At 67.7% G+C, this 56,397-nt stretch carries 51 protein-coding genes and 1 riboswitch (1 of these 52 only partly in view); of the genes, 36 read left to right on the top strand and 15 right to left on the bottom strand.

Translation table 11 applies throughout. The features are described 5' to 3' along the window. The 4 genes from B5F85_RS06570 to B5F85_RS06555 all read left to right on the top strand — a co-directional run. Positions 1-682, top strand: partial view of a UvrD-helicase domain-containing protein gene (locus B5F85_RS06570; RefSeq protein WP_087315590.1) — the 3' portion only. 1,826 nt of this gene lie to the left of the window's left edge; 682 of the gene's 2,508 nt are visible here — the last part of the coding sequence; its start codon lies beyond the left edge, outside the window; it ends in the stop codon at positions 680-682. Between the two features lie 84 nt (positions 683-766). Continuing rightward, a complete protein-coding gene (locus tag B5F85_RS06565) occupies positions 767-1,531 on the top strand; it encodes a mechanosensitive ion channel domain-containing protein (protein ID WP_087315588.1) in 765 nt (254 codons plus the stop codon). A gap of 242 nt (positions 1,532-1,773) precedes the next feature. Next, positions 1,774-2,262 carry an S-ribosylhomocysteine lyase gene (locus B5F85_RS06560; protein WP_087315586.1) on the top strand — a complete coding sequence of 163 codons (489 nt, stop codon included), beginning with the start codon at positions 1,774-1,776 and terminating at the stop codon, positions 2,260-2,262. Between the two features lie 168 nt (positions 2,263-2,430). After that, a complete protein-coding gene (locus tag B5F85_RS06555; protein ID WP_087315584.1) occupies positions 2,431-3,132 on the top strand; it encodes a 5'-methylthioadenosine/adenosylhomocysteine nucleosidase in 702 nt (233 codons plus the stop codon). Between the two features lie 267 nt (positions 3,133-3,399). Here B5F85_RS06555 and B5F85_RS06550 read toward each other — a convergent pair whose 3' ends face one another. Beyond that, a complete protein-coding gene (locus B5F85_RS06550; protein WP_087315582.1) occupies positions 3,400-4,254 on the bottom strand; it encodes a DegV family protein in 855 nt (284 codons plus the stop codon). A gap of 129 nt (positions 4,255-4,383) precedes the next feature. On the opposite strand from B5F85_RS06550, the gene B5F85_RS06545 reads away from it, so the two are divergent. The 5 genes from B5F85_RS06545 (at position 4,384) to B5F85_RS06525 (ending at position 8,060) form a co-directional block, all read left to right on the top strand. Further along, on the top strand, positions 4,384-4,974 hold the full coding sequence (locus B5F85_RS06545; protein ID WP_158094571.1) for a DUF1836 domain-containing protein: 591 nt from the start codon (positions 4,384-4,386) through the stop codon (positions 4,972-4,974). Then, a complete protein-coding gene (gene nhaA, locus B5F85_RS06540; RefSeq protein WP_239386745.1) occupies positions 4,971-6,371 on the top strand; it encodes a Na+/H+ antiporter NhaA in 1,401 nt (466 codons plus the stop codon). Before B5F85_RS06545 ends, nhaA begins: the two co-directional genes overlap by 4 nt. 66 nt (positions 6,372-6,437) lie before the next feature. Beyond that, entirely contained in the window at positions 6,438-7,094 is a 657-nt protein-coding gene (gene amaP, locus B5F85_RS06535) for an alkaline shock response membrane anchor protein AmaP (protein ID WP_087315578.1), read from the top strand. Positions 7,095-7,097: 3 nt separating this feature from the next. Beyond that, the gene (locus tag B5F85_RS06530) at positions 7,098-7,472 is read left to right on the top strand and encodes a DUF2273 domain-containing protein (RefSeq protein ID WP_087315576.1); all 375 of its coding nucleotides are present in this window, start codon (positions 7,098-7,100) and stop codon (positions 7,470-7,472) included. Positions 7,473-7,514: 42 nt separating this feature from the next. Beyond that, on the top strand, positions 7,515-8,060 hold the full coding sequence (locus B5F85_RS06525) for an Asp23/Gls24 family envelope stress response protein (protein ID WP_087315574.1): 546 nt from the start codon (positions 7,515-7,517) through the stop codon (positions 8,058-8,060). Positions 8,061-8,155: 95 nt separating this feature from the next. On the opposite strand, the gene B5F85_RS06520 is transcribed toward B5F85_RS06525, so the two are convergent. Then, positions 8,156-9,136, bottom strand: a complete 981-nt coding sequence (locus B5F85_RS06520) for a D-isomer specific 2-hydroxyacid dehydrogenase family protein (RefSeq protein WP_087315572.1) — start codon at positions 9,134-9,136, stop codon at positions 8,156-8,158. A gap of 200 nt (positions 9,137-9,336) precedes the next feature. On the opposite strand from B5F85_RS06520, the gene B5F85_RS06515 reads away from it, so the two are divergent. Further along, complete coding sequence (locus B5F85_RS06515; protein ID WP_087315570.1) at positions 9,337-9,789, top strand: C-GCAxxG-C-C family protein; 453 nt, start codon at positions 9,337-9,339, stop codon at positions 9,787-9,789. A gap of 53 nt (positions 9,790-9,842) precedes the next feature. On the opposite strand, the gene B5F85_RS06510 is transcribed toward B5F85_RS06515, so the two are convergent. Continuing rightward, positions 9,843-10,448 (bottom strand): metal-dependent hydrolase, encoded by a 606-nt coding sequence (locus B5F85_RS06510; RefSeq protein ID WP_158094570.1) that lies wholly within the window; start codon positions 10,446-10,448, stop codon positions 9,843-9,845. A 101-nt stretch (positions 10,449-10,549) separates the two neighbouring features. After that, positions 10,550-10,680, top strand: a riboswitch (TPP riboswitch). A 51-nt stretch (positions 10,681-10,731) separates the two neighbouring features. Between B5F85_RS06510 and B5F85_RS06505 the strand changes: the two genes are divergently transcribed. The 8 genes from B5F85_RS06505 to B5F85_RS06470 all read left to right on the top strand — a co-directional run bounded on the left by B5F85_RS06505 (position 10,732) and on the right by B5F85_RS06470 (position 18,913). Beyond that, entirely contained in the window at positions 10,732-11,073 is a 342-nt protein-coding gene (locus B5F85_RS06505) for a thiamine-binding protein (protein ID WP_087315566.1), read from the top strand. Between the two features lies 1 nt (position 11,074). Continuing rightward, positions 11,075-11,872 (top strand): ABC transporter permease, encoded by a 798-nt coding sequence (locus tag B5F85_RS06500; protein WP_087315564.1) that lies wholly within the window; start codon positions 11,075-11,077, stop codon positions 11,870-11,872. Then, positions 11,862-12,926: an ABC transporter substrate-binding protein gene (locus tag B5F85_RS06495; protein WP_087315562.1), complete on the top strand. Its 1,065-nt coding sequence runs from the start codon at positions 11,862-11,864 to the stop codon at positions 12,924-12,926. The genes B5F85_RS06500 and B5F85_RS06495 overlap by 11 nt, the downstream gene beginning before the upstream one ends. A 2-nt stretch (positions 12,927-12,928) precedes the next feature. Further along, entirely contained in the window at positions 12,929-13,819 is an 891-nt protein-coding gene (locus B5F85_RS06490; protein WP_087315561.1) for an ATP-binding cassette domain-containing protein, read from the top strand. Between the two features lie 284 nt (positions 13,820-14,103). Then, the gene (locus B5F85_RS06485) at positions 14,104-15,255 is read left to right on the top strand and encodes a hypothetical protein (RefSeq protein WP_143786147.1); all 1,152 of its coding nucleotides are present in this window, start codon (positions 14,104-14,106) and stop codon (positions 15,253-15,255) included. 18 nt (positions 15,256-15,273) lie between these two features. Then, positions 15,274-16,917, top strand: a complete 1,644-nt coding sequence (locus tag B5F85_RS06480; protein ID WP_087315557.1) for a VWA domain-containing protein — start codon at positions 15,274-15,276, stop codon at positions 16,915-16,917. A gap of 87 nt (positions 16,918-17,004) precedes the next feature. Next, entirely contained in the window at positions 17,005-17,694 is a 690-nt protein-coding gene (locus B5F85_RS06475) for a hypothetical protein (protein WP_087315555.1), read from the top strand. A 37-nt stretch (positions 17,695-17,731) separates the two neighbouring features. Further along, complete coding sequence (locus B5F85_RS06470) at positions 17,732-18,913, top strand: toxic anion resistance protein (RefSeq protein ID WP_087315553.1); 1,182 nt, start codon at positions 17,732-17,734, stop codon at positions 18,911-18,913. 10 nt (positions 18,914-18,923) lie between these two features. Here the strand turns inward: B5F85_RS06470 and B5F85_RS06465 are convergent, their stop codons facing one another. Together B5F85_RS06465 and B5F85_RS06460 are read right to left on the bottom strand one after the other, a co-directional pair. Next, positions 18,924-19,673 (bottom strand): DeoR/GlpR family DNA-binding transcription regulator, encoded by a 750-nt coding sequence (locus tag B5F85_RS06465; protein ID WP_087315551.1) that lies wholly within the window; start codon positions 19,671-19,673, stop codon positions 18,924-18,926. 161 nt (positions 19,674-19,834) lie between these two features. Continuing rightward, positions 19,835-20,743 carry a glycyl-radical enzyme activating protein gene (locus B5F85_RS06460; protein WP_087315549.1) on the bottom strand — a complete coding sequence of 303 codons (909 nt, stop codon included), beginning with the start codon at positions 20,741-20,743 and terminating at the stop codon, positions 19,835-19,837. A gap of 167 nt (positions 20,744-20,910) precedes the next feature. Between B5F85_RS06460 and B5F85_RS06455 the strand changes: the two genes are divergently transcribed. Together B5F85_RS06455 and B5F85_RS06450 are read left to right on the top strand one after the other, a co-directional pair. Next, on the top strand, positions 20,911-23,331 hold the full coding sequence (locus B5F85_RS06455; protein WP_087315548.1) for a glycyl radical protein: 2,421 nt from the start codon (positions 20,911-20,913) through the stop codon (positions 23,329-23,331). Between the two features lie 53 nt (positions 23,332-23,384). Beyond that, positions 23,385-24,062 carry a transaldolase family protein gene (locus tag B5F85_RS06450; RefSeq protein ID WP_087315546.1) on the top strand — a complete coding sequence of 226 codons (678 nt, stop codon included), beginning with the start codon at positions 23,385-23,387 and terminating at the stop codon, positions 24,060-24,062. Positions 24,063-24,261: 199 nt separating this feature from the next. Here B5F85_RS06450 and B5F85_RS06445 read toward each other — a convergent pair whose 3' ends face one another. Together B5F85_RS06445 and B5F85_RS06440 are read right to left on the bottom strand one after the other, a co-directional pair. After that, positions 24,262-25,668 (bottom strand): aminopeptidase, encoded by a 1,407-nt coding sequence (locus B5F85_RS06445; protein ID WP_087315544.1) that lies wholly within the window; start codon positions 25,666-25,668, stop codon positions 24,262-24,264. Positions 25,669-25,964: 296 nt separating this feature from the next. Further along, entirely contained in the window at positions 25,965-26,816 is an 852-nt protein-coding gene (locus B5F85_RS06440; protein ID WP_087315543.1) for a hypothetical protein, read from the bottom strand. A 187-nt stretch (positions 26,817-27,003) separates the two neighbouring features. On the opposite strand from B5F85_RS06440, the gene fba reads away from it, so the two are divergent. Beyond that, positions 27,004-27,876: a class II fructose-1,6-bisphosphate aldolase gene (fba, locus tag B5F85_RS06435; RefSeq protein WP_087315541.1), complete on the top strand. Its 873-nt coding sequence runs from the start codon at positions 27,004-27,006 to the stop codon at positions 27,874-27,876. A gap of 150 nt (positions 27,877-28,026) precedes the next feature. Here fba and B5F85_RS06430 read toward each other — a convergent pair whose 3' ends face one another. The 6 genes from B5F85_RS06430 to sufC form a co-directional block, all read right to left on the bottom strand. Further along, positions 28,027-28,467 carry an RrF2 family transcriptional regulator gene (locus B5F85_RS06430; RefSeq protein ID WP_087315539.1) on the bottom strand — a complete coding sequence of 147 codons (441 nt, stop codon included), beginning with the start codon at positions 28,465-28,467 and terminating at the stop codon, positions 28,027-28,029. 77 nt (positions 28,468-28,544) lie between these two features. Then, positions 28,545-28,982, bottom strand: coding sequence for a Fe-S cluster assembly sulfur transfer protein SufU (gene sufU / locus B5F85_RS06425; RefSeq protein ID WP_087315686.1), 438 nt, complete (start codon positions 28,980-28,982; stop codon positions 28,545-28,547). After that, on the bottom strand, positions 28,969-30,204 hold the full coding sequence (locus B5F85_RS06420; RefSeq protein WP_087315537.1) for a SufS family cysteine desulfurase: 1,236 nt from the start codon (positions 30,202-30,204) through the stop codon (positions 28,969-28,971). The genes sufU and B5F85_RS06420 overlap by 14 nt, the downstream gene beginning before the upstream one ends. Positions 30,205-30,206: 2 nt before the next feature. Continuing rightward, positions 30,207-31,313: a SufD family Fe-S cluster assembly protein gene (locus tag B5F85_RS06415; protein ID WP_158094569.1), complete on the bottom strand. Its 1,107-nt coding sequence runs from the start codon at positions 31,311-31,313 to the stop codon at positions 30,207-30,209. After that, positions 31,313-32,734 carry a Fe-S cluster assembly protein SufB gene (sufB, locus tag B5F85_RS06410; RefSeq protein WP_087315533.1) on the bottom strand — a complete coding sequence of 474 codons (1,422 nt, stop codon included), beginning with the start codon at positions 32,732-32,734 and terminating at the stop codon, positions 31,313-31,315. The genes B5F85_RS06415 and sufB overlap by 1 nt, the downstream gene beginning before the upstream one ends. Beyond that, positions 32,731-33,537, bottom strand: coding sequence for a Fe-S cluster assembly ATPase SufC (gene sufC, locus B5F85_RS06405; protein WP_087315531.1), 807 nt, complete (start codon positions 33,535-33,537; stop codon positions 32,731-32,733). Before sufC ends, sufB begins: the two co-directional genes overlap by 4 nt. 250 nt (positions 33,538-33,787) lie before the next feature. Between sufC and B5F85_RS06400 the strand changes: the two genes are divergently transcribed. From B5F85_RS06400 to B5F85_RS06370, 7 genes are all read left to right on the top strand, one after another. Then, positions 33,788-34,750, top strand: a complete 963-nt coding sequence (locus B5F85_RS06400; RefSeq protein ID WP_239386743.1) for a bile acid:sodium symporter family protein — start codon at positions 33,788-33,790, stop codon at positions 34,748-34,750. A 568-nt stretch (positions 34,751-35,318) separates the two neighbouring features. Continuing rightward, positions 35,319-35,636: an Asp-tRNA(Asn)/Glu-tRNA(Gln) amidotransferase subunit GatC gene (locus B5F85_RS06395; protein WP_087315527.1), complete on the top strand. Its 318-nt coding sequence runs from the start codon at positions 35,319-35,321 to the stop codon at positions 35,634-35,636. Further along, a complete protein-coding gene (gene gatA / locus B5F85_RS06390) occupies positions 35,636-37,138 on the top strand; it encodes an Asp-tRNA(Asn)/Glu-tRNA(Gln) amidotransferase subunit GatA (protein WP_087315525.1) in 1,503 nt (500 codons plus the stop codon). Before B5F85_RS06395 ends, gatA begins: the two co-directional genes overlap by 1 nt. Then, positions 37,135-38,643 carry an Asp-tRNA(Asn)/Glu-tRNA(Gln) amidotransferase subunit GatB gene (gene gatB / locus B5F85_RS06385; protein ID WP_087315523.1) on the top strand — a complete coding sequence of 503 codons (1,509 nt, stop codon included), beginning with the start codon at positions 37,135-37,137 and terminating at the stop codon, positions 38,641-38,643. The genes gatA and gatB overlap by 4 nt, the downstream gene beginning before the upstream one ends. A gap of 207 nt (positions 38,644-38,850) precedes the next feature. Next, positions 38,851-39,795 (top strand): YitT family protein, encoded by a 945-nt coding sequence (locus B5F85_RS06380; protein ID WP_239386741.1) that lies wholly within the window; start codon positions 38,851-38,853, stop codon positions 39,793-39,795. Between the two features lie 245 nt (positions 39,796-40,040). Beyond that, positions 40,041-40,331 carry a hypothetical protein gene (locus B5F85_RS06375; RefSeq protein WP_087315521.1) on the top strand — a complete coding sequence of 97 codons (291 nt, stop codon included), beginning with the start codon at positions 40,041-40,043 and terminating at the stop codon, positions 40,329-40,331. After that, entirely contained in the window at positions 40,324-40,743 is a 420-nt protein-coding gene (locus B5F85_RS06370; protein ID WP_087315519.1) for a PIN domain-containing protein, read from the top strand. Before B5F85_RS06375 ends, B5F85_RS06370 begins: the two co-directional genes overlap by 8 nt. A 36-nt stretch (positions 40,744-40,779) precedes the next feature. On the opposite strand, the gene B5F85_RS06365 is transcribed toward B5F85_RS06370, so the two are convergent. Further along, entirely contained in the window at positions 40,780-41,430 is a 651-nt protein-coding gene (locus B5F85_RS06365; RefSeq protein ID WP_087315517.1) for a helix-turn-helix transcriptional regulator, read from the bottom strand. Positions 41,431-41,723: 293 nt separating this feature from the next. Here B5F85_RS06365 and B5F85_RS06360 point away from each other — a divergent pair, with 293 nt between their 5' ends. From B5F85_RS06360 to B5F85_RS06320, 8 genes are all read left to right on the top strand, one after another. Further along, on the top strand, positions 41,724-43,124 hold the full coding sequence (locus B5F85_RS06360) for a solute carrier family 23 protein (RefSeq protein ID WP_087315515.1): 1,401 nt from the start codon (positions 41,724-41,726) through the stop codon (positions 43,122-43,124). A 100-nt stretch (positions 43,125-43,224) separates the two neighbouring features. Further along, on the top strand, positions 43,225-44,568 hold the full coding sequence (gene ssnA / locus B5F85_RS06355; protein ID WP_087315513.1) for a putative aminohydrolase SsnA: 1,344 nt from the start codon (positions 43,225-43,227) through the stop codon (positions 44,566-44,568). Between the two features lie 143 nt (positions 44,569-44,711). Continuing rightward, the gene (ygfK, locus tag B5F85_RS06350) at positions 44,712-47,708 is read left to right on the top strand and encodes a putative selenate reductase subunit YgfK (RefSeq protein ID WP_087315511.1); all 2,997 of its coding nucleotides are present in this window, start codon (positions 44,712-44,714) and stop codon (positions 47,706-47,708) included. Positions 47,709-47,810: 102 nt separating this feature from the next. Next, complete coding sequence (locus B5F85_RS06345; RefSeq protein ID WP_087315682.1) at positions 47,811-48,023, top strand: 4Fe-4S binding protein; 213 nt, start codon at positions 47,811-47,813, stop codon at positions 48,021-48,023. Between the two features lie 11 nt (positions 48,024-48,034). Beyond that, on the top strand, positions 48,035-50,806 hold the full coding sequence (gene xdh, locus B5F85_RS06340; RefSeq protein ID WP_087315509.1) for a selenium-dependent xanthine dehydrogenase: 2,772 nt from the start codon (positions 48,035-48,037) through the stop codon (positions 50,804-50,806). Positions 50,807-51,018: 212 nt separating this feature from the next. Further along, positions 51,019-51,393: an Abi family protein gene (locus B5F85_RS06335; RefSeq protein ID WP_087315507.1), complete on the top strand. Its 375-nt coding sequence runs from the start codon at positions 51,019-51,021 to the stop codon at positions 51,391-51,393. 882 nt (positions 51,394-52,275) lie between these two features. Then, a complete protein-coding gene (locus tag B5F85_RS06325) occupies positions 52,276-53,706 on the top strand; it encodes a sodium:alanine symporter family protein (protein ID WP_087315503.1) in 1,431 nt (476 codons plus the stop codon). A 63-nt stretch (positions 53,707-53,769) separates the two neighbouring features. Further along, complete coding sequence (locus B5F85_RS06320; protein ID WP_239386739.1) at positions 53,770-55,170, top strand: hypothetical protein; 1,401 nt, start codon at positions 53,770-53,772, stop codon at positions 55,168-55,170. Between the two features lie 133 nt (positions 55,171-55,303). Here B5F85_RS06320 and B5F85_RS10780 read toward each other — a convergent pair whose 3' ends face one another. After that, complete coding sequence (locus tag B5F85_RS10780) at positions 55,304-56,092, bottom strand: HNH endonuclease (protein ID WP_204204665.1); 789 nt, start codon at positions 56,090-56,092, stop codon at positions 55,304-55,306. Between the last annotated feature and the right edge of the window lie 305 nt (positions 56,093-56,397).

The following is a 56,397-nucleotide window of genomic DNA, read 5'->3' as shown; positions in this document are numbered from 1 at the left end:
CATCGAGTGGCTGGCGCTGAGGTCTGACCTGGACTCGCTGGCTGGTCAGACCCATGCGGTGACGATGATGACCATTCACTCGGCCAAGGGTTTGGAGTTCCCGGTGGTGTTCGTCGCCGGCATGGAGGAGGGGATCTTCCCGCACGCCTCCTACGACGGCGACCCGGCGGCGGTTGAGGAGGAGCGGCGCCTGGCCTACGTGGCGATCACGCGCGCCCGCAAGAAGCTCTACCTCACGCATGCCGTGACCAGACGCACCTTTGGCTCGGTCCAGGCAAACCCGCCGAGCCGCTTCCTAAACGAGATCCCGTCCGCGGACGTGGAGCGCGTGGGCGTGGGCTCGTCGGGCTTTGCCGGCGTGGGCTGGGAGAAGCGCGGCGACCGCCACGGCACCTTCGGCAGCGGGCGCGGGTCTTCGGTCTACGGCGGCAACGTCTTCGGTTCGCGCACGCGCTCGACCGGCGGGGGAGCGCGGCCTGCCGCGGCACCCACGGCCGCGGCTCCGGCACGGCCTGCGGCGAGCGCGTCCTTCTCGCCCGGCGACGCGGTCTCCCACAAGACCTTTGGCCCCGGCAAGGTGCTCTCCGTCTCCGGCGACACCATCGAGGTCAAGTTCACGCGCACGGGCAAGACCAAGAAGCTCCTCAAGGGCTTTGCCCCGCTCGTGAAGATCGAGGGGTAGGCTGCTCATAGAGTTTTATGCGTTCGCATAAATCTCAGGCACGAGACCGTTGATTTATGCGTACGCGTAAGGAGGAGGCGCGACATGGAGCATCTTCTGGGTATCGACGCGGGCGGCTGGCTCGACAAGGGCGTGACGCTCGTCGTGGCGGTGGTCATAGCGTGGCTGATCGAGCGCTTCGTGATACGGCTCATGCACAAGCTGCTCGACGCCTCGAACCTGCCGAGCGCGTCGCTGTTCATCAACATCGCCCGTGCCGTCATCTGGGTGCTTGCGCTGCTCAGCGTCATGAGGCCGGTCTTTGGCGTGGACCCGGCGGGCTTTGTCGCCGCCCTCGGCGTGGTCTCCATCGCCGTCTCCCTGGGCATGCAGGACACGATCGCCAACATCGTCGGCGGCATCAGCCTCATGCTGAGCAAGGCCGTCCAGCCCGGGGACTACATCTCCGTGGGCGACGTCACCGGCGAGGTGACCGACGTCAACTGGCGCAGCACCACCGTGATGATGCGCGGCGGCGCCCAGGAGGTCATCCCCAACTCGGTGCTCTCCAAGACCGCGCTCACGCGCATCACGCCCTGGAGCGTGGGCTACTGCGGCGTTCCCATCGCGGTGGTGCCGGGCGCGGATCTCGACGCCGTGGCGGACGAGTGCTGCCGCGTTGCGGCGCGCGAGCTCGCCGACCTGCTCGACCCCGCCTTCGAGACCGACGTCGTCTTCACGGCCTTCACCGCCTACGGCACGCAGGGCGAGGTGCGCCTGCACGTGCGCCGCGACGTGGTCTGCTCCACGGCGCAGGACCGTCTTGCGCGGGCCCTCTCCGGCATGCCCTGGCTCGCCAGCGCGTTGTAGGGCATCCATAGGAGGTGCCCTTCAACGTTGTAGGCAGTTTTTGAGCAACCCCCTGAGTAGCGAGTTTTTCGCAAGTCCACTACCTGCAGTTTTTCTCTGCGAGTGATGGGCCTACTGGGGCCGCTTTCAAAAAACTGCCTACAACGGCACCGGGTCTACGCAGGAGCGTGGCATCGTGCAGGCTTGCGGACGCTAAACTGAAGCAAAGAACCGTTGAGAAGAGCCTCGTCACAGGGAGCCCCATGGAGAAGATTGCCAGCTTCACCGTCAACCACCTCGCGCTCGAGCCGGGCGTCTACGTGTCCCGCGTGGACGCGGACCCGGCCACCGGAGCCGTGGTAACCACCTTTGACCTGCGGCTCACCGCACCCAACCGCGAGCCCGTGATGGACACCGCGGCCGTCCACGCCATCGAGCACCTGGGCGCCACCTATCTGCGCAACAGCCCGGAATGGCGCGACCGCGTGGTCTACTTTGGCCCGATGGGCTGCCGCACGGGCTTCTACCTCATCCTCTTTGGCGAGCACACCTCTGTCGAGGTGGCGCCGCTCGTGCGTGAGACCTTCGAGTTCGTCCGCGACTTCGAGGGCGAGATTCCCGGCGCGCGCCCGGAGGAGTGCGGCAACTGGCACGACGCCGATCTCGCGCAGGCCCAGTGGTGGGCGCGCCGCTATGTCGCGGACACGCTGACGGACATCGACGAGGCGCACCTCGTCTACCCGCAGGACTAACGCCCTTCTCGTCAGACCGTCCATCTCCCGCACCTCAGCCGCTGACGTGCGGATTCTGGACGTTTTAGGCGAGAAAACCGTCCATTTCACGCACCTCAATCGTTAGCGTGCGGATTCTGGACACTCTGGGACGAGAAACCGTCCATTTCACGAACGGAAGGGGAGCACATGAAAATCGGGATCATCGGGGCCATGGACGTCGAGGTGGAGCACCTCAAGGCCGAGCTCGCGGACGCGCACGTGGAGCGCGTGGCCAGCACGGACTTCTGCTCGGGGCGCCTGGGCGAGAAGGACGTGGTCGTGGTCAAGTGCGGCGTCGGCAAGGTGAACGCCGGCATCTGCGCCCAGACCCTGGCCGACCACTTCGGCTGCACGCACCTTATCAACACGGGCATCGCCGGATCGCTCGACGCCGCCCGCCTCGACATCGGCGACCTCGTCGTGGCCACGGACTGCGTCCAGCACGACTTCACGGTGGAGGGGCTCGGCTACACCCCGGGTCTCATCCCCGGCCGCGAGCAGGTGGAGTTTGTCGCTGACGCGGCCCTGCGCGAGGCGGCGCTTACCGCTGCTTCCGCGGCGGCGCCCGAGGTCAACGTGCTCGCCGGCCGCGTGGCGTCGGGCGACCAGTTCGTCTGCCACGAGTCCACCCGTCGTCGCATCGTGGAGCAGTTCGGGGCCATGTGCTGCGAGATGGAGGGAGCCGCGATTGCCCAGGCGGCCGAGGCCAACGGGGTGCCCTTCGCCATCGTTCGCGCGATTTCCGACAAGCCGGGAACCGAGGGCCAGGCCATGGACTACGCCACCTTCGAGCGCGCCTCCGCCGAGCGCTGCGCCAAGATCGTCGAGCACATGGTCGCTGCCCTCTAGCCAACCTGACCGCCGACCCGAGCGCGCCATTGACATCCGGCGCTCGGACAGTCCTCGCCGCAAAGAGCGCGGCTGCGGAACTCGCGGCGGACGTCAACGGCGCGCTCGGGTCGGCTTATCTGCCTGTGCTTGCGGTCGTCGCGCAACAGGTTGAGCAGCGACGGGCGGGCCAACGTCCGTCGCGAGTTCTTGCCGCGCTCTCTGCGGCAAGCTGTTTGAGCGCCGGATGTTGGCCCGCCCGCTGCGGACAGGTATGGAATGGTAGAGCTACAGCCCCATCACGCCCATGCCCACGAGGGTGGGGCCGGTGTGGACGAGAAGGTCGGCGGAGAGCCCGGTCTGCAGGATCTCGACCGCGTTGCCGATGCGTTCGCGCAGGCGCCCCGCGAGCTCCTCGCGCAGCGCGGGGTCGTACGTGCAGACCGCCAGGCGCACCTGCGGCCAGCGCGCAGCCTGCTCGGCCACCAGCGAAATCTGCGTGTCGAGCGCGCGCTGCCACCCGCGGGCCTTCTTCTCAATGACATACTTGCCCTCAGGGCTGCAGGTGAGGACGGGCTTGATGTTGAGGACGGAGCCCACGCGGTAGACGGCCTCGCTGATGCGGCCGCCCTTGCGCAGGAAGTCGAGCTTCTGGACCGAGAAGAACACGCGCACGCGCTCGCTCACCGCCGTAAGGACGCTGCCCAGGCGGTCGAGCGGCATGCCCGCCTCGATCTGGCGCGCAGCCTCCATCACGACGAAGCCCGCCGCGATGCCGATGCTCTTGGTGTCCACCATGACCACCGGGAAGTCCTCCATCTGGCGCGCCACCATGCCGATGGTCTCGAACGTGGCCGAGAGGCCCGAGGAGATGGTCACCACGACGGCGCCCACGTAGCCGTCGCGCCGCGCCCGCTCGAAGGTGTCGCGGATCTTCATGGGGGAGGGCAGCGACGTGGTGGGGATCTCCTCGGCAAAGCGCTCGACGACCTCCTGCGCGGTGATGTCGACGCCGTTCTCGTACGTGGAGCCGTCGGAGTAGTTGATGCGCAGCGGCAGGACGCGAATGTCATGGGCGGCGACGAAGTCCGCCGGGGTGTCCGTGCCCGAGTCCGTGATGATGGCGATGCGCTGCTCGTTCATGACTCTGCTCTCCCTCGCGACGTGACGCTCGGCGCCACGGTGGGTATCATGTTGAACAGACTATAGCCCTTTCATATGGTTTTGAATACTAGATACTCCGCTTTTGAAGATATTACGGGGGTGGGCGGCATGGCAGACAAGACGAAGGCGCTGGTTCCTGTGCGCGTCACCGACGAGCGGCGCCGAGAGCTCGCCGAACGTCTGGGGTCGGTGCACATCTCGCGCATCCGTGAGATGCCTCGCATCGAGCTCTACCTCGATCAGCTGCTCACGCTCGTCTCCCAGGAGCTCGAGTTCATGCAGCTTCCCGGCGAGACGCTCGTGACGGGATCGATGGTCAACAACTACGTCAAGCAGGGGGTCATTCCGGCGCCGCGCAAGAAGCGCTATACCCGCCGGCACGTTGCGGCGCTGCTGTTTGTCTGCGCCCTCAAGCGCGTGTTCTCAATCGCGCAGGTGAGCCAGCTCGCGGCGCTCATCTGGGCCTCCGACCTCGACCTCGAGGCGCTCTACGACAGCTCCTGCGAGGCCCTCGAGCACGCGCTCGCCGCCTACGTGTCGCCGGGCGAGAAGGACGCGCGCCCCGTGCTCGAGCTGCGCGACCAGTCGGGCGACCCCGCCGCCCCCGAGCTCGCGTGGCTGCTCGGCGCCGCGACCGACGCCCTGGCGTCCAAGGTGGTCGTCGAGCAGACGCTGCTTCTCGGCGAGAAGGGGGAGTGAGCTCCGTGTCGCGCCCGGGTGCGATCTTCGACGAGCCGGCAGTCGTGAGGCGCCTGGAGCGCAGGAGCGCGCTCGCGGCGGTGACCGGCAGCTCCACCGTCGCCGCGGCGGTCATGGTGGCCGCGGCACTTCTCGCCCTGGTGGTGGCCAACACCCCGCTCTACGAGGGGGTCGAGCACGTCCTGGGGCTGCCGCTGATCGTGGGCGTGGGCCGGCTCGAGGTCTCGCTCACCGTCGAGCAGTTCGTGAACGACTTCCTCATGGCCGTCTTCTTCCTGCTCGTGGGTATCGAGCTCAAGTACGAGACCACGGTGGGCCAGCTCCGGCGCCCCCGCCAGGCGGCGCTTCCGATGCTCGCGGCGGTGGGCGGCGTCTGCATGCCGGCCCTGATCTACCTGGTCCTCAACTTGGGCGGGGAGGCGCGCGGCTGGGCGGTGCCCATCGCGACCGACATCGCCTTCGCGCTGGGCGTGGTGTCGCTGCTGGGCGACCGCATATCGCCTGCCACCAAGGTCTTCTTCCAGACGCTCGCCATCGCCGACGACATCCTCGCTATCGTGGTGATAGCCCTCTTCTACGGGCAGGTCCCGCAGCTGGGATGGTGCCTCGCGTCGCTCGCCCTCGTGGGCGTGCTCGCCGCGCTCAACCGCGCCCGCGTCTACTCCGTGGCGCCCTACGTGGCCGTGGGCCTGGTGCTCTGGGCGTGCATGTTCAACTCGGGGATTCACGCCACGCTCGCGGGCGTCATCCTCGCCTTCGCCCTTCCGAGCCGCTCCGACGTGCGCCTCTCCGAGCTCGGCGGCTGGCTCGAGCGGCGCGCCCACGACCTCGACGACACCTACGACGACGAGCATCACGTCCTCGGCCAGCACGACTTCACCGAGGGCGCCTGGCGCACCGAGCGCGTGATGCACCACGTCACGCCGCCGCTGCAGCGCATGGAGCGCTACGTCTCGGTCTTCGTGAACTTCCTCGTGCTGCCGCTGTTTGCCTTCGTCAACGCGGAGCTGCACCTGGTGGGGGAGAACTTCGGGGCGCTGCTCGCGAGCCCCGTCGCTCACGGCGTCTACCTCGGCGCCGTGGTGGGCAAGCCCCTGGGCATCATCGGCGTGACCTGGCTGCTCGTGCGCCTGGGTTTTGCGCGCCTGCCGCGCGGCATGAACTGGCCGCAGGTCGTGACCGTCGGCATCATGGGCGGCGTGGGCTTTACGATGTCGATCCTCATCACCGGCCTCGCGTTCTCGAGCCCGGAGGACGCGATCGCCGCCAAGTGCGCCATCCTGCTGGGGTCTGTGAGCTCGGCGCTTCTCGGCATCCTCTTCGCGCGGCTCGCCCTTCGCGCCGGAGAGCGGCCCGAGCGCCCCTCTCGGCGCCGTCGGGGGCGCCCACGCAATTAATGTCCGGTCCTAGGGGTATCCTAGTCCCATGACGTTTTGGGGGACGACGCCCGATTGGAGACTCGCATGAGTGGACTCAAGCGCCTATGCACGGTCGTCTTTGTGCTCGCCTGCGCCTTCGCGCTCGCGGCCTTTGCGCTCACGTGGTTTGGCCCGTGGACGGCCGAGGTCTCGGCGCTGTTCAACCTCGAGCCGTTCGCCCTCGCCGTGGTCGCGTGCCTCGCGGTGAGTGCGCTGGGCCTCCTGGTGCTGCTGGGGCGGGCCCTCTTCTCCCGTCGGACCGTCCGCACCGTCGAGATCGCCACGGTGGACGGCGGCGTCATCTCCGTCACGCGCGACGCCATCGCCGCGCAGGCCTCCCACATCGTCGAGGCGGACGGCACCTGCGACGCCGCGCGCGTGCGCGTGGACGCCAAGGCCCGCGGGCACATCCGCGTGCACGTGCGGGTGCTCCCGCACGAGACGGTGGACGTGGTCGCCAAGGGCGCCGAGCTGCACGAGGAGCTCATGGACGGCCTCGCCGCCGTGTGCGGCGACAAGGTCGAGGACGTGAGCCTGGAGTTCGTGGAGCCCGAGTCCGTCACGCTCGCCGGCGGGGACGAGGACGCCGAGCAGGCGGCCGAGGCTGCCGCCAGGCCGGCGCCCAAGGCCCCAACGCCCGACACAACGAGCGAGATCACGGTGTCCATGGGCGGCTCGCGCGAGCCCGAGAGGGAGGTGTAGGCAATGGCGGACGAGAAGACCCACAAGCCCAAGATCAACGTGGGCGAGAAGGACGCGGAGCGCCAGGAGGCGCCGGCCGCGGAGACCCCCGAGGCCAAGCCCGCCGCGAACGAGGGACGCCGCGTGGGTGACGCCCTGCGAAACGGCGTGGGCCTCGTCAGCGCTTGGGTGCGGAGAACCTTCCCGGGGCAGGAGAAGGCCTTCTGGGGCGCCATCCTGGGCCTGATCGCGGCGGTCGTGTTTCTCGCCGTGGGACCGTGGCCGCTTTTTGTGGTCGTGGTCTTTGTCTTTGTGGGCGTGGCCGCGGGGCAGGTCCTCGACGGCGACCCCAAGATCGTGAACACGTTGAGGCACCTCTTCAACCGGAACAGCCAGTAGCCATCGACGTCGCCGGGAAGTCCCGGCAGCAAGGAGCGGGACATGAGCAACACGACGAGCGACAAGGTCGAGCAGGTCACCCCGGAGCCGGAGGTCGCCTCCGATCAGACGACTCTTGCCGAGGTGACGGAGACGGGCACGGACATCGAGGCCTTCTCCGACGAGGAGGACCTCGACTCCGAGGACTCCCTGACCTTCTCCAACGGCGTCATCGAGAAGATCGTGGCCATCGCGATGCGCGAGGTCCCGGGCGTCGTGGGCATGAAGGGGACCTGGTTCAACCGCGTCCAGGACGCCTTTGGCGCGAGCGACTCCACCAAGGGCGTGACCGTCGAGGTCACCCCCGAGAGCGCAGTGCGCGTGAACATCTCCGTGCTCATCGAGTACGGCGCCTATGCGCCGCAGGTCTTCGAGGACGTCAAGAAGGCCGTGGTCAAGCAGGTCACGGGCATGACGGGCCTCGAGGTCGCGGGCGTCAACCTGCGCATCGAGGACGTCCTCACCCCCGAGGAGGTCGAGCAGCGCAGCCGTCGCGCTGCGGCCGCCTCCAAGAAGGAGGAGAAGGACGCCGCCGACGACGCCGAGTAGCTCTGGCTAGGGTTCTCTGCCAATTGGGGACGTGTTATTTCGTGCAGACGCTTTCCGTCTGCACGAAATAACACGTCCCCAATTGGCAGAGAACCCTACACCTCGTAGGGGGTGTCCTCGCCGGCGGCGAAGGCGAGCAGCGCCTCGATGTTGCTGCGCACCATGCCCTCGACGTCCTCGGCGGTGTAGAACGCCATGTGCGGTGTCACGACGACGTTGGGAAGCGCCATGAGGGCCGCCCGGTCGCGGCCCGCGAGCACGTCACGGCTGCGGTCGAGGTAGTAGAGCCCCGCCTCGTCCTCGATGGTGTCGAGCGCGGCCCCGCCCAGATGCCCGGACTCGAGCGCGTCGAGTAGCGCCGCCGTGTCCACGAGGCTGCCTCGCGCCGCGTTCACGAGTACCGCGCCCTCCCGCATGCGCGCGAGCTCGCCCGCGCCGATCATGTGACGGTTCTCGGGCAGGCCCGGCGCGTGCAGCGTCACCACGTCGGAGGCAGCGAGCAGCTCGGGCAGGCTCACGTACTCGACGAGCCCGGAGAGCTCGTCCTTTTCGACCGGGTCGCACGCGAGGACGCGGCAGCCAAAGCCCTGCAGCTCGCGGACCACGCATGAGCCGATGGCTCCGGTCCCCACCACGCCCACGGTGCAGCTTCCGAGCGACCGGCCGATCTTGCCCTCGAGCGAGAAGTCCTGCGCGGCGGCGCAGCGCTGGACGAACTTGACCCTGCGCAGCGCCATGAGCATCAGCATGATCGCGTAGTCGGCCACGCCCTCGGGCGGGTAGGCGGCGTGCGCCACGCGAATGCCCAGCTTGCGGGCGTGCTCCACGTCGATGTGGTCGTAGCCGATCGAGCGCGTGGCAATCCCGCGGATCCCGAGCGCGTGGTAGCGGTCGAGCAGCTCCGGCGTCATGGGGTTGGTGATGATGCACAGGGCGTCGGCGCCCTCTGCCAGGCCCGCGTTGTCGAGCGTGGGGTAGTCGGGCGTCCAGCCGTACTCAAAGCCCAGCTCATGGCTCAGCGCGTCGAGATAGCCCAGCTCGTCGTAGGGCCGAAGCGCATACGCAAAGATCCTCATGTCCCTCTCCCCGTTCTGTTAATTGGGGACAGTTCCCAATTCACAGGCCCAGTGTAGCAAGTGTGTCAATTGGGGACGTGTTATTTCGTGCAGACGGTTTGGGACAGGTCTCTGTTTGACCTGTCCCAAACCGTCTGCACGAAATAACACGTCCCCAATTGGCTGCTAGAATCGACGTGACTTCGACCAGAGGGGGAGCAATGCGCGACAGCGTGAGCATCGGCGCCGTGGAGGCCGCGGCGCGAGCCAACAACAAGCCCGGGCCGGACCACATGAACTGCGGTGAGTCCGTGATCGCGGCGCTCTGGGACGCCTTCGAGCCGGACTTCCCGCGCTCGGTCGTGGCGATGGGCGCCGGCATGGGCGCGGGCATCGGAGGCTCGGGCTGCGTCTGCGGGGCGCTCGCGGGCGCCGTCGCGTTTCTCGGCCTCATGGTGGGCACCAAGGAGCGCGCCAAGCCGCTCGCGGCCGAGCTGCACGACGCCTTCTGCGCGGGCACGGCAAAGCACGTGACCTGCTGCCGCGTGCTCACGCGTGGGATGGAGTGGTGGGGTGAGGAGCGCGTCTCCCAGTGCCAGTATCACTGCGCACTCGCGGCCGGCGCCGCGGCCCAGATCCTCTGCCGCGAGCTCGGCGTCCGCGCGGAGGCATAGAGCGCGCCGCCCTTGTCCCCTCACAGGGGGCGGGAATCGTGCACTGAGCCCGGCTACAGGGCGAGAAGGACCACGTAGGCAGCCACGGCCAGGCCCGCCACGAGACAGCACGCCTCGACGACGCCGTCCGTGCGGCAAAGACTGAGGCTGAGTCCGCGCCTCGCGGGCCAGAGCAGGCGCAGCCCCCGATGGGTGAGCGCATCGAGCGCGAGGTGGGAGGCCATGCCGGTCGCAACGGGCGCGGCGAGTGGCGGGCAGACGAGCCACGTCGCCGCGGCAAACCCGGCGAGCGCCGCGAGCGAGTGCGAGAAGCCGCGATGCGCCGAGAGCCGCGCCGCGCAGCCAAGGGCCACGAGAGCGATGGCGCCGGCGGCGACCGCGTCGAGCCCCGCCTCCGCCGCCCGACGCGCGAGCGGCCAGCCGGCGGCGGCCTCCGCCCCCAGGGCAAAGACGAGCAGGACAGCGCACCCCACGCGCGCGAGCCGCTCCTGCAGCGGGTGCGCGGTGTTTCTCACGTCGAGGTCGGGGAGCATGCCGCCGAGCGCCCCGCCCGCGGCGGCGCAGGCGAGTGCCGCCGGCGACGCAAGGCCCGGCCCAAGCGCCGACGCCGCGGCCAGCCCCGCCGCGGCCCCGACGATGACGTGCGTCTTCCCGGTCACGAGCGCTCCGTTCTTCTCGGCTTCCCATAAGGCATTGTTACGCATCGCGCGCCGGCCGAGAAGAGCTCGCCGCTGGGTCCGGCCGGCCGTGCTACACTACCAACCGACAACGGGGGGCTGGCGCACGCCGGCTGAGATTGGGCCCAGGAGATCGGACGCGCGTCCGAGAGCGGCCCTGACCCAGGAACCTGATCCGGGTAATGCCGGCGTAGGGAAGAGCTTCGCGCGCAACGAGGCACCTACGAGAGACGGGGTGCCTTGGGGCACCCGGAAGGGAGGGCGCGTGAACTGCTCGGTTGCGATTCAGTTCCTGCCCATGGACGCCACCACGGACGACGCCACGTGCGACGCGGTGGACGCGGTCATCGCCTACATCGACTCCACGGGGATCGACTACTTCGTCGGCCCCTTCGAGACGGCGATCGAGGGCGACTACGAGACCTGCATGGAGATCCTCAAGAACTGCCAGCTCGTGGGTGCCAAGGCGGGGTGCAAGCACATGATGTGCTACGCCAAGATCAACTATCGCCCCGACGGCGACGTCATGTCCACGGACCGCAAGGTCGGCAAGTACCACCCCGGCGACCCCGAGTTCGCCCCCAAGAGCGCGGACGCGGCGGCCTAGCATGGCGCGCTCCGTCGCCCGTCCCGAGCCCAGCCGCGCCCGTCGCGTCCTCACGCCGCTGCTGACCATCGTGGCCCTTCTTGCCCTGTGGCAGGCCGTGGTGGCGGTGGGCCTGGTTCCCAACTTCCTGCTGCCCACGCCGGTGCAGGTGGTCCAGGCCCTCGCCGAGGACGCGGCGCTGCTCGCGAGCCACTGCGTGACCACGCTCGCCGAGGCCGCGGCCGGCCTTGCCGCAGGCGTTGCCCTGGGGTTTGTCTTCGCGGTGCTCATGGACCGGTTCGAGTCCTTCTACCTGGCGTTCGAGCCGCTCATGACCATCTCCCAGACCATCCCGACCGTTGCCATCGCGCCGCTTCTGGTGCTGTGGCTCGGCTACGGCGCCCTGCCCAAGATCGTGCTCGTGATCATCTCGACGTTCTTCCCGATCACGGTCTCGCTGGCCTCGGGCTTTCGCTCGGTGGACCCGGACGTCGTCGACCTCATGCGCACCATGAACGCCTCGCGCTGGCAGATCTTCTGGTACGCCAAGCTGCCCGCCGCGGCCGACCAGTTCTTCAGCGGCCTCAAGATCTCCGCCACCTACGCCATCGTCGGCGCCGTCATCGCCGAGTGGCTCGGCGGCAACGAGGGACTGGGCGTCTACATGACGCGCGTCCGCAAGTCCTTCTCGTACGACCGCATGTTTGCCGCGATCATCGTCATCTCCGCCCTGTCGCTGGGCCTCATGAAGCTCGTGGAGCTTGCCCAGCGCGTGCTCATGCCCTGGAAGAGGGTCGAAAGGAACAACAATGAGCGATAAGAACCTCGCCAAGAACCTCAACCGCCGCCAGTTCGTCGCCGCCGGCGCCGCCGCGGCAAGCGTCGCCCTGGCCGCCTGCGACAACAACTCCGGCGTCGTCGAGGGCCCGGACGGCACGGCCTCCTCGAACGACAACGCCGGCGACGCCGAGAAGACCAAGATCTCCTTTGTCCTGGACTACACGCCCAACACCAACCACACGGGCATCTACGTGGCCCTCGACCAGGGCTACTTTGCCGACGAGGGTCTCGAGGTCGAGATCGTGCAGCCGCCCGCGGACGGCGCCGACGCCCTCATCGGGGCCGGCGGCGCGCAGATGGGCGTCTCCTACCAGGACTACATCGCCAACAACCTGGCCTCCGACCAGCCGATGCCCTACTCGGCCGTGGCCGCGATCATCCAGCACAACACCTCCGGCATCATGAGCCGCGAGGAAGACGGCATCACGCACCCGGCCGCCATGGAGGGCCACACCTACGCCACCTGGAACATGCCCGTCGAGCAGGCCACGGTCAAGCGCTGCGTGGAGGCCGACGGCGGCGACTGGTCCAAGGTCGAGCTCGTGCCGTACGAGGTCGATGACGAGGTTTCCGGCCTGCGCGCCAACATGTTCGACACCGTGTGGGTCTACGAGGCGTGGGCCGTCCAGAACGCCGTGGTCCAGGACTTCCCGTACAACTACTTCAGCTTCATCTCGGTGGACCCGGTCTTTGACTACTACACGCCGGTCATTGCCGCCAACGACGACTTCGCGGCTCAGAACCCCGAGGCCGTGAAGGCCTTCCTGCGCGCGGTCAAGAAGGGCTACGAGTACGCGGTGGACAACCCCGACGGCGCCGCGGACATCCTCTGCGCCCAGGTGCCCGAGCTCGACGCCGACCTCGTCCACCAGAGCCAGACCTTCCTGGCCGGCCAGTACACCGCCGAGGCCGAGAGCTGGGGCGTCATCGACCCCGAGCGCTGGGCCGCGTTCTACCAGTGGCTCAACGACAACGACCTCGTGGCCAACAAGCTCGACGTCAACGCCGGCTACGACCTCTCCTTCCTGGAGTAAGCATGGCAGAGGCTGGCGAGAAGCACGTGCGGGCAGTCGACGTGGCGAGCAGCCCCGCCGCGAGTTCCGCAGCCGCGCGTCCTGTGCGTGGCGAGGACTGTCCGAGCGCCGGGGCTGCTCGCCACGTCGACGGAGGGACGGGAACGCCTGCGCTCGAGGCGCGCGACCTGACGCTCTCCTGGGACGGCGAGCACATCGTCGTCCAGGGCGTGTCCGTTGACGTCGCGCCGGGCGAGGTCTGCTGCCTCGTGGGCCGCTCCGGCTGCGGAAAGACCACGATCCTGCATGCGCTCGCCGGCCTCACGACTCCTGTGTCCGGTCACGTCCTCCTGCATGGGGAGGACGTGACCGGACGTCCCGGTCGCGTGAGCTACATGCTCCAGAAGGACCTGCTGCTGCCGAGCCGCCGCATCATCGACAACGTGTGCTTGCCGCTCGTGCTCGCCGGCGCGAAGAAGGCGGAGGCCCGCGCGAAGGCGGCGCCGCTCTTCGAGCGCTTTGGCCTCGCGGGCTGCGAGCTCAAGTGGCCGAGCGAGCTCTCCGGCGGCATGCGCCAGCGCGCGGCGTTTTTGCGCACCTACCTCATGGGCGCGGACGTGACGCTGCTCGACGAGCCCTTCTCGGCGCTCGACGCCCTCACGCGCACGGACGTGCGTCGCTGGTTCGTGGGCGTGGCGGCCGAGCTTGGGCTCTCCGCCCTGGTGATCACGCACGACGTTGACGAGGCGGTCTCCATGGCGAGCCGCATCTACGTGCTCGCGGGCGCGCCGTCGGCGGGGGAGCCCAGTCACGTGGCGGGCGTCGTCGAGGTCAGCCGCGTCGAGAGCGAGCACTTCGAGCTCACCGACGAGTACCTCGCCGCCAAGCGCCAGGTCATGGCCCTGTTGGGGTAGGCCCCCTCGAATCACTGCCCTTTGAGGGTATGTACACCTCCCGACCCTTCGTTCTTCTCGCCCAAGCCTTTGACCTGCGGATATGCGAGAAGGACTTGGGGGTGGCGTGTGCATATCCTATCGGCTCGGCGCGCATGTCCCGGCGCGCGTCCGTGCCGTCCCCTCGGCGGTGTCATCTGCTCGTAAGGCTCCCGTAAGGCTCCCGCAAGGCCCTGCCCCGCAGAAGGGGGAGGGCTCGCCAACGGACGTATCGTGGTGCTACGGATATGTCCGAAGGGAGCAAGGTGGGCTCGAGAGCCAAGATATTGGTGGCAGGCGTGGTCCTCATCCTCGCCGCGGTCGTGGTGGCAGGCGCCATCGCGCTCGGCCCGGGCGCGGAGGCCGGGGGCGAGTCGGCGGCGCATGACGCGTCCGACGCCCAGGGCCAGCAGCTCACCGTGGTCCACGGTGTCATCGGCTCGGAGAAGGAGTCGCTCTTCAGCGACCCCGAGGCCCAGGCGATCTTCAACAGCTACGGTCTTGACGTGCAGGTCACGACCTCGGGATCGTGGGCCATGGCTGAGCGCGCCGGCATCGAGGAGTCCGACTTCGCCTCCCCCTCCTCCGAGATCTCCGCCGCCCACCTCGTCGACGTCCATGGCGGCGCGGTGCTCTCCACCACGCGACCGTTCTACTCGCCGCTCGCCGTCGCGACGGGCGACGCGGTACTCTCGGTCCTCGAGCAAAACGGCATCGCAGAGCGGCGCGACGGCGTCTGGTATCTCGACATGGCTGCCTATCTTGACGCCGTCGCAAACGGCCGTCGTTGGACGGACCTCGCCGGGTCGGACGCCTACCCCTCGAGTCGCAACGTCATGATCACCACCACCGACGTGCGCTCCTCCAACTCGGCCCTCATGTACCTCAGTCTCTCGAGCTACGTGCTCAACGGCTACGCCGTAATCACGAGCGAGGACGCCGCCCGCCAGCAGGCAACCGACTCGCTCGCCAGGCTCTTCCTCGACCAGGGCTACTCGCAGTCGTCCTCGTCGGGCCCGTGGGAGTCCTTCCTCTCCAAGGGCCCCATGAACCAGCCGCTGACCCTCATCTACGAGAGCCAATACCTCGAGGCCCAGATGAACGAGCCCTCGCGCGTGACCTCCTCCATGAGGATCTGCTACCCCGCGCCCACGATCTTCTCGGACCACGTGGTCGTGGCCTTCTCCGAGGCTGGTCAGAAGGTCCAGGACGTGCTCGAGAACGACCCCGACATGGCACGTGTCATAGCGCGTCACGGTTTCCGCGTGAACGGTGCGAACTCCGCCGCGTTCTCCGAGCAGGTGGGCGCAGCCGGTCTCACCGGCTACGCCGCCGACGGCACCTTCATCGACGCCGCCCAGGCGCCCAGCTACGAGGTGGCAGACGTGATGCTCCAGACCATCGAGGCGCTGTACTAGCGCAGGAGGGGAACCGCCATGACAGCTGTCGTCGCGCACTCGCGCTCTCGCGCGCTCGCCGTTCTTCTCGCCCTGGTCTGCGCGCTCGTCTGCGCCGTGGCGCTGCCCGCGTGCTCGCGCGATGAGGCCGCCGAGCCCGCGCCCGACGACGCCCGGGAGCAGCCGGCGACCAATCCCGATCCCAGCTCCGACCCTGAGGCCGACCCCGACGTCGCCGGCACGACCCTGCGGGTCCTCGCCGGCTCCGAGATCAAGGACATGCTGCCCATCCTCGAGGACGCGCAGGCGGAGCTGGGCATTACCGTGGAGCTCACCTACCAGGGCACGCTCGACGGCACCGAGACGGTCATGGCCGGCGAGGGCGACTTCGACGCAACGTGGTTCCCCTCCAACGCCTACATGACGCTCTTTGACGAGAAGAGCGCGCTGGTCTCGGAGGAGGCCTCGATCATGCGCACGCCGGTGGTCCTCGGCGTCAAGCGCGACCGTGCGGCGGAGCTGGGCTGGGACGAGAAGAGCCCCACCTGGGCGGAGGTCGTGGACGCGGCGGCGTCGGGGGAGTTTGCCTACGGCATGTCGAGTCCGGTGTCGTCAAACAGCGGCTTCTCTGCGCTCGTCGAGCTGGCGACGGCGATCTCGGGCACGGGGGCCGCGATCACGGCCGCCGACGTCGACGTCGTGGCCTCCGACCTCACGCGCTTTGCGCAGGGCCAGGCGCTCACGAGCGGCTCCTCGGGCTGGCTCATGGAGGCCTACGACAAGGACTCCTCAGCCGTCGACGGCGTCTTCAACTACGAGTCGCTCATCCTGCAGGATCCCGACCTCGTCGAGGTGATCCCGCAAGACGGCGTCATCACGGCCGACTATCCGCTTACGTTGCTCTCCGGCCGGGGCGAGAAGGTCGAGGCGGCTTACGGCGCGCTGGTGGACTACCTGCGTCGCGACGACGTCCAGCAGCGCATCGCCGACGAGACGCACCGCCGCACGGACGCTACCACGCCCGACGACGAGCGGATGGTCTTCGAGATTCCCTTTCCCAACCGGCTTGCGACGGTGCGCGCCCTGCTCTCCAGCTGGGTCTCTGAGGTGCGCAAGCCCGCAAACATGGTCTTCCAGATCGACACCTCGGGCTCCATGGGCGGCGAGCGCCTCGATGCCCTCAAGGCAGCCCTGCTCTCGCTCACCGAGACGGGTGCGGACGGCACCGCGGCGCTGCTCACCTTCCAGCCGCGCGAGATGATTCGCTTTGTGGAGTTTGCCTCCGGAATAAAAAGCGAGAAGGACCTCGTGGTGGGGGAGGACGGGAACCTCGCCGACGTGAGCTCCTACGTGAACGACCTCTCCGCGCTCGGCGGCACGGCGCTCTACGGCACGCTCCAGCACGCGCTCGAGCTGGCGGCGCAGACCCGCGCGGACGACAACGTGACCTCCGTCGTGCTCTTCTCGGACGGCGAGAACACCGACGCCCCGGGCATTGACGGCTTTGCGCAGTGGTACGAGGCCAACGAGGCGGTGCAGGGCATCCCCGTCTACGCGATTCTGTTTGGCGAGGCGAGCGCCGACGAGATGGGCCGCCTCGCCGAGCTCACGGGCGGCCGCGTCTTCGACGCGGGCGACGGCGACCTCACGGCCGCCTTCAAGGAGATTCGCGGCTATCTGTAAAAACGGGACAGGTTTTCTGCACATTGGGGACGTGTTTTTTCGTTCAGACAAAAAGGGACAGGCCATCAGGCTCGAGAGGGGGGGCGAATGCAAGGAGACAAGGCACTGGTGACGGGCGTCGCGGTGACGGTCTTTGTTGTCTTTGCTGCCTCCGCGGTCCTTCTCGCCTCGACCCTTGTCTCGCAGCTTGCTCTCGTCGTGGCAGGCGCTGCCATGTCCGCGGGCTCCTGGATGCTGCTGACCTCGCTCAACATGCCAAAGCACGTGGCCGCCATCGACCTCGACGCGCTCGTGGGAGCCGACCCCACGCTCAAGGAATCCGCGCAGGCCGTGAACGACATGGCGGCGCGCATCGAGGCAGCGTGCGAGGCAGACGAGCCGCGTGGCATTTCCGCCGAGGCCGAGCGTCTGCGTACCGTGGTGGGCTCGATGGCCGAGCTCGTGGAGCTGCCCGAGTTCACGACCGCAGGCGCCGAGGAGGACCGCCACCTCGTGCTCTCGCTCGCGACGTCCTGGCTGCCCGGAGCGTGGGAGCAGCTTGTGACCAACGTACGCTACCTCGGCTTTGGCGGGCGCGCCAGCAATCGCGCGCGCAGAAACGTCACGGCTCTCGACGAGCAATGCGCTGACGTCGCCGGAGCGCTCGACCGCATGCGCACGGGCATCGTCGAGGGTGCCTCGACGCAGATAGAGACGGGCTCCGACTACCTGCGGCAGCGCCTGGGGCACCGCCCGAGCGAGCTCTCCCTGGGCGAGCCGACCGATGAACTGTCGTAATCGACGGAACGATTCGACACAAGGATAGGAGACCACCATGGCACACGATCTTCTCGACGCCCCCGACGACAGCTTCGACCTGGAGGTGACGCCGGCGCCGGAGCCCGTCAAGACCGAGGGCGCCCTCGCGCAGGTACCCGCGCCGAGCTCCGAGGAGCTGCTGCGCCTGAGCGGCAACGCAAGTTCCTGGGTCTCCCGCGTGGCCGCTCTGCCGCCTCAGAGCCTGGAGTTCAAGCAGGAGGTCGACGCGATCTTTGAGGTGGGGTCCGACGCCTTCCGAGAGACCGCCAGCACCTCAAGCCGCTTCCTCGAGCAGTCCCTGGCCACGTCCAAGAGCGGCGGCACGCAGGAGCAGGTCTCCAAGAGCCTCGTCGACCTGCGCAACGAGGTCGACGAGCTCGCTCCCGGAGAGGACACCTTCGCCGAGCGCCTGCTCGGCGCGCTGCCCTTTGCCAGCCGCGTGAAGCGCTACTTCAAGCGCTACGAGTCCAACCAGAAGCAGCTCAACGCCATCCTCCTCTCGCTCAACAAGGGGCAGGACCTGCTGCGCAGGGACAACGCCGCCCTCAACGTGGAGCGCCGCAGCCTCTGGGGCAACCTGGGCACCCTCAAGCGCGCCTACGAGCTGCTGACCAACATCGACGACGAGCTGGTGGCGCGCATCGACCGCGAGCGCGCGGCGGGCAACGTCGAGCTGGCGTCCTCGCTCGAGAGGGACGCCCTCTTCGCCGTGCGGCAGCGCCGCCAGGACGTGCAGACGCAGGCGGCCGTGACCATCCAGGCCTACCTCTCGATGGGCATTATCCAGCAGAACAACGACCAGCTCGTGCGCGGCGTCGAGCGCGCCAAGACCACCACGGTGACGGCGCTGCGCACCGCCGTGATCGTGGCGCAGTCGCTCGAGAACCAAAAGCTCGTGCTCGACCAGATCGACGCCGTCAACAAGACCACGGACGCCATGATCGACCGCACGAGCAAGCTTCTTCAGGAGAACTCCCTGCGCACGCAGCAGCAGGCCGTCTCGAGCGGCGTCTCCCCCGAGACGCTGCGGCGTGCCTACGATGCGGTCTTCTCCACGCTCGACAGCATCGATAAGTTCCGCGAGCAGGCCAACGAGTCCTTCTCCAAGACGATTGACGTGCTGAACGACCAGCTCGAGCGCGCCCGGACCTACGCCGAGCGCATGAACCGAGACGGCGAGGGCGGCTCGACGGAGTAGCGCGAGAGGGTCAGCCCGCGCAGACGAGCTCGACGCCGGCGGCCTCGAGCTCTGCGCGCGCCTCGTCGCTCACGTGGGCGTCGGTGATCACGGCGAGGTCCTTCTCGCCTAGGGAAAGCGGCACGGTGCCGTGGCGGCTGAACTTCTCGCTCTCCGTGAGCAGGACGACGCGCTCGGCGTGCGAGGCCATGTCGCGCACGGCCTGGGCGCGCATCTGGTCGCTGTTGGTGAAGCCGGTGCGCGGGGAGAAGCCGTCCGTTCCGGCGAAGAGCAGGTCGACGTAGAACCCCTCGACGCACGAGCGCACCATCGGGCCCACCATGACCTGGGAGTCCTTCTGGTAGATGCCGCCGAGCAGCACGGTCTGAACGCTCGCGGCGTCGCGCACGTAGCCCGCTATGAAGGCGCTGTTGGTGACGACCGTGACCTCGCGGCCGGACGCGGCGAGCTCGGCCACGAGCAGCGCGCAGCAGCTTCCGCTCTCCACCATGATGGTGTCGCCGTCGCGCACGAGCTCCGCGGCCCGCCGGGCGATGCGTCGCTTCTCCTCATAGTGGTAGGCGAGGCGACCCTCGACGTTGTCGGCGCTGCGCAGCACCGCGAAGCCGTGCTCGCGGCGGATGAGGCCGCGCCGCTCGAGTTCTGTGAGGTCCTTGCGCATGGTGACCTGCGAGACGCCGAGCTCCTCGGCCAGAGCCGAGACCTCCACGCGCTCGCGCTCGGTCAGGATCTCCAGGATGCGGTTGGTACGTGCGGGCATGACGGCTCCTTCGATTGACTATTCGAAAGTATAGCCGTCTTTTGCGCTTTCGAACGAAAACAGCAACACACGAGCCAAATGACGCATCTCGCACGACGCCCATTTTGAACCACAAAAGGTGGTCAAAAACAGGTGTCATGCGAGGTTGCCCTCAAGCCACCCTAGAAGAACGCGTCGATTCCCGTGTCCTCGTACGCCTGGCGGAACTCCTCGAGGTCCTCCTCGTGCAGGTTGGTGAGCCCGTGAAGGCGATAGTCGCGGCCTAGGAGGTCGTACTTGCTCTCGCCGAGGTTGTGGAAGGGGAGGAGCTGCACGCGCGTGGCGCCCACCTCGTGCAGGCGCTCGGCGAAGCGGCGCGCGTCCTCGACGGAGTCGTTGAAGCCGGGGATGACGGGCGTGCGCACGAGCACGTCGACGCCGCGCTCGATGGCGGCGCGCGTGTTGGCGAGGATGAGGTCGTTTCCCACGCCCGTGCCCTCGCGATGCGCGGCCGCGTCCCAGTGCTTCATGTCGATGTAGGCGTGGTCGAGCAGCGCGCACACGCGCTCGAAGTCGCGCGCGGGCACGTGCGCCGTGGTCTCCACGTTGGTGTCCACGCCCGCCTCGCGCAGGCGCCCCAGCAGCTCGACGCAGAAGTCCGGCCAGGTGAGCGGCTCGCCGCCCGAGAGCGTCACTCCGCCCCCGCTCTGCTGGTAGAAGGGCTCGTCCTGCATGCACTCCTCGAAGACGTCCTCCACCGTGCGCGTGCGGCCCGCCACCGTGAGCGCGCGCCCCGGGCAGCCCGCGACCGCGGCCGCCGCCTCGACCGAGCTCGCGTCCACGGCACGCACGTCGACGTGGCGCCTGTCCTCCGGGCCCGCGGCGGCCGCGCCCGGGCACGCGGCGAGGCACGCCCGACAGCCCACGCAGCTCTTCTCGTTCCATTCCAGCTGCGGCGCGCGTGCCTGGCTCTCGGGGTTGGAGCACCAGTAGCAGTGCAGCGGGCAGCCCTTGAGAAAGACCACGGTGCGGATGCCCGGGCCGTCGTCGAGGCTGAACTTCTGGACGTTGAAGACGGTGGCGGACTGCATGGCGGGCTCCTCCTGGGCGGACTGGCGGCAAGCGGCTCTTCTCGGCAGCTCAATGGTAGTAAACTTACGAACGAAAGTAAATACAATTGCGAACGTTGACACACCGCCCGCACGCTGCTATAAGTATGACAAAGCCAGAAGGCGTCCCAGGAGAAGGGGAGTTGCAGATGTCCCAGACCAACAGCAGCCACTTCGGAGAGCTCACGCCCCGCATGCAGGCCTTCCGCGAGGAGATGCTCGACGAGAAGCCCTACGTCGACGCCGAGCGCGCGGTGCTGGCAACGGAGGCCTACAAGGCGTGCCAGAACCAGCCCAACGTCATGAAGCGCGCTCTCATGCTCGAGAAGATCCTCGACAACATGACGGTCTACATCGAGGATAAGACCCTCATCGTGGGCAACCAGGCCACCAAGAACCGCAACGCCCCGGTCTTTCCCGAGTACACGATGGAGTTCGTCCTGAACGAGCTCGACACCTTCGAGAAGCGCGACGGCGACGTCTTCTACATCACCGATCAGACCAAGCAGCAGCTCCGCGACCTCGCGCCCTTCTGGGAGAACAACAACCTGCGCTCCCGCGGCGAGGCCCTGCTGCCCGACGAGGTCAAGGTCTACATGGAGACCGGCCTGTTTGGCATGGAGGGCAAGCTCAACGCCGGCGACGCCCACCTGGCCGTGAACTACGCCCGCGTGCTCTCGGACGGCCTCGCCGGCTACGAGGAGCGCGTCCGCGCGTGCCGCGCCGCCCTCGACCTCACCGACCCCGCCTCCATCGACAAGAACGTCTTCTACAAGGCCGTCCTCGTGGTGATCTCCGCGGTGCGCCGCTTTGCCGCTCGCTACGCCGCGCTCGCCCGCGAGATGGCGGAGACCGAGAAGGACGAGGCGCGCGCCGCCGAGCTGCTCCAGATCGCGAAGACCTGCGAGCGCGTGCCCTACGAGCCCGCCCGCTCCTTCCGCGAGGCCGTGCAGTCCGTCTGGTTCATCCAGCTCATCCTGCAGATCGAGTCCAACGGCCACAGCCTCTCCTACGGACGCTTCGACCAGTACATGTTCCCGTACTACGAGGCCGACGTCGCCTCCGGCGCCATCACGCGCGACGAGGCGCTCGAGCTGCTCACGTGCCTCTGGATCAAGACGCTCTCGGTCAACAAGGTCCGCAGCCAGGCGCACACCCTCTCCTCCGCCGGCAGCCCCATGTACCAAAACGTCACCATCGGCGGCCAGACCACGGACAAGAAGGACGCCGTCAACGACCTCTCCTTCCTCGTGCTGCAGTCCGTGGCGCAGACCCGCCTCACCCAGCCCAACCTCACGGTGCGCTACCACGCGGGGCTCAACAAGGAGTTCTACGACGAGTGCATCGAGGTCATGAAGCTCGGCTTTGGCATGCCCGCCCTCAACAACGACGAGGTCATCATCCCGTCCTTCATCAAGTGGGGCGTGGCCGAGGAGGACGCCTACAACTACTCCGCCATCGGCTGCGTGGAGACGGCTGTCCCGGGCAAGTGGGGCTACCGCTGCACGGGCATGAGCTACGTGAACTTCCCGCGCATGCTGCTCGTGGTGATGAACGACGGCGTGGACATGACCACCGGCAAGCGCTTTGCCAAGGGCTACGGCTCCTTCAAGGACATGAAGAGCTACGACGAGCTCATGGAGGCCTGGGACAAGACCATCCGCGAGATTACCCGCGCGAGCGTCATCGTGGAGAACGCCATCGACCTGGCCTCCGAGCGCGACGTGCCGGACATTCTCTGCTCCGCGCTCACCGACGACTGCATCGGCCGCGGCAAGACCATCAAGGAGGGCGGGGCGGTCTACGACTTCATCTCCGGCCTGCAGGTGGGCATCGCCAACATGGCCGACTCGCTCGCCGCGATCAAGAAGCTCGTCTTTGACGAGAAGCGCATCACGCCGGCCGAGCTCTGGGCCGCGCTCGAGGACGACTTCACCTCGCCGGAGAGCCAGCGCATCCAGTCCATGCTCGTGAACGACGCGCCCAAGTACGGCAACGACGACGACTCCGTGGACCAGCTCGTGGTGGATGCCTACCAGTCCTACATCGACGAGATCGCCAAGTACCCCAACACGCGCCACGGCCGCGGGCCCATCGGCGGCATCCGCTACGCCGGCACCTCCTCGATCAGCGCCAACGTGGGCCAGGGCATGGGCACCATGGCCACGCCCGACGGCCGCCGCGCCCACGAGCCGCTTGCCGAGGGCTGCAGCCCCGCGCACAACGCCGACACCCACGGTCCCACGGCGGTCTTCAAGTCCGTCTCCAAGCTCCCCACCGAGAAGATCACGGGCGGCGTGCTGCTCAACCAGAAGATGGCGCCCACGATGCTCGCCTCCGAGCGCAACAAGCAGAAGCTCGAGCTGCTCATCTCCACGTTCTTCGACCGCCTTCACGGCTACCACGTGCAGTACAACATCGTGAGCCGAGAGACCCTGCTCGACGCGCAGGCCCACCCCGAGAAGCATAAGGACCTGATCGTCCGCGTGGCAGGCTACTCCGCCTTCTTCAACGTGCTCTCCCGCGCCACCCAGGACGACATCATCGCCCGCACCGAGCAGACCCTGTAGGATACGAAGGGACGGTCCCTTTGTCTCATCCGGCAAAGCGAAAGGAAGCATCCATGAAGCTCATCATCGACGACGCCGACGTCAACGCCATCAAGCGCCTGGTGGAGTACTACCCGGTCGACGGCGTGACCACCAACCCCTCGATCCTGGCCGCCTCCGGCCGGGCGCCCTTCGAGGTCCTGCGCGAGATCCGCGACATCATCGGCCCCGACATGGAGCTTCACGCCCAGGTCGTGGCCCGAGACGCCGAGGGCATGGTCGCGGACGGCAAGCGCATCGTCGCCGAGCTCGGCGAGAACACCTTCCCCAAGGTCCCGAGCGTCCCCGAGGGCTTCAAGGCCATCCGCATGCTCGCCGCCGAGGGCATCCGCACCACGGCCACGGCCATCTACACCCCCATGCAGGCGTTCCTCGCGGCCAAGGCCGGCGCCTCCTACGCCGCGCCCTACATCAACCGCATCGACAACATGGGCTATGACGGCGTGGGCGTGGCCATGGAGATCCACGACATCTTCCGTGCCAACGGCCTGCCCTGCGAGGTGCTCGCCGCGAGCTTCAAGAACTCCCAGCAGATCCTCGAGCTCGCGCGCTATGGCGTGGGCGCCGTGACGGCCGCCTCCTCCGTGATCGAGGGCCTGACCAAAAACGCCGCCATCGACGCTGCCGTGGACGCCTTCACGGCCGACTTCGAGGGCCTCGTCGGCACCGGCAAGACCATGGCCGACCTGTAGGAGACAACGCGACAGGCGAGAAGAACGCGCAGTCCGCACCCTTCCGGACAGGCCCAGTAGCGTGCACCCCGCGCGTTCTTCTCGCTGCCAGACAACCTCGACAGCAAGAGGCCGCCCCCAACATGCTAAGCAGGATCTTCCGCGAAGCGCAGTCCTGCGTGCATGTTGGGGGCGGCCCCGTTACCGGTGAGTCAGTCTGTTACGCCAGCTTGAGGAACGCGCGGTAGCCGCGATACGCCTCGTAGACGTCGGCCTTGCTCGTGGCCTCCCACGGCGCGTGCATCGAGAGCACGGGCACGCCGCAGTCGATGACGTTCATGCCGTAGACGGCGAGGATGTAGGCGATCGTGCCGCCGCCGCCCGCGTCGACCTTGCCGAGCTCGGCGGTCTGCCAGGCGACGCCGCCCTCGTCCATGACGCGGCGGATCGTGGCGATGTACTCGGCGTCGGCGTCGTTGGAGCCGCCCTTGCCGCGCGAGCCGGTGAACTTGTTGAACGTCAGGCCGTGGCCGAGGTAGCAGGAGTTCTTGGGCTCGAAGACGCTCGCGAACGCCGGGTCGAAGCCGGCGGAGACGTCGGAGGAGAGCATGTTGGAGTTCGCGAGGCAGCGGCGCAGCGCGAGCGGGCCGCGCTCGCCGGCGAGCTCGAGGATCTCGGCCATGACGTTCTCGAAGAAGTTGCTCGTCATGCCGGTGGCGCCCACCGATCCGATCTCCTCCTTGTCCACGAGCAGGGTCACCGCGGTACGCGCGGGGGCCTCGCACTCGAGCTGGGCGACGAGGCTCGTGTAGGCGCAGACGCGGTCGTCCTGGCCGTAGCCGAGGATCATCGAGCGGTCCAGGCCCAGGTCGCGGGCGGCGCCGGCGGGCACGACCTCGAGCTCGGCGGAGAGCAGGTCCTCCTCCTCGATGCCGAGGGTGTCGCGCAGGATGTTGAGGATGCCGGCCTTGACCGGACTCTTCTCGGCCTCCTCGTCCTTCTCGGCGTCGGCGTCCACCACGATCGGGCGGTTGCCCACGAGCACGTCGAGCATCTCGCCCTCGATGACCTCGGTGGCCTTCTTGGACATCTGCTGCGCGCCGAGGTGGGGGAGCAGGTCGGAGATGCAGAAGACGGGGTCGTCGGCCTTCTCGCCGATGACCACGTTCACGACGCTGCCGTCCTTCTTGGCCACGACGCCGTGGATGGCGAGCGGCATGGCGACCCACTGGTACTTCTTGATGCCGCCGTAGTAGTGGGTGTCGAGCGTGACGAGCTCGTTCCTCTCGTCCACGGGGTCCTGCTTGACGTCGAGGCGCGGCGAGTCGATGTGCGCGCCGAGGATGTTCACGCCCTCGGCCAGCGGCGCGGTGCCCAGCTGGGCGAGCATGAGGCTCTTGCCGCGGTTGATGGCGTAGACCTTGTCGCCGGCCTTGAGCGGCTCGCCGGAGGCGATGCGCTCGTTCAGGTCGACGTAGCCGGCCGCGCGGGCCAGCTCGACGGCGGCCGTGCAGCACTCGCGCTCGGTCTTGTTGTCGGAGATGAAGGACTTGTAGTCCTCGCAGATGCGGTTGAGGTCGGCGAGCTGCTGCTCGTCGTAGCCCTTCCAAGCGTTGGGACGCTCCATGGAGTTCCTTTCATTGGGGACAGACGCGACGGCTCGGAATTTTAGCTCAGTCGGGGCGCGCCACCAAACCGGTTGGGCGTTCTCACACCTCCGTCACTTCCGAGTCGGCGGGTTCCGCACGTTGTATGCAGTTTGCGGAAGGACCCCTCCTGGCACCTCATGACAGAACCTTTCTACCTGCGGTTTTGCAGCAAGCAGAAAGGCCGCTTACCGGGGCGCCCTCAAAAAACTGCATACAACGCGAGGGGGGCGCCCACAGACGCGAGAGGCGGCGCCACATGGCGCCGGCGCGGCGCTCAACCGGCTGTTCCGGCGTCTGCCTCGGCGCCCGTGTTGGTGCCGGTGCCTGCGTCATCGCCTGCGCCCACCCCCGTGTCGGGGCTGTCGGCGCCGCCGTCCGCCGCATTGCCCGCGTCATCGCCCGAGCTCGGATCGGCATCGGTTTCGGGCGCGCTCGCGTCATCGTCCGAGCCGGCGTCCGGCTGAGTCGGGGCTTCGTCGCCGCCCTCCGCAGGGTCCGTGCCGTCAGGCGCGCTCGTGGGCTCGTTCGTGTCCGTGGTGCCCTCGGGCTCCTGCTGCGGGGCCTCCTGCTCGGCGGGTGCCTCGGGCGCCGCGGGGCCGTCCTGTTCCTCCACCGTTGCCGGTGCGCTGGTCGCAAGGCTCGGGCCGATGCCCGCGCCGCGCGTGGCGAGGCTCACCACCAGCGCGTAGGCCAGCACCACGACAACGGCGGCGAACGCGGCGAACACGGCTACGCGTCGCGCCAGGCGCGCCCGCTCGCGACTGCGCGCGGCCTCGGAGAGCTCGGGCGGGGCGATGGGGGTGCCCGACGCGGCAGCGCGCGCCCGCGCGGCGTCCGCAGAGGGCATCACGCGCGTCTCGCCCTCGCGCAGGCCCTCCTCGGGACGTGCGGGCTGGTCGGGTCCGAGCGCGCGGAGCTTCTCCGCGGACGCGGAGAGGATGTTGCGGTAGACCTGCGTCGCCACGCTCGAGGCGACGGCGCCAATGACCGCACCGATGATCGAGCCGGCGATGCCGATCTGCGCGGAAAGCGCGAAGGAGGTCGCCGCGGCGAGCCCCGTCGCGATGATCTGGGACACGGAGAAGTCCCCCAGGATGCCTCCCGCGCGCCCGTTCTTCTCGGCCATGTGCCCTCCCTGTGACTGAGCCACCTGACGCCATTGTCATACCCAAGCGACGCGCAATGTGCGTCGTCACGAAGACCTGACAAACCGTTTCCCCAAAATGTGTATGTGAGACCGATTTCCCCGATGCGACGCGGTATCATGGGTCTGTACGGTCCTTCCGGGCTTTCAGACACGTATGGAGGTCAACATGCTCGTCAACGCTACTGCCATGCTTCAGGCCGCGGCCAAGGGTCACTACGCCGTGGGCGCCTTCAACACCAACAACCTCGAGTGGGCGTCCTCGATCCTCGACGCCGCCGAGGAGCTGCAGTCCCCGGTCATCATCCAGTGCACGAGCGGTGCCGCCAAGTGGCAGATCAGCTACAAGGTCGTGGCTGACATCGTGAAGCAGCTCGTCGAGGACAAGAACATCACCGTGCCCGTGGCCCTGCACCTCGACCACGGCACCTACGAGGACGTCTTCAAGTGCATCGAGGCCGGCTTCACCTCCGTCATGTACGACGGCTCCCACGAGGAGACCTTCGACCTCAACCTCAAGCGCACCGCCGAGGTCGTCAAGGCCGCCCACGCCAAGGGCATCTCCGTCGAGGCCGAGGTCGGCGGCATCGGTGGCGTCGAGGACGGCGTCGCCTCCAACGGCGAGCTCGCCGACCCCGAGCAGTGCAAGGCCATCGCCGACCTGGGCGTCGACTTCCTCGCCTGCGGCATCGGCAACATCCACGGCATCTACCCCGAGAACTGGGCCGGCCTGTCCTTCGAGCGCCTCGGTGAGATCAAGGCCCTGACCGGCGACCTGCCGCTCGTCCTTCACGGCGGCACCGGCATCCCCGTGGACCAGATCAAGAAGGCCATCTCGCTCGGCATCTCCAAGATCAACGTCAACACCGACCTCCAGGTCGTCTTCGCCGAGGCCACCCGCGCCTACATCGAGGCCGGCAAGGACCAGCAGGGCAAGGGCTACGACCCGCGCAAGCTCCTCAAGCCCGGCCGCGACGCCATCGTCGACCGCACCAAGGAGCTCATCGTCGAGTTTGGCTCCCAGGGCAAGGGCTGGGCGTAAGTCCAGGTCCCGCGGCGGGCGAGAAGAACCGCGCGCCGCAGACGCCATAGGCAACGCAAGCGCCCGGTCCCGCAGCGTGCGGGGCCGGGCGTCGTCTGAGGCGGTCGTCGTGCCGGGGAGGGACGCGGAGGCGCGTCCTTCTCGCTAGCGCTAGATGGGATTGGCGGTGCAGGGACCGGCGTCGTCCGGGCGGATGAGGTCCGCGAGCGTGCGGCTGTCGAGGTAGCTAGAGGTCATGCGGCCGAGGTCGCGCCAGACGTCGACGGTGGTGCAGCTCTCCCGATTGGGGCAGAGCTCGTCGCTTCTGCAGTCGAGGCAGCTCACGGGCGCGAGCGACCCCTCGGCGGCGCGCAGCAGCTCGCCGAGCGTGTAGTCCTCGGGCGCGCGCGTGAGCTTGTAGCCGCCGCCCTTGCCGCGCTGGCTCGTGACGTAGCCGGCCTTGTGCATGAGCGAGATGACCTGCTCGAGGTACTTGCGCGAGATGTTCTGGCGGCGCGAGACGTCGCCGAGCGAGACCCAGCCGTCGTGCGCGGCGAGGTCGGCCATCGCGCGCAGCGCGTACATCCCCTTGGTCGAGAACATTCCTGCCATCTCGTCTCCCCTCTGCCAATTGGGGAGAGTCCCCAATTGGCAGAAATGTTTTATGCGAATTGGGGACTGTCCCCACGTTACAGATTCCGGGCCTCGAGCATCTCGTCGAGGGTGCGCCAAGCGAGCTCGGCGCACTTCACACGCGCCGGCATGTGCGCGATGTCGCGCAGCAGCACGCCGTCCTCGAGGGCGTCGAGCGCGGCCTCGTCGGTCTCCTCGCCGCGCACCATGCGCATGAACAGGGCGCAGAGCTCGCGCGCCTCCTCGGGCGTCTTGTCGATCATGAGGTCGCTCATGATGTCGGCGCTCGCCTGGGAGATCGCGCAGCCGTGCCCGGTGAAGGCGGCCTCCTCGATGGTGCCGTCGTCGGCAAAGCGCACGGAGAACGTGAGCTCGTCGCCGCAGGAGGGGTTCACGCCCTCGTGGCTGCAGTCGGCGTCTGCCATCTGGTACTTGTAGTCGGGGTGCGAGACGTGGTCCATGAAGGCCGCGTTGTAGAGGTCAGTCACTGCCATTGAAGATCCCCCAGACCTGGCTCAGGCCGTCGACCAGGCGGTCGACGTCGGACTTCTCGTTGTAGAACGCGAGGCTCGCGCGGCAGCAGGCGAGGTTCTCCACGCCGAGCCACGCCAGCAGCGGCTGCGCGCAGTGATGCCCGGCGCGGATGCACACGCCGGAGGCGTCGAGGATGCTCGCCACGTCGTGCGGGTGGACGCCGCGTACGTTGAAGCTGATGACGCCGTGGTGGCGCGCGGGGTCGGCGGGGCCGATGAGCTCGACAAATCCCAGGCCCTCCAGGCGCTCCCACGCATAGGACACAAGCGCCGCCTCGCGCTCGGCCACGGCGTCGATGCCCACGGCCTTTGTGAGGTAGGCGAGCGCGGCACCGGTGGCGTAGATGCCGGCGGCGTCCTGCGTGCCCGCCTCGAACTTCTCGGGCACGGGCGCCCAGGTGGCGTCCTGCTCGCGAACGGAGTCGATCATCTCGCCGCCGGTGAGCATCGGCGGCATCTGCTCGAGGAGTTCGCGCTTGCCCCAGAGCACGCCCACGCCCATCGGGCCGAGCGCCTTGTGGCCGGAGAACGCGAGGAAGTCCGCGCCGAGCTCGTTCACGTCCACGCGCAGGTGCGGGACGGACTGCGCGGCGTCCACGACCATCACGGCGCCCACGGCGTGGGCGGCGTCCGCGAGGTGCCGGATGGGCAGCTCGCAGCCCATGACGTTGGAGACGTGCGCGGCGGAGACGATGCGCGTGCGCGGGCCGATCTTCTCGGCGATCTCCGCGTCGGCGAGCGTGCCGTCCTTCTTTGGATAGAGGTAGACCAGGCGCGCGCCGGCGGCGCGGCAGGCCTCCTGCCACGGGATGAGGTTGGAGTGGTGCTCCATGATCGTGATGGCCACCTCGTCGCCGGGCGTAAGGACGCAGGGCGAGAAGGACTTGGCCACGAGGTTGAGGCTCTCGCTCGTGTTGCGCGTGAAGACCACGTCGCGGGCGTCGGGCGCGCCGATGAGGTCCGCGACCTGCGCGCGCACCGCCGCGATGGCCGCGGTGGCCTCCACCGAGAGGCTGTAGAGTCCGCGCAGCGGGTTGGCGTTCATGGTCTCGTAGAAGCGGCGCTGGGCGTCGAGGACGCAGACGGGGCGCTGCGCGGTGGCGGCGCTGTCGAGAAACGCGATCTCGGGGTTCGCGGCGAGCAGCGGGAAGTCCGCGCGCCACGGGCTCTTCTCGATGCCCATCGTCACGCCTCCTCGACCTCATCAAAAGTTTCTGTTAATTGGGGGCTGTCCCCAATTAACAGACGGGCCTCGGGGCAGGGGGCGTTCATGAGGGCCTCCTCGTAGAGGGCGCGCACGAAGAGCTGCTCGGCATCCTCGCGGGAGAGTCCGCGGTCGGCGAGGTAGGTCAGCTGCTCGGGGCTCACCGAGCCGATGGTGGCGCCGTGGTTGCCGGCGACGTCGTCCTCGTCGCACAGAATCGTGGGCAGCGTCTTGTTGACCACGTCGTCGCCCAGCACGAGCACGGTCTCGGCCTCGTTGCCCTGCGCGCCCTTGGCGCCGTGGACGAGGTCGATCGTGGTGCGAAGGCCCTTTCGGGCGGCGTCCTCGAGGACGCCGGAGTAGGAGAGCTCGGAGCGGGTGTTACGGCCGCGCTGGCGCACGATCTCGTTGATGTCGAGCACCTCGGAGCCGCCGGCGTGATAGCGGCAGTCGAGGTCGATCCGCGCCCGGGCGTCCGCCAGGTCGCAGGCCAGTCCCAGAGCGACGGTGTCGCCCCCGAGCAGGCGCTGGTGCACGTCGACGCGCGCGTCGCGCCCGGCGGTGATGCCCACGCTCTCGAGATGCTGCTGCCCCGCGCCCACGAGCACGTACTCGTAGAGGTGCACGCGCGCGCCGGCCTCGGCGATCACGCGCAGCAGTGACGCGGAGGTGCCGGCCTCGCCGTCCTTCTCGGCCCCTGCGTCGGCCCCTGCGGCCACGACGATGGTGACCTCGGCGCCCTCGCGGACCATGACGCCGGTGTCGGCGACCTCGTCCGTGCCCACGGCGACCACGACCGGCTCCGCGCGGCGCTCGCCGCGCGGGATCTCCACGTAGCGGGCGCCGGCGGCCTGGGACTCCGCCCACTCGGTCACGGCCCGGCCCATCCCGCACTCCACGCCCTCGAAGAGGCGCGGCAGCGAGAAATACACGTCACCGGCGCGCCCGCGTGCGGGCACGGTGAGCGTGATGTCGTTCGTGCGCAGGCGGTTCCAGGTCTGCGCGGGGGCCACGTTGACGCGCTCGAGCGTGACCTCGGGCGTCGTGGCGTCAGCGGCCGCCGCGGGCGCGCCGTTCTTCTCGGCCATCATCCGATCGCCCCTTCCATCTCGAGCTTGATGAGGTTGTTCATCTCCACGGCGTACTCCATCGGGAGCTCCTTGGAGACGGGGTTGGCAAAGCCGTTGACCACGAGCGTGCGCGCCTCGGCCTCCGAGCAGCCGCGGCTCATGAGGTAGAGGACCGTGTCGTCGGAGATGCGGCCGATCGTGGCCTCGTGGCCCACCTGCGCGGTGGCGTTGCGCACGTCCATCGCGGGGATGGTGTCGGAGCGGCTGATGTCGTCGAGCATGAGGCTCTGGCAGCTCACCGAGCAGCGCGCGCGGTCGGCATGGCGGCCGATGACCACGGAGCTGCGGAACGTGTTGACGCCGCCGTCCTTGGAGATGGACTTGGTGGAGACGGAGGCGGTGGTGTCCGCGCCGTTCATGATGACCTTGCAGCCGGTGTCGAGGTCCTGCGTGGCGCCGGCGAACGTGATGCCGGTGAACTCGCAGCTGCCGCGGTCGCCCGCCATGATGGTGGTGGGGTAGAGGTAGCTCACGTGGCTGCCAAAGGATCCGGAGACCCACTCCATCTTGGCGTCGGCCCCGATGGTGGCGCGCTTGGTGTTGAGGTTGTACATGTTCTTGGACCAGTTCTCGATCGTGGAGTAGCGCAGGCGCGCGCCGTCCTTCACGAAGAGCTCCACCGCGCCGGCGTGGAGGTTGGCCTCGTAGTACTTGGGCGCGGAGCACCCCTCGATGAAGTGCAGGTCGGCGCCCGGCTCAACGATGATGAGCGTGTGCTCGAACTGGCCCGCGCCGGCGGCGTTGAGGCGGAAGTAGCTCTGCAGCGGGTAGGGCAGCGTCACGCCCGCGGGCACGTAGACAAACGAGCCGCCCGACCACACGGCGTAGTGCAGCGCCGCGAACTTGTGGTCGGTGGGCGGGATCAGCGTGCCGAAGTACTCGTGCACGACGGGCTCCCACTGGGGGTCGTGCAGCGCGTCCTCGATGGTGGTGTAGACGACGCCCTGCTTGGCCACGTCGTCGCGCATGTTGTGGTAGACGATCTCGGAGTCGTACTGGGCGCCCACGCCGGCGAGGCTCTCGCGCTCGGCCTCGGGGATGCCCAGGCGCTCGAAGGTGTCCTTGATGTCGGCGGGCACGTCGTCCCAGCTCTTGGCCTGCTTGGTCTTGGGCGAGACGTACGTGGAGATGTGGTCCAGGTCGAGGCCCGCGATGCTCGGGCCCCAGTTGGGCGCCATCGGGCGCGCGTGATAGAGGTCGAGCGCGCGCAGGCGCATCTCGAGCATCCAGGCGGGCTCGTCCTTCTTCTCGGAGATCGCGCGGACGATCTCGGGCGTCAGGCCGTCGTCGTAGCGCTCGTAGCCCTCCTCGGACTTGGTGAAGTCGTAGAGGGAGCGGTTGACGTCGGCGACCTGCGTGCGACGGCGCTGATCGCTCACTCGGCATCACCGGCCTTGGGGCAGCCCGGACACTCGGCGCACGCCTCGCCCTGCTCGTCCCCGCGCTCGAAGCGCTCGAAGCCGTTGGCGTCGATCTGGGCGATGAGCTCGGCCGGGCCCTCGGCGACCATGCGGCCCTTGACCATGACGTGCGTGCGGTCGACCTCGAGGCGCTCGAGGATGCGCGTGTTGTGCGTGATCACGATGAGCGCGCCGCTCACCTGCTCGCGATAGGCCTGGATGCCGCGGGAGACGATGCCCAGCGCGTCCACGTCCAGGCCCGAGTCGGTCTCGTCGAGGATGGCGAGCTTGGGCTGGAGCAGCAGCAGCTGCAGCATCTCGATCTTCTTCTTCTCGCCGCCGGAGAAGCCCACGTTGAGCTCGCGCATGAGGAAGCTCTGGTCGAGCTCGAGCTGGTCGGCGATCTCTCCCACGCGGGTGCGGAACTTGCGCGCGGTGGTCTTGAGCTCGGGGCGCTTCTGGCAGATGGTGCGCAGGAAGCTGTAGAGCGGCACGCCGGGCACCTCGACGGGGGCCTGGTAGGAGAGGAAGATGCCGGCGAGCGAGCGCTTGTCGGCGGAGAGCTCGGTCACGTCCGCGCCGTCGAACTCGATGCGGCCCCCGGTCACGCGATAGGCGGGGTCGCCCATGATGACGTGCCCGAGCGTGGACTTGCCCGCGCCGTTGGGGCCCATGAGGACGTGGCACTCTCCCGCGCCCACGGCAAGGTCGACGCTGTGCAGGATGGGCTTGTCCTCGGTGCCCGCCGAGAGGGCGCTCACGTTGAGTAGCTGGGATGCCATGGTCCGCCTTTCTCCTCGCGGGCCGCGGCGGGTCCGCGCTTGATTCGCTAGCCTAATTCATACTAATGAGTGGGGAATTAAAGGCAAGGGCCGGGCGAGAAAAACCGACGCTCCGCAACAAATCCTACTAGCTTGGAGGCATTTTCAGGCGCGCTCGTTTGCGGGTGCGTTACGGGCGGGCGCGCCGCGTCGGGTGAGAAGTACCATGACGCAGGTTGGCTGGCGACAACGGCGGGAGGTCCCTCGCGGCATGGAGGCGTGGAAGCGGCTCGGCGGCTTCATCGGGAGCCGCATGGCGTTTGTCTCGCCGGCGTGCGTGGTGCTGGGCGTGCTCTTCCCGGACCAGCTCTGCGTCCTCAAGCCCGCCGTGACGGCGCTGTTTGCGTTCATGACGTTTCAGAGCTCGCTCTCCAACACCTTGGGAAACCTCACGCGGGTGGTGCGCAGGCCGGCCCCGATGGCCGTGGCCCTTGCCCTGACGGCAATTGTCATGCCGGTCGCGGCGTGCGCGCTCGGCACGATGCTCTTCGGTGAGAGCCCCAACCTGGTCTGCGGCATCGTGCTCGAGTACAGCGTGCCCGTCGCCGTGATCTCGGCCATGTGGACCAACATGCTCGGCGGCGACCCGGCGCTCACGCTGGCGACGATCCTCGTCTCCACGGTGGCCTCGCCCGTCACCATTCCGCTCACGTTGCACCTGATGCTCGGGCAGGTCGTCGAGGTGGACGCCGCGCGCATGATGGGGGAGATGGTCGTCTCCATCGCGCTGCCGGCGCTTGCGGGAACGGCTCTCAACGACGTCACGCGCGGCCGTGCGGCTCGCGAGCTCTCGCCGGTCATCGCGCCGGCGGCCAAGATCGCGCTCGTGCTGGTGATCCTCTGCAACGCCACGGGCGTGGCGCCCTACGTGCGCTCGCTCACGCCCCAGCTCGTGTGCGTGGCGGCCTTCATCTGCGCCTTCGCGGCGTGCGGGTACGCGCTCGGCCTCGTGGCTGCCCGGGCGCTGCGCCTTCCCCGCCCGCAGATCGCATCCATGACCTATCTCGTGGGCATGCGCAACATCTCGGCGGGCGCCGTGATCGCGGGGGAGTACTTCCCCGGCGAGGTGATGTTTCCCGTGGTCATCGGGACGCTCTTTCAGCAGGTGCTGGCGGCGGGGTTTGGCTCGGCGCTGCGCCGGATGGGCCGCGAGGACACGCCGCGCGAGGCGTGAGGCGCCCGCGCCCGCCGTCGCCCCGCGACCTTGCTGCAGAATCGAGCTTCGGTCCATAACGCCGCCCCTCAGAAAACAAAACCCGCCTTCGATCCATGTAAAAATGGGGCGCAACGGGGTTCTGGGTGGCGGCGGGCTTTCCGTCAACTGGGCAAACGTCGTGGGCGGTCGCTTTGCGACGCCCCCGAGCGCCAAAAAGTCATGGATCGAAGCGGCATTTTGTTTTGGCCGAGCAAAAAATATGGATCGAAGACCTGTTTTGCAGGCACGCAGCCGTGCCGGCGCGCCACGGCGCCCTAGCCGCGGGTCCAGCGGCGGCGCGGCCGCCCGTCGTCCAGGATGACGGCGAGCGCGGCGATCGCCACGACGGCGATGAAGATGATCTTCTTCACGGCAACCTCCCTAATCCTCGTTACCTTGCCCTGCATTCTCGTCGCGCACACCGCGCGGGGCCATCGACGTGCCTTACCGCCGGCTTTCGCTTTCGTAAGGTTGCGATGTTGCGACAGGGTTCCGCACGCCGCCAGCCCCTGGCGTAGAATAGGCCGCAGCCAAGATAGGAGGACCCATGCCCCTTACCAGAGAAGACGTCGCGGGCATCGCGGACTACGCGCGGATCGCCCTCACGGACGCCGAGCTCGACGAGATGACCGTCTACATGAACGACGCCGTGGCGCTGCTCGATCCCATCCGCCAGTACGACCTCGAGGGCGTGGAGCCCACGTTCCACCCCATCGGGGACCTCTCCAACGTGATGGGGGAGGACGTGCCGGACGACGCGGTGCGTCACCTGCCCGTTGACGTGGCGCTCTCGAACGCCGGCGCGTCCCGCGACCGCAGCTTCCGCGTCCCGTCCATCCTCGGCGACCAGGGGGGTGACCGCTAATGGCGAACTTCGACCAGCTCTCCGCGAGCCAGATCGCCGCGGGCGTCGCGGCCGGCGACTTCACCGCCGTCGAGGTCGCCCGCGCCGCGCTCGATGCCATTGAGGCCCGCGAGCCTGAGGTCAAGGCGTTCCTGCAGGTCTCCGCCGACCTCGCGCTCGCCGCGGCCGAGGCCACCGACCGCGCCCGCGCCGCCGGAGAGAAGCTGGGACCCCTCGCCGGCGTGCCCGTTGCCTTCAAGGACAACATGCACCTCGTGGGCACTCGCACCACCTGCGCCTCGCGCATGCTCGAGAACTACGAGTCCACGTTCACGGCCACCTGCGTCCAGCGCATGCTCGACGCCGGCGCCACGCCCGTGGGCAAGACCAACATGGACGAGTTTGCCTTTGGCTCCTCGACGGAGTCCTCGGCCTTCCATCCCACCGCCAACCCGTGGGACACCGAGCGCGTCCCCGGCGGCTCCTCGGGCGGCTCTGCCGCGGCCGTCGCCGCCGGCGAGGTCACGATCTCCCTGGGCTCCGACACCGGCGGGTCGATCCGCCAGCCGGCGTCCCTGTGCGGCGTCGTGGGCCTCAAGCCCACCTACGGCGCGGTTAGCCGCTACGGCGTCGTGGCCTTTGGCTCCTCGCTCGACCAGGTCGGCCCCTTCGGCCGGCGCGTCGAGGACGTGGCCCTGGCCATGAACGCGCTCACCGCCGGCGGGCGCGACCCGTGGGACTCCACGAGTCAACCCGTCGCCACGGACTTCCTCGCGCACCTCGATGACTCCATTGAGGGTCGCCGCGTGGGCGTCGTGCCCGCGCTCATGGAGGCGGCAGGCCTCACCGACGAGGTCCGCGACGCCGTCACCGCCGCGGGCCGCGCACTCGCCGACCAGGGCGCCGAGCTCGTCGAGGTGGAGCTGCCCAACATCGCCTCGGCGATCGCGGCCTACTACGTGATCGCGCCGTGCGAGGCCTTCTCCAACCTCGCGCGCTTCGACGGCGTCCGCTACGGCTACCAGGAGCCCGGCCAGGCCACCCTTGCCGAGCAGACCTCGCTCTCCCGCGCGCACGGCTTTGGCGAGGAGGCCAAGCGCCGCCAGATGCTGGGCGCCTATCTGCTCTCGAGCGGCGTCTACGACACGTACTACTACCCGGCGCAGCAGGTCCGCACGCTCATCACGGCCGACTACGCCCGCGCGTACGAGAAGTGCGACGTCATCCTCATGCCGACCGCGCCGCGCACCGCGTTCAAGTTCGGCGAGCTCTCCGACCCCACGCAGATGTACGCGTCGGACATGTTCACGATCTCCAACAACATCGCCGGCAACGGCGGTGTCTCGGTGCCGCTGGGCCTGGGCGCGGCGACCGGTCTGCCCGTGTCGGCTCAGCTGCAGGGCCCGGCCTTCGCCGACGCGCGGCTGCTCACCTTTGCGCGCGCGATCGAGCGGTCCAACTCGGCCGACGGCGGGGCCCCCGTCGCGCCCGGCTTTGTGGGGAAGGGGGGTGAGCTCGCATGAAGAAGCTCGCCGAGGTCCTCAGGGACTGGGAGGCCGTGATCGGCCTCGAGGTCCACACCGAGCTCACCACGCTCGAGACCAAGATGTTCTGCAACTGCCGCCTCTCCCACGACGACCCGCCCAACACCAACGTCTGCCCCGTGTGCCTGGGCATGCCGGGCGCCCTGCCCGTCCCCAACGAGAAGGCCATCGAGTCGATCGTCATGGCGGGTCTGGCCACCAACTGCGAGATCATGCGCCACTCCATGTTCTACCGGAAGCACTACTTCTACCCGGACATGGCCAAGAACTTCCAGACCACGCAGGGCCCCGTGGCCTTCTGCATGCACGGCCACCTGGACCTCGAGGTCTCCGGCGCCGGCGCCAAGGAGCGCCCGGACGCCACCGTGGAGAAGGACGCCGACGGCGGCTACGTCGCGCCCATCCGGATCCTGCGCATCCACATGGAGGAGGACGCCGCCAAGATGGTGCACGTGGGCGGCGAGGAGGGCCGCATCACCGCGGCGACCGAGTCTCTCATCGACTACAACCGCTGCGGCACCCCGCTCATCGAGCTCGTCACCGAGCCCGACCTGCGCACGCCCGAGGAGGCGCGCCTCTTCATGGAGAAGCTGCGCCAGACCTTCCTCACGCTCGGCATCTCCGACTGCTCGCTCGAGAGCGGCTCGATGCGCTGCGACGGCAACATCTCGCTGCGTCGTCGCGGCACCACGGAGTTTGGCACCAAGACCGAGATGAAGAACATCAACTCGTTCAAGAGCCTGCACGACGCGCTCGAGTACGAGATCTGCCGCCAGGCCGAGGTCCTCGAGGAGGGCGGCATCGTCTACCAGGAGACGCGCCACTGGGAGCCCTCGCGCCGCCGCACCGTGGTCATGCGCGTCAAGGAGACCGCGGACGACTACCGCCTCTTCCCGGACCCGGACCTCGCGCCCTTCGACCTCACCGACGAGTTCATCGACCGCTGCCGCGCTCGCATCCCCGAGCTGCCCGATGCCAAGCGCGACCGCTACGTCGCCGACTACGGCCTCAAGCGCGCCGACGCCGCCCAGCTCGCCGGCGACCCCAAGGTGGCCGCCTTCTTCGAGGAGGCCCTCGAGGGCGTGGGCGAGAAGAACGTGCCCACGCTGGCCAACGTCATGGTCAACCTCGCGCCGAGCTACGACGCCCTCACCGTGGGGCAGGTCCGCGGCGTCGCCGGCCTTCTCGCCGAGGACGCGCTCACGTTCGCCCAGGCGCGCGAGGTGCTCGACGCGATCAACGGCACGGACGAGGACGCGGTCGCCTACGTGGACGCCCGCGGCATGCGCCAGTCCACGGACGAGGGCGCGCTCGGCGCGATCGTCGACGAGGTGCTCGGCCGCTGCACCGACCAGGTCCAGCAGTACCGCGATGGCAACAAGAAGGTGCTCGGCTTCCTCGTGGGCCAGTGCATGAAGGCGGCCAAGGGCTCCGGCAACCCCAAGGCCTTCAACAAGATGCTCGCCGAGAGGCTCGAGGGGTAGCGAGAAGGGCTTGCCCCCACAAGATCCGGCGCTCGGACAGCTTGCCGCAAAGGGCGTGGCAAGAACTCGAGGCGGACCTTGCGGGGGCAGGCCCTTCTCGCCTCTCGTTCGTCGCGAGGCCGGGATCACGTTCTGGGGTCCGGGCCGTCGCAAACCTGCTAGACTGCCGTGCTCGAGGTGTTGTCTGATTCCCGAAGGGAGCGCGTGGTGGACGAGCAGATCGAGACGGCGGTCGAGCCGGTCTCGGAGGTCGTGAGCGAGGACGAGGCGCAACGCGCCGAGCGGCTCTCAAAGAAGCGCATGGCCTACAGCTTCCCGCAGTTCTTTGGTCTGCTCAACGTGGGCCTCATCCTCACGGCGGTGGCGCTCGTGCTCTTCAAGACGCCCAACCACCTGGCCTTCGGCGGCACCACGGGCTTTGCGATCCTGTTCAACGCGGCGATCCCGGCCCTGCCCGTCTCGGTCTACATGTGGATCATGAACGCCGTGCTCGTGCTCCTGGGCCTTATCTTCCTGGACCGCAAGGCGGTGCTGTGGAGCGCCTTCGCGTCGTTTGCGCTCTCTGGCTACACGTCGCTTTTCGAGTGGCTGTTCCCGGTCACGAGCTCGATCACCGGAGACCTCTGGCTCGACGTCTGCTTTGCCGTGCTGCTGCCGGCCGTTGGCTCGGCCATCGTCTTTGACATCGGCGCGTCAACCGGCGGCACGGACATCCTGGCCATGATCTTGCGCAAGCACACCGACATCGAGATCGGCAAGGCACTCTTCGCCGTGGACGTGGCCGTCGTGGTGGCCGCGATCGGGATCTTTGGCGCGCGCGTGGGCCTCTACTGCGTGCTCGCGCTCATCGGCAAGACCTTCGTGGTCGACGGCTTCATCGAGTCCATCCGCCAGCGCAAGGTCTGCCAGGTCATCTGCGACCACCCACGCGACGTGGAGGAGTTCATCGTCAAGAAGCTCGGCCGCACCGCCACGCTGCAGTTTGGCTGGGGCGCCTACTCCGGCAAGCGCGTCGTCATCCTCACGAGCGTGCTGTCGCGTCGCGAGGCCATGAAGCTGCGCCTCTTTGTGCGCGCCACCGACCCGGGCGCCTTCATCACCATCACCAGCAGCTCCGAGATCATCGGGCGCGGCTTCCGCGGCGTCAACTAGGGGGCGAGAAGGGCGCGGGGCACCGCCCCCGCCACCGCCCCCGGCGTTTCCCGACTTTTGTACGACCATGAGGTGTGACGCCACAGTATTACACTATGAAACTAGTCTAAGAGAATATGTGCGACTTCAGTGGTCGTACAAAAGTAGTGCGAGAAGGGCGCGCTGGCGAGAAGGAGCTCAGCCCGCGACTCCTCTGACTGTAGCCACAATCTGTTATACTGTGGCTATAGTTAAAGGAGGGCGAGATGTCAACGACGCTCGACGCGGTGGGCGTCCGCGAGGCGAAGAACCGATTCAGCGAGCTGACCGCGCAGGTCAATGAGCTGGGGTCGACGCTTGTGGTGCTCAAGAACAACAAGCCTTGGGTCACCATCCACCCGGCTGATCCCGAGGCGGCCAGCCGTCGCGCGCGGCTCGAGCGCTTTCATTCGCTTACGGCCTCCATCGAGCAGAATGTCTTGCATGAGCCGGCCTGGGCGGCGGACAAGAGCGACCGCGAGCTGCTCGACGAGGAGAGGATGAGGCGCTTTGGCTAGGGTCGTGCTCGACACCAACATCATCCTCGACTACCTCAGCGCGACGCGCGAGAGGCACCGCGATGCCGTTGACCTGCTTGAGGCGCTGCTCTCCTCGGAGGACAAGACGCCCGTGATACTTGCCGCCGGCATCAAGGACGCCTACTACATCCTGTGCCGCCACTATCATGACGAGGCGCTCGTGCGGACGCGGCTGGACGACTTCCGCGCGCTGATGGAGGTGGCGGAGCTGACGGGTCCCGTCCTAGATGGGGCCTTCGCATCGGACGAGCCGGACCTCGAGGACGGCATCGTCCGTGCGACTGCGGAGCTTCTGGGCGCGGAAGCAATCGTCACGCGCGACGCGTCCGCCTACCGCGGGTCGCACGTCCCCAGCATGGATTCCCGCGCGTACTGTGCCTTGCTCGGGTAGCGTCCCGCGGGCGCCTCGAAAGCGCCCGCCGGCCCGCTACTCCTTCGGCCCGTTCTTGGCCTCGTCGAGGTAGCTGTAGAGCGTGTACTTGGAGATGCCGAAGTACTTGCAGACCTTGGGCCCGGACTTCGTGATGAGAAACGCCCCCGTGTCGTTGAGGTAGCGGATCGCGCTGACCTTCTCCTCCTTGGTCATGAGCGCAACGGGGGTCCCCACGAGCTCCACGCTCTGCTCGATGAGGTCGTCGAGAAGGTCGGCGACGCTGCGGACGATGGGCTCGGGCTCGCGCGGCGCGCTGGGACCTGTGCCCACGACCTCGGCGATGGTGTCGCCCATGGCGCGCAGCAGCGTGATGTCGTAGTTGAGCGCGAAGATACCCACGGCGCGCCCGTGCTCGTCTCGGATGAAGACGGTCGAGGACTTGAGGATCTTGCCGTCCGCCGTCTTGGTGAGGTAGGCGAGACGGTCCTCGAGCTTGGCGTCGCCGGCGTGCAGCGCCTCGAGCACCACGTGGCTCGGGCCGTCGCCGAGCTTGCGGCCGGTGACGTGGCCGTTCTCGATAGCCACGATGGAGTGGCTGGGGTCTTTGGTCTCGAGGTCGTGCACGACGACCTCGCAGCCGCTGCCAAACTGCAGGGCGAGGGCGTGGGCGAGCCTCTTGTAGAAGTCGAGCTGCTCCTCGGTCATGGGGCCTCCTCGAAAGCGTTGTGCTTGAAACATGGTAACGGATTTGCTGCGCGTTCTTACTTTTTGTTAGGCACACAAACGGTGCGGGTCCCGCCGTACGATCGCGCAAAACCGCCCCTGACGTCGCGTTATATCCCGTCGTAAATAACGGAAAAATCTTGGCCCGCTCGCCATAACCCGACCGCTCACGCCCCGCAACCTACCGTCTAACAGATTTTCATCAAAGCAGACAAATTGTTAGCCACCCCACGCAATACTATCGAAACAGAGTCAGCATCGTGGAGAGGACGATTATGGCGAAAACGCAGACCGCAGAGGTCAAGGAGGCGCATGACTACCTGTTCCAGCGTGAGGGGATGCCGCCCATCGGCGACATGATCCCCTGTGCGCTTCAGCACGTGCTGGCGTCGTTCGCCGGCATCATCACCCCGGCGATCCTCATCGCCGCGACGTTTGACTTCACGACGCAGCAGCGCACCGACATCATCCAGGTCGCGCTGATCCTTTCGGCCATCGACACGGCCCTGCAGGCGTTCGCGCCCTTCCGCCGCATCGGCGGAAACCTGCCCATCGTCATGGGAGTCTCGTTCGCGTTCCTGCCGGCGCTGCAGGCCATGGGGGCCACGTTCTCCTTTGGGTCGCTGCTCGGCGGCGAGATCGTGGGCGGCGTCGCGGCCATCCTGTTTGGCGTCTTCTACGGCAAGCTCAAGCAGTTCTTCCCGCCGGTGGTCACGGGCACGGTGATCTTCACCATCGGCGTCTCGCTCTACCCGACGGCCATCAAGTACATGGCGGGCGGCGAGGGCACCGCGCTCTGGGGCACCCCGCAGGCCTGGGCCGTCGCCCTCGTCACGTTTGCCGTGGTCTTTGGCCTCAACAACTTCGCCAAGGGCACGCTCAAGCTCGGCAGCGTCTTCTTCGGCATGATCGCCGGCATCATCGTGTCCGCGCCCTTCGGCATGCTCGACTTCTCCGCCGTGGGCTCCGCCGGCGTCTTCGCCTTCCCCAAGATCATGCCCTACGCGATCGAGTTCCACCCCGAGGTCTGCATCACGCTCGCCGTGGTCTACCCGATGGTCGCCATCCAGGTCATCGGCGACGTCTCGGCCGCGTGCCTGGGCTCCATGGACCGCATGCCCACCGAGCGCGAGCTCTCGGGCGCCATCGTCTCCCAGGGCTGCACGTCGCTCGTCTCCGCCTTCATCGGCGGCCTGCCCACCTCCGCGCTCGGCCAGAACGTGGGCATCATCTGCTCCAACAAGGTCGTCAACAGGTGGGTCTTCGTGATCGTGGCGGTGGTCTTTGCCGCCGCCGGCCTGCTCCCGCAGCTCTCTGCTCTGCTCACGGCCATCCCGCAGCCCGTCATCGGCGGCGCCACCGTGGGCGTGTTCGGCACCATCACCATGAACGGCGTCCGCATGTTCACCAAGGACGGCCTCACGCCGCGCACCACGACCATCGTGGGCACCTCTGTCGTGTTTGGCCTGGGCATCTGGATGGCGACCGGGTGCCTCGCCGGCCCCGGCATGCCCTCCTGGGTGACCACCGTCATCGGCTCCAACGCCATCACCCCGGCCGCCCTCATGGCGATCCTGCTCAACCTCATCCTGCCCGTCGACCCGCCGCACGAGATCCGCACCGCGGCGACCAAGGAGCAGGCCGTCGCCAAGGTCATGCCCGCCAGCAAGGAGTGACGAGGGCGCGGGGGCGCCCCGCCCCCGCCCGAGCCCCGGCGCCCGACCACACGCAACGTGCCGAGAAGAGCGTTCTTCTCGCCAGATAGAAGGAGGAGCCATGCTGCTCGTCACCAACGGTCGCGTCATCACGCGCGATGCCGGCAACGCCTACCTCGAGGATGGCGCCGTCGCCATCGATGGCGAGAAGATCGCCGAGGTCGGCCCCGCTTCCGAGCTCGCCGAGAAGTACCCGGGCGCCGAGGTCGTGGACGCCCACGGCGGCGTCATCATGCCGGGCCTGGTGAACTGCCACACCCACATCTACTCCGGCCTGGCCCGCGGCCTGTCCATCAAGGGCTGCAACCCCACCAACTTCCTCGAGAACCTCGAGCAGCAGTGGTGGAAGATCGACGACAACCTCACGCTCGACGGCACCCGCGCGAGTGCCTACGCCACCGTGCTGGACAGCCTGCGCGACGGCGTGACCACGATCTTCGACCACCACGCGAGCTTCTGCGAGATCCCGGGCTCCCTGTTTGCCATCAAGGACGTCTGCGAGGAGACGGGCATCCGCGCGTGCCTGTGCTACGAGACCTCCGACCGTCGCGGCGACGAGAAGCGCGACCAGGCCATCGCCGAGAACGCCGAGTTCGCGCAGTGGGCCGCCAAGCAGGACTCCGGCATGATCGCCGCGATGTTCGGCGGGCACGCCACCTTCACGCTCTCCGACGAGACGATGGACAAGATGGCCGAGGCCAATGGCGGCCTCACGGGCTTCCACATCCACGTCTGCGAGGGCATGAACGACGTCTGGGACTCCCGTCTCAACCGCGGCGGCATCTCGCCGATCGAGCGCCTGCTGCAGCACGACCTTCTCGGCCCGCGCACGATGCTCGGCCACTGCATCCACGTCACGCCCGCCGAGATGGACATCATCAAGGAGACCGGCACCCACATCGTCAACAACCCCGAGTCCAACATGGGCAACGCCGTGGGCTGCGCGCCGGTGCTCGAGTTCTTCCGCCGCGGCATCCCCGTGCACATGGGCACCGACGCCTACACGCACGACATGCTCGAGAGTCTCAAGGTCTTCCTCATCATCCAGCGCCACAACGCGGCCATGCCCAACGTGGGCTGGGTCGAGGCCATGACGATGCTCTTCCAGAACAACCCCGCGATGGCGAGCGCCTACTTCGGGCGCGAGGTCGGCGTCCTCAAGCCGGGCGCCGCGGCCGACGTCATCGTGATGGACTACCCGGTCTTCACGCCCTTCTCGGACGAGAACATCGACGGCCACATGCTCTTTGGCATGATGGGCAAGAACTGCCGCACCACGATCGTCAACGGCAAGGTGCTCTACAAGGACCGCGAGTTCGTGGCCTTTGACGAGGAGCGCATCAACGCCTGGACCCTCGAGCAGAGCAAGAAGCTCTGGGGCACGCTCAACGAGCGCACGTACTAGGAACCGTTGGCCGGGCGCGAGGGGCGCTCGGCCCCACTCGGCCTCCGCGGGGCCGATCGTCACCTTTCGCCGGCGCGCGGTCTCGCCGGCGGACCACATGAGGCAAGGGGACCGTCCCCTCGCCTCATCGGAGAGGAGCAACAATGAGCGACGTCATGAGGCCGATTCCGTTTGCGCAGGTCATGGACTGGATTCTGACCGAGCACGACACCCAGGCAAGCATCTTCGGCGTGCGCAAGGCCTACGTCCACGAGGGCGGCGCCGAGCCGATCTTTGCCGAGAAGATCGAGACCCCCTTTGGCCCGGCGGCCGGCCCCAACACCCAGCTCGCGCAGAACATCGTGGCCTCCTACGTGGCGGGCTCGCGCTTCTTCGAGCTCAAGACCGTTCAGATCATGGACGGCGAGGAGCTCTCCGCCTGCGTGAACAAGCCCTGCATCGTGGCCGAGGACGAGTGCTACAACTGCGAGTGGTCCACCGAGCTCACGGTGCCCGACGCCTTCGCCGAGTACGTCAAGGCCTGGTGGGCGTGCAAGCTCATCGCCCGCGAGTACGGCCTCGGCGACCCGGACGGCTTCGTTTTCAACATGTCCGTGGGCTACAGCCTCGAGGGCATCCAGAGCCCCAAGGTCGACGCCTACATCGAGGGCATGAAGGACGCCTCCGGGAGCGACGTCTGGGCCGAGTGCCGCGACTGGGCGCTCGCCAACCTCGACCGCTTCGACAACGTCGACGCGGACTTCGTGAACTCCGTCTCCCCGCAGGTCTCCAACTCCGTCACCGAGTCCACGCTCCACGGCTGCCCGCCCGACGAGATCGAGCGCATCGCCACCTACCTCATCACCGAGAAGGGCGTGAACACCTACATCAAGTGCAACCCGACGCTCTTGGGCTATGACTTCGCCCGCGAGCGCCTCAACGAGCTCGGCTTTGACTACATCGTCTTCGACGACACGCACTTCCGCGAGGACCTGCAGTGGGCCGACGCCGTGCCCATGTTCGAGCGCCTCATCAAGCTCTGCGCCGAGAAGGGCCTCGCCTTTGGCGTCAAGCTCACCAACACCTTCCCGGTGGACGTGACCCGCGGCGAGCTGCCCTCCGAGGAGATGTACATGTCGGGCCGCTCGCTCTTCCCGCTCACGATCGAGCTCGCGCGCCGCATCGCCCAGCAGTTCGACGGCCGCCTGCGCATCTCCTACTCGGGAGGTGCCGACGCACGCAACATCCGCGCGCTCTACGCGGCCGGCATCTGGCCGATCACCATGGCGACCAACGTCCTCAAGCCCGGCGGCTACGAGCGCTTCTTCCAGATCGCCGGTCTTCTCGCCGGCGAGAAGCGCGCCGAGGTCGTTGACGTGGACGCCGTGACCGAGCTCGCCGCCCGCGTTGCCTCCGGCAAGGACTACCAGAAGCCCATCAAGCCGGCCAAGCCGCACAAGATCGACGCTGAGCTGCCACTCATGAGCTGCTTCACGGCGCCCTGCCGCACCGGCTGCCCCATCAGCCAGGACATCCCGGCCTACCTCTCCCGCGTCGACGAGGGCAAGTTCGCGGAGGCCCTGCGCATCATCGTCGAGAAGAACGCGCTGCCGCACATCACCGGCAACCTCTGCCCGCACCCCTGCGGCGCCAAGTGCGAGCGCGCCTTCTACGAGCCCGAGGGCGCGCGCATCCGTGACCACAAGCTCGACGCCGCCCGCGGCGGCTTCGACGAGGTCCTGCGCGAGCTCAAGGCCACCCCGGTGGCGCCAGTCCCGGGCGCCGCGGGCAAGAGCGTCGCCGTCATCGGCGGCGGCCCGGCCGGCCTCGCCACGGCGTTCTTCCTCACGCGCGCGGGCGCCGAGGTCACGATCTTCGAGCGCACGAGCGCCCTCGGCGGCGTCGCGCGCCACATCATCCCCGAGTTCCGCATCTCCCACGACGACATCGACCGCGACGTCGAGCTCTGCCTCGCCTTTGGCGCCAAGGTCGTGCTCGATCGCGAGGTCACGAGCGTGCAGGCGCTGCTTGACGAGGGCTTCACCGACGTCGTGGTGGCCACCGGCGCGTGGGCGCCCGGCAAGGTGGGCCTCAAGGCCGGCGAGGAGATAGACGTCCTCGAGTTCCTCGAGACCGCCAAGGCCGGCGAGCCCATGGCGCTGGGCACCGACGTCGTGATCGTGGGCGCCGGCAACACCGCCATGGACGCCGCGCGCGTGGCCAAGCGCGCCGTCGGCGTGCAGAACGTGCGCATCGTCTACCGCCGCACCAAGAAGGAGATGCCGGCGGACGAGGAGGAGCTGCAGCTGGCCCTCGAGGAGGGCGTGGAGCTCTGCGAGCTTCTCGCCCCGCTCGGCGTGACCGATGACGTGCTGGCCTGCGAGGTCATGCGCCTCGGCGAGCCCGACGAGTCCGGCCGCCGTCGCCCCGAGGGCACCGGCGAGACCGTGAAGGTGCCCGCCACCGCCGTGATCTGCGCGGTGGGCGAGCAGATCGAGCGCGGCCTCTACGAGGGCGCGGGCGTGGAGCTCGACCGTCGCGGCCGTCCGGCCGGCACCGCCACCGGCGTGGACCACGTCTGGGCCGCCGGCGACTGCCGCCGCGGGCCGGCCACCTTCGTCGAGGCCATCGCCGACGCGCAGGCCGTGGCGCGCGCCATGGTCGGCGCTACCTTCGAGGCCTTTGAGGAGAAGAACGTCCGCGCCGACAAGCTCGACGCCATCATGGCGCGCAAGGGCGACGTCTGCGTCGACGTGGCCGCCGACCGCACGAGCCGCTGCCTGGGCTGCGCCACCGTCTGCGAGGTCTGCTGCGACGTCTGCCCCAACCGCGCCAACGTGGCGATCAAGGTCCCGGGCCTCGCCCAGCAGCAGGTCGTCCACGTGGACGGCATGTGCAACGAGTGCGGCAACTGCGCCGTCTTCTGCCCGTGGAGCGGCCGTCCCTACAAGGACAAGCTCACGCTCTTCTGGAGCGCCGAGGACATGGACGCGAGCGAGAACCGCGGCTTCCTGCCGCTGTCGGACGGACGCGTCCGCGTGCGCCTCGCCGGCGGCGAGGGCACCTATGACGTGCGCGACGCCGCGTGCGGCCTGCCCGAGGACGTGCGCCTCACCATCTGCGCGGTCTGCGACGACTACGCCTACCTGCTGGCCAAGTAACTTCGTGCGACCCGCGGGCCGAGGTTCTTCTCGCCCGCGGGCCTCGCACGCGACGAGGGGTCAAAAGGGGCCCGTCCCGTTTTGACCGACGAGGGGAGAGACATGGACGACGAGACCAGGCGCATCTGGGTCGCCGACGAGGGCTGCATAGGGTGCCGCCTCTGCGAGCGCGCGTGTCCCGCGGGCGCCATGCACGTCGAGGACAAGCGGGCCCGCATCGACTACAGCCTCTGCATCGCCTGCGGCATGTGCGCGACCAAGTGCCGCAAGGGCGTCATCCACGACACACTGGGCATCTACGCCCCGGCCCAGTAGGGGAGGAGACCATGGCTGCTGGAACCGCCGTCAAGGCACCCGCCGAGTACCGCTTCACCGTCAACGGCGAGGAGCAGGTCGTCACCTGCGACAAGCCGCTTTTGCGCTACCTGCGCGATGACCTCAAGCTCACCTCCGTCAAGGACGGCTGCTCCGAGGGCGCGTGCGGCACCTGCACCGTGCTCGTGGACGACCGCGCCACCAAGGCGTGCGTCCTCACCACGCGCCTGGCCAACGGGCGCGACATCGTGACCGTGGAGGGCCTGCCCCACGAGGAGCAGGAGGCCTTCGTCTACGCCTTCGGCGCCGTGGGCGCCGTCCAGTGCGGATTCTGCATCCCCGGCATGGTCATGGCGGGCGCGGCCCTCGTCCACAAGGTGCCCGACCCCACCGAGGACCAGGTCAAGGCGGCCATCCGCGGCAACGTCTGCCGCTGCACCGGCTACAAGAAGATCATCGAGGGGATCTTGCTCGCCGCCGCGATCCTGCGGGGCGACGCCCAGATCGACCCGGAGCTCGAGCGCGGCGATGACTACGGCGTGGGCAAGCGCGCCTTCCGCGTTGACGTGCGCCGCAAGGTCCTCGGGTACGGCAAGTACCCCGACGACATCGACGAGCGCGACTTCCCCGACCTCACCTACGCGAGCGCCGTCCGCTCCAAGTACCCGCGCGCCCGCGTGGTCAAGATCGACGCCGAGAAGGCCCGCGCCATGCCGGGCGTCCTGGCCGTGCTCACGGCCGCCGACGTGCCCGTGAACGCGGTCGGACACCTGCTCTACGACTGGGACGTCATGACCGCCGAGGGCGACATCACCCACTGCGTGGGCGACGCCATCGCGCTCGTGGTGGCCGAGGACGCCGCCACGCTCGAGAAGGCCAAGAAGGCCGTCAAGGTTGAGTACGAGGTGCTCGAGCCGGTGCGCTCGATCGAGGAGGCCCGTGCGGAGGGCTCGCCCGTCCTCCACAAGCCCTATCTCGCCTTCGGCAACTGGGTCACGCCCGAGAACAACATCTGCCAGCAGCGCCACGTGGTCCGCGGAGACGCGGCCGCCGCGCTCGCGGGCGCCGCGCACAAGGTGACGCGCACCTTCAAGACCCCGTTCACCGAGCACGCGTTCCTCGAGCCCGAGTGCGCCGTCGCCTTCCCGTACAAGGGCGGCGTCAAGGTGTGCTCGTCGGACCAGGGCGCCTACGACTCCCGCAAGGAGATCGCCCACATGCTGGGCTGGGACGCCACGCCCGAGAAGGTGGTCGTGGAGACCATGCTCGTGGGCGGCGGCTTTGGCGGCAAGGAGGACGTCTCCGTGCAGCACCTGGCCGCGCTCGCCGCGCTCGCCGTGAACCGGCCGGTCAAGGTGCGCCTCACGCGCCAGGAGTCCATCAACTTCCACCCCAAGCGCCACTACATGGAGGGCACCTTCACCCTCGGCTGCGACGAGGACGGCACCTTCGTGGGCCTGGACTGCGAGATCAACTTCGACACCGGAGCCTACGCGTCGCTGTGCGGCCCGGTCCTCGAGCGCGCCTGCACGCACTCCGTGGGCCCGTACTGCTACCAGAACACGGACATTCGCGGCTTTGGCTGGTACACCAACAACCCGCCGGCCGGCGCGTTCCGCGGCTTCGGCGTCTGCCAGAGCGAGTTCGCGCTGGAGAGCCTCATCGACCTTCTCGCCGACGAGGTGGGCATCTCCCCGTGGGAGATCCGGTACCGCAACGCCATCGAGCCCGGCAAGGTCCTGCCCAACGGCCAGATCGCCGACCGCTCCACGGCCCTCAAGGAGACCCTGCTCGCGGTCAAGGACGTCTACGAGGCGCATCCCGGCCACGCCGGCATCGCGTGCGCGATGAAGAACTCCGGCGTGGGCGTGGGCCTGCCCGACGCGGGCCGCTGCAAGATCCGCGTGGAGGACGGCCGCGCGGTGGTCTACTCCGCCACCTCCGACATCGGCCAGGGCTGCAACACGGTCTTCCTGCAGGACGTGGCCGAGGCCACGGGGCTGCCCCTGTCGCACATCGCCAACGGCGAGTGCTCCACCGAGAACGCGCCCGACTCCGGCACCACCTCCGGCTCGCGCCAGACGCTCATCACCGGCGAGGCCGTGCGCGGCGCCGCGTTCCTGCTGCGCGACGCCATGCTCGCGGTGGAGGAGGGTACGGAGACCGGCTCCGAGCCGGTGGTCGCGCACGGCGACGGCTTCGTGGTGGAGTACGCCGACGGCACGCCCTACGTGGGGCCGGGCGCGGGCTACCACGCGAGCGACCCGGTGGCGGCGCTGGCCGCGCTCGAGGGCCGCGAGTTCTCCTACGAGTACCTCGAGAAGACCGACAAGCTCGGCGCGGACGTCCCCAACCCCAAGAGCCACGTGGCCTACGGCTACGCCACGCACGTGGTGATCCTGGACGACGACGGGCGCGTGACCGAGGTCCACGCCGCGCACGACTCCGGCAAGGTCGTGAACCCCATCGCCATCCAGGGCCAGATCGAGGGCGGCGTGCTCATGGGCATGGGCTACGCGCTGACCGAGCGCTTTGACCTCGAGGACTGCGTGCCGCAGGTGAAGTTCGGCACGCTGGGCCTCTTCAGGGCGACGGACATCCCGGACATCCACGCGATCTACGTCGAGAAGGACGAGCTCTTGGACGTGGCGTACGGCGGCAAGGGCATCGGAGAGATCGCCACGATCCCGACGGCGCCCGCGGTGCAGAATGCCTACCGCGCGCTCACCGGCGAGCTGCAGTGCGAGCTCCCGCTGCGACACTCGTACTACGCGCGCGACTAGGGGCGCGACTGACATACCCCGCGACCAGGAAGCTCCGCCTCGTCGCACATCCCTTGCTAAGGGCCCGTCGGTTTGCCATGCCCGGCGGGCCCTCGCTTTTCTCGCCCGCGTATAGGTTCTTTCATGCTGTGGTAGGATGAAATCAGTAAACCCGTCTGGCCTCTCAACGATGCACACTGGCGGGTCTTCTTTTATCTCGATGCGGGGGTGCGATGGAGTATTCAAAGCCTTGGCTCACCTTTGAGAGGCAGGCTGACCTGCTGATTAATGAGCGAGGGCTCATCGCTGACCGTGACTGTCTTATCGCTCATCTTGCTGATATTGGGTATTACCGACTGAGCGGATACTGGTACAACTTCAAGCGCAAGCCTGTTTCCGATGAGGATGGTGAGAAGGACGAGCGGTTTGTCGAGGGAACGACCTTCGAGCAGGTGTGGAAGCTCTACGTCTTCGATCGTCAGTTTAGGCTCGTTGTGCTCGATGCCATTGAGCGCATTGAGGTTTTTTTCGCACGCAACTCGCGTATGAACTTGCCGGGGCAACAGGGCCGTTTGGCTTTCTGGATTCCAAGAACCTTCCCCGTCTAACGAAGGAGGATTACGAGGAGTTTCTTGAGCGATGTGAGAGCGAGTTCGAACGATCTCGCGAGCCTTTTGCTGTTCACTTCAGAGAGCAGTACGGCGATGTTCACAGCCTCCCTCCGTATTGGATTCTCGTGAATATAATGGACTTTGGCACGATGCTTCGTCTCTATAACGGGGCCTCACCGGCAATCAGAAACAAGCTGTCCGGTGATTTGGGCGTCTCGTCTCGGGTTCTAAAGTCCTGGCTTGTTGCCATCAACACCGTGCGAAACATCTGTGCACATCATGGCCGCCTCTGGAACAGGGGCATTGGTACCAGGCCGATTATTCCTGCAGCGGAGAAGGACCCTGAGTGGCACGAGCCGTTCAAGGTACGGTCGGACAACATGTTTGGCATTCTGACCATATTGAGCTACCTGCTCGATAGGATTGCTCCGGAGACTTCCTGGCGTGAGAGGCTCTTCAGTCTATTGAAGAATCTGAATGACGATGAGCTGAGACGAATGGGGTTCGTTGAGGGATGGCATGAATGCCCGATTTGGAAGCGTCATTTGGCAAACCTTGACCAGGAGTTTGTGCAAATCTCGGGTGTTCTGCAGTGACCAACTGGGAAGACGTCTCAGAACCTCCGTCTTTTGCTCGACCGCTTGCTTGTTATTACCGCCAAATCTTTACCGCCAGTGGCGGTAAAACGCCTATCGGCGCGGAGGCCAAGATTATTCTGCTGAGAATTATTCTGCGGAGAATAATCTTGCAGCCGAGAAGAACGCGGCGCTTCAAGCGCTGCCCATCAATCAACGCTCCCGTCACGCTACGGAAACACAGGTAGGGCAAAGTTGCCCTTTATGTAGCTGAAACTGCCCGTGCCCCGTCGAGAGGCCCTCCATGTTTGACTTCTTCATGTCCGCCATCACCGCCCTGAACGACAACGTGCTGTGGGGCGCCCCCATGGTCGTGCTGATGCTCGGGACCGGCGTGTTTTTGCTCTTCGTCACCCGCGGCGTCGTGTTCACGCGCTTCAACGTGGTCATGCGCTACACCACCAAGACGCTCTTCCGGCGCGCCGACCCGTCCGAGGCGGGGGAGGGCACCATCTCGCCCTTCCAGGCGGTGTGCACCGCGCTCGCGGCGACGCTCGGCACCGGCAACATCGTGGGCGTGGCGCTCGCGGTGGCAACGGGCGGCCCGGGCGCGATCTTCTGGCTGTGGCTCTCCGCGCTTGCGGGCATGGTCATCAAGTTCTGCGAGGTCACGCTGTCGGTGGCATACCGCACGCGCAACGAGCGCGGCGAGATCGTGGGCGGCCCCATGTACTACATCTCGCGCGGCCTGGGGCTTGGCTGGCTCGCGATGCTGTTCGCCGCTTTCGGCTTCCTCGCGTCGTTCGGCATCGGGGCGAGCGTGCAGGCCAACTCGCTTGCCGGCAGCGTGAACGCCACCTTCGGGGTGCCGCTGCCCGTCATCGGCGCCGTGGTGGCGCTGCTCGCGGGTCTGGTGCTCATCGGCGGCATCACCCGCATCGCGCAGATCACCGAGAAGCTCGTGCCCTTCGCGGCCATCTTCTACCTGCTCGGCGCCGCGGCGGTGCTCGTGGTCAACGCCGGCGAGATCCCCGCCGCGATCGCCCAGATCTTCCGCGACGCCTTCACCGGCACGGCCGCCACGGGCGGCTTTTTGGGCGCCACGGTCATGTACGCGTGCCGCGTGGGCATGTCGCGCGGCGTGTTCACGCACGAGGCGGGCATGGGCTCGGCGCCCATCGCGCATGCCTCTGCCGACACCGACCACCCCGCCCGTCAGGGCCTGTGGGGCACCTTCGAGGTGTTCTTCGACACCATCGTCATGTGCACGATCACGGGTCTCGTGATCATCACCTCGGGGCTGTGGCACGCCGACCCCATGATGTCCGAGGGCGCCATGAGCTCGGCGGCCTTTGGGCAGAGCATCCCCGGCGGTCAGTACATCGTGACTGTGGGCCTCATGCTCTTTGCGTTTGCCACGCTCATCGCGTGGTACTACTACGGCGAGAAGTGCGTGGAGTACCTTTTCCGCAAGAGCCGCGCCCAGCGCGCCGCCGTGCGCGTCTACCAGGTTGCCTATGTCGCCATGGTGTTCGCGGGCTGCGTGACCAACCTCGACGTGGTCTGGGAGTTCGCCGACTGCTTCAACGGCCTCATGGCGATCCCCAACCTCATCGCGCTGATCGCGCTCTCGCCCGTGATCAGCCGGCTTGCCGCGGACTTCTTCCGCGACCCCGACCTCCGGCGCCCGCGGGACGCGGACTACAGCGGGATGCTGTCGTTCAGGGACAAGTAGCGGGCCCCTGGCGTTCGTTCTGCGACAATGGGGCCACAATCCCCCTCGCGCGGGAGGTTCCCCATGACGTATGCCACCGCTCCGATTTTGCGCCGCAGGCTCGCCCCGCTCGTTCTTCTCGCCATGGTGACCGTTCTTGCCCTTGTGGGTTGCGGCAACCTGGGGGAGTTCGACGAAGAGGGCGTTGCCAGGCAGGCGGAGCGGTATTACGCCGAGAAGTACGGTGACAACGCCCACGTGGTCGACGTCTGGGAGGACCGGTCGTACGCCCTGTTTGGCTACCAGTCGTCCGGTCGGGCGTTCTGCACCATGAGCGACGGTCAGACGGTGCTCGTGGACTTTGAGGACGGCGTCGTTGGCGACAACCGGCAGCAGGACGAGGTCACGGCAGCCTACGAGCAGCGCTTCCGCGAGGAGCTCGAGGGTTGCTGCGAGCGCCTGGGGGACGCGGGCTGCGACGTTGCATCCGTGACTGTGAACGGCGTCCCGCTTGAGGAGGACGGCTTCTTTGAGGGGTGCATCTCGACGTACTACTGGCCGGAGGATCCAGCTGGCGAGAAGAACGGCGAGGTCGAGACGACCGTGGAGCAGAGCGCCTCGTTCTTCTACGCGCGCTACACGGGCGACGACAGCTTTTTCGAGCAGGAGGCCTCGCGCGTCAGCCTGGGTGTGCCGTACGTTAAGATCGAGCTCTCCGGTGCGGACGCGGACTATGCGGACGGCTTCCCGACAGACGTTCCCGAGACGCCCGCGTGGGTGGCGCCCATCGAGGGGGCGTGCCGCGCGCTGCTTCCTCTGACGGACGGGGACACGGAGACGCGGGTGGTCGTCTACCAGGGCGGGTGTCGCGATGGGGTGCCCGAAGACACCGACGCCGCCGTTCTCAGCGACGCGGAGAACGGCAAGCTCGGCGAGCTCAGTCCCTTTGACGATAGTGATACGGGTGCCGATGACATTGGCAGCTGGCTCATCGTGGAGTGGTTCCCCGTGGGCAAGGGCGTTTACGTCACCTCCGATGAGTGCGGCGTGCGTCTGCGCACGGGTGATGTGGAGCTGGAGACCGTGGAGAGTCCCGTCTCGCTGGAGGAACTCCAGGAGAGTGGGAGCCTCGAGCGCTTTGACGAGCGCGAGTTCGCACCGGGGGCCTTTGAGGCCTATAGCCTAGCGGTGGCCCCAGACCTCTTTGCGCGTCTGCCGGAAAGCGTGCGGGACAAAGGTTGGTTTAACATCAGGCTGGCGTATGACAACCAGGACCCGCAGACGGGCCTTGCGGAGCTGGGCGTCACGCCGGGCGGCCTTGCGCCCACGCTCTATCGGGTCGAGAAGAACCCCGCCGCCGAGGACGTCGACAGCGCTCCTCCCTACGAGGTGATTGCGATGCGCACGGAGACGCTGGCGAACGGCTTTCAGTACAGCGAGCCTGAGCTGTTTGCTGACGCGCCCACGCTTCTCGTGCGAATGTAGGTGGCGTATCGAGTCAATTGCCGCGAAAGCAGGAGCCTCTTTGGTCTCCATCACACCGTCAAGGAGGCAATGGCCGCGCTCGATGAGGAGTGGCCTATAGGACTTTGAGTGTCGGTAGTGATTAATGGCTCGGCTAAGCGCACTGCTCGAAGACGCAGTCGTTGTGGTAGTGGATGAAGTCGAGGCTCGGCCAGGTTGACTTGTCTTTGCCCGGTAGGGCGATTTTCCTCCCGTCGAAGGCGTAGAGCCACTGGTCGTTGGTGGGCGTGTGCGGCGCGCGCGAGGAGACTACGACGCGGTAGCGGTCATCGAGCGTGATGAGGCCGCGGTCGAAGCCGCGGTCGTGCAGCGCGTTTAGCAAAAGGCCGTTCGACGACATGAGGCGCTCGCTCGGCGTTGCCGCCGACCACGGCTTGATGTGGCTCGCCGTGAGCAGGGCAGGAATGTCGATGCCCGTGATACAGCAGGTGCCGTCATAGTTGGAAAGTAGCACGCTGCGGAAGTAGTTCTGGTTGACGCGCGTGCGAACCTGCTCGACGCGTTCCAGCCCAAGCTGCTGCGGTCGATTGGGGCGAGAAGGACTCGGCGCCTCGATTCTTCCGTCGTAGGAGATCTGGATTCCGGTCTGCTCGAGCTCCCACATCGCCTCGGACATTGCCTCGTCAGGTTCGGCGAGGTACTCGGCCATGACTTGGGCGTCCATCGCCGCAGCATGGGCAAAGCCGTTACCTGAGCGATTGGGATCGCACGCCTTGAGGTTACCGATCTTGAGGCAGACGGCGGACTCCGAGCGCCCGATTCTCTCGGCGAGGAGCCGAACTTCCGCATCGTTGTCGTCCCAGTTCTTGCGGGGCAGGGGAGGGCACAGATAGAAGGCGAGCGCCATGAGGGTCTCCCGGCGCGTCCAGTTCCTGCGTGGCATGGCGCCTCCTTCCGTCTGCGTCCAGGCTACCAGGTGTCTTCGTTTTTGTTGCTGTTTCGAAGGCTCGGGCAAGCGCCAATGCGTCGAGGGTCTGCTCTGATACTCTCGCTCGGGCACGAGCGCGGTGCGCTCAACGCCGACCGGACGATAATGCGGGCGGGCAGCTGGCGCAGCCTCACCATCGCCACGGGCGAGACCCCATCGTGGGCTCCTCGACGCAGCAGGGCGCGGCGAACCGCACCCTCGAGCTCTGCGCCGAGCCCTTCGAGGACGTGCGCGCCGCCCAGGCCATGCACCACCTCGTC

Origin of the sequence: Olsenella sp. An293, assembly GCF_002159495.1 — a bacterium.
In the GTDB taxonomy this organism is placed as follows: Bacteria; Actinomycetota; Coriobacteriia; order Coriobacteriales; family Atopobiaceae; genus Thermophilibacter.
Note: the sequence above shows the minus strand (reverse complement) of the source record. Positions and strands in the feature narration are given on the sequence as shown.

What these genes read in the sequence shown, in the direction of transcription:
- B5F85_RS06565 (WP_087315588.1), top strand. Translation starts at nt 767, where the DNA reads ATGGAGCATCTTCTGGGTATCGACGCGGGCGGCTGGCTCGACAAGGGC.
- B5F85_RS06560 (WP_087315586.1), top strand. Translation starts at nt 1,774, where the DNA reads ATGGAGAAGATTGCCAGCTTCACCGTCAACCACCTCGCGCTCGAGCCG.
- B5F85_RS06555 (WP_087315584.1), top strand. Translation starts at nt 2,431, where the DNA reads ATGAAAATCGGGATCATCGGGGCCATGGACGTCGAGGTGGAGCACCTC.
- B5F85_RS06550 (WP_087315582.1), bottom strand. Translation starts at nt 4,254, where the DNA reads ATGAACGAGCAGCGCATCGCCATCATCACGGACTCGGGCACGGACACC.
- B5F85_RS06545 (WP_158094571.1), top strand. Translation starts at nt 4,384, where the DNA reads ATGGCAGACAAGACGAAGGCGCTGGTTCCTGTGCGCGTCACCGACGAG.
- amaP (WP_087315578.1), top strand. Translation starts at nt 6,438, where the DNA reads ATGAGTGGACTCAAGCGCCTATGCACGGTCGTCTTTGTGCTCGCCTGC.
- B5F85_RS06530 (WP_087315576.1), top strand. Translation starts at nt 7,098, where the DNA reads ATGGCGGACGAGAAGACCCACAAGCCCAAGATCAACGTGGGCGAGAAG.
- B5F85_RS06525 (WP_087315574.1), top strand. Translation starts at nt 7,515, where the DNA reads ATGAGCAACACGACGAGCGACAAGGTCGAGCAGGTCACCCCGGAGCCG.
- B5F85_RS06520 (WP_087315572.1), bottom strand. Translation starts at nt 9,136, where the DNA reads ATGAGGATCTTTGCGTATGCGCTTCGGCCCTACGACGAGCTGGGCTAT.
- B5F85_RS06515 (WP_087315570.1), top strand. Translation starts at nt 9,337, where the DNA reads ATGCGCGACAGCGTGAGCATCGGCGCCGTGGAGGCCGCGGCGCGAGCC.
- B5F85_RS06500 (WP_087315564.1), top strand. Translation starts at nt 11,075, where the DNA reads ATGGCGCGCTCCGTCGCCCGTCCCGAGCCCAGCCGCGCCCGTCGCGTC.
- B5F85_RS06495 (WP_087315562.1), top strand. Translation starts at nt 11,862, where the DNA reads ATGAGCGATAAGAACCTCGCCAAGAACCTCAACCGCCGCCAGTTCGTC.
- B5F85_RS06490 (WP_087315561.1), top strand. Translation starts at nt 12,929, where the DNA reads ATGGCAGAGGCTGGCGAGAAGCACGTGCGGGCAGTCGACGTGGCGAGC.
- B5F85_RS06480 (WP_087315557.1), top strand. Translation starts at nt 15,274, where the DNA reads ATGACAGCTGTCGTCGCGCACTCGCGCTCTCGCGCGCTCGCCGTTCTT.
- B5F85_RS06475 (WP_087315555.1), top strand. Translation starts at nt 17,005, where the DNA reads ATGCAAGGAGACAAGGCACTGGTGACGGGCGTCGCGGTGACGGTCTTT.
- B5F85_RS06470 (WP_087315553.1), top strand. Translation starts at nt 17,732, where the DNA reads ATGGCACACGATCTTCTCGACGCCCCCGACGACAGCTTCGACCTGGAG.
- B5F85_RS06465 (WP_087315551.1), bottom strand. Translation starts at nt 19,673, where the DNA reads ATGCCCGCACGTACCAACCGCATCCTGGAGATCCTGACCGAGCGCGAG.
- B5F85_RS06460 (WP_087315549.1), bottom strand. Translation starts at nt 20,743, where the DNA reads ATGCAGTCCGCCACCGTCTTCAACGTCCAGAAGTTCAGCCTCGACGAC.
- B5F85_RS06455 (WP_087315548.1), top strand. Translation starts at nt 20,911, where the DNA reads ATGTCCCAGACCAACAGCAGCCACTTCGGAGAGCTCACGCCCCGCATG.
- B5F85_RS06450 (WP_087315546.1), top strand. Translation starts at nt 23,385, where the DNA reads ATGAAGCTCATCATCGACGACGCCGACGTCAACGCCATCAAGCGCCTG.
- B5F85_RS06445 (WP_087315544.1), bottom strand. Translation starts at nt 25,668, where the DNA reads ATGGAGCGTCCCAACGCTTGGAAGGGCTACGACGAGCAGCAGCTCGCC.
- B5F85_RS06440 (WP_087315543.1), bottom strand. Translation starts at nt 26,816, where the DNA reads ATGGCCGAGAAGAACGGGCGCGCGGGAGGCATCCTGGGGGACTTCTCC.
- fba (WP_087315541.1), top strand. Translation starts at nt 27,004, where the DNA reads ATGCTCGTCAACGCTACTGCCATGCTTCAGGCCGCGGCCAAGGGTCAC.
- B5F85_RS06430 (WP_087315539.1), bottom strand. Translation starts at nt 28,467, where the DNA reads ATGGCAGGAATGTTCTCGACCAAGGGGATGTACGCGCTGCGCGCGATG.
- sufU (WP_087315686.1), bottom strand. Translation starts at nt 28,982, where the DNA reads ATGGCAGTGACTGACCTCTACAACGCGGCCTTCATGGACCACGTCTCG.
- B5F85_RS06420 (WP_087315537.1), bottom strand. Translation starts at nt 30,204, where the DNA reads ATGGGCATCGAGAAGAGCCCGTGGCGCGCGGACTTCCCGCTGCTCGCC.
- B5F85_RS06415 (WP_158094569.1), bottom strand. Translation starts at nt 31,313, where the DNA reads ATGGCCGAGAAGAACGGCGCGCCCGCGGCGGCCGCTGACGCCACGACG.
- sufC (WP_087315531.1), bottom strand. Translation starts at nt 33,537, where the DNA reads ATGGCATCCCAGCTACTCAACGTGAGCGCCCTCTCGGCGGGCACCGAG.
- B5F85_RS06400 (WP_239386743.1), top strand. Translation starts at nt 33,788, where the DNA reads ATGGAGGCGTGGAAGCGGCTCGGCGGCTTCATCGGGAGCCGCATGGCG.
- B5F85_RS06395 (WP_087315527.1), top strand. Translation starts at nt 35,319, where the DNA reads ATGCCCCTTACCAGAGAAGACGTCGCGGGCATCGCGGACTACGCGCGG.
- gatA (WP_087315525.1), top strand. Translation starts at nt 35,636, where the DNA reads ATGGCGAACTTCGACCAGCTCTCCGCGAGCCAGATCGCCGCGGGCGTC.
- gatB (WP_087315523.1), top strand. Translation starts at nt 37,135, where the DNA reads ATGAAGAAGCTCGCCGAGGTCCTCAGGGACTGGGAGGCCGTGATCGGC.
- B5F85_RS06375 (WP_087315521.1), top strand. Translation starts at nt 40,041, where the DNA reads ATGTCAACGACGCTCGACGCGGTGGGCGTCCGCGAGGCGAAGAACCGA.
- B5F85_RS06365 (WP_087315517.1), bottom strand. Translation starts at nt 41,430, where the DNA reads ATGACCGAGGAGCAGCTCGACTTCTACAAGAGGCTCGCCCACGCCCTC.
- B5F85_RS06360 (WP_087315515.1), top strand. Translation starts at nt 41,724, where the DNA reads ATGGCGAAAACGCAGACCGCAGAGGTCAAGGAGGCGCATGACTACCTG.
- ssnA (WP_087315513.1), top strand. Translation starts at nt 43,225, where the DNA reads ATGCTGCTCGTCACCAACGGTCGCGTCATCACGCGCGATGCCGGCAAC.
- ygfK (WP_087315511.1), top strand. Translation starts at nt 44,712, where the DNA reads ATGAGCGACGTCATGAGGCCGATTCCGTTTGCGCAGGTCATGGACTGG.
- B5F85_RS06345 (WP_087315682.1), top strand. Translation starts at nt 47,811, where the DNA reads ATGGACGACGAGACCAGGCGCATCTGGGTCGCCGACGAGGGCTGCATA.
- xdh (WP_087315509.1), top strand. Translation starts at nt 48,035, where the DNA reads ATGGCTGCTGGAACCGCCGTCAAGGCACCCGCCGAGTACCGCTTCACC.
- B5F85_RS06335 (WP_087315507.1), top strand. Translation starts at nt 51,019, where the DNA reads ATGGAGTATTCAAAGCCTTGGCTCACCTTTGAGAGGCAGGCTGACCTG.
- B5F85_RS06325 (WP_087315503.1), top strand. Translation starts at nt 52,276, where the DNA reads ATGTTTGACTTCTTCATGTCCGCCATCACCGCCCTGAACGACAACGTG.
- B5F85_RS06320 (WP_239386739.1), top strand. Translation starts at nt 53,770, where the DNA reads ATGACGTATGCCACCGCTCCGATTTTGCGCCGCAGGCTCGCCCCGCTC.
- B5F85_RS10780 (WP_204204665.1), bottom strand. Translation starts at nt 56,092, where the DNA reads ATGCCACGCAGGAACTGGACGCGCCGGGAGACCCTCATGGCGCTCGCC.